Consider the following 47,126-nt stretch of genomic DNA (forward strand, 5'->3'; position numbering starts at 1 on the left):
GGCGTCGTTCTGCACATCTGTCGTGCGACCGGTGTTACTGGGCCGGGCGAACCTCGACCGGCAGGCCGAGGGCCTCCAGTTGCGGCTGGACGACCGAGGCGTCGCCAACCACGACCCAGACGAACCGCGACGGATCGATCGCCGCGCGGGCGGCGGCGTCCAGCTGCTGCGCCGTCAGGCCACGGATGCGGCCGGCGAGGGTCTCCTGATAGTCGTCCGGACGGCCGTACATGCTGTTGCTCATCAGTGCGCCCAGTACGGCGCCCGAGGTCTCGTAGCTGCCGGCGAGGCTGCGGGTCGCGCCCTTCAGCGTGCTGTCCAGCTCGGTCGGCGTCACGCCGTCCGGGCCGAGGAAGCGCTCGTACTGGGCGATCAGGGCGGCAATGGATTCGCCGGTCCGGTTCGCCTGCACGGGTGCGTTCACCAGATACGGAGCCTGATGTTCGAACAGGTTGATCGTACCGCGCACGCCGTATGACCAGCCCTTCGTTTCACGCAGATCGGCGTTGATCCGCGACAGGAAGTCAGTGCCCAGGATCGTGTTGGCGTTGTTCAGCGCCAGGATGTCGTCCGTACCGCTGACCGGCAGAACCTGGCCGCCGAGGATCAGCGATTGCGGCGACTGCGGGCGGTCGATCAGGACGATCCGCGCGGTGGTCGCCGGCAGGGCGTGCGAGAAGTCCTTGGTCCCGCGTGCGGTCGACGGGGCGCGCCAGTCGCCGAAGGCGGCGTTCAGCTTGGCCTGAACTTCCGCCAGCGGCAGGTCCGACACCACGAAGATGCGGGCGTTGTCCGGACGGATCCACGCCTGCTGGGCGGCCACGAGGTTCTCGCGGGTCAGGCCGGTGATCACCGCCTCGTCGCCGCTGCCGTTGAACGAACGGCCATACGGGCTGTCGGCGCCGTAGATCAGCGGGGGCAGGGCGCGGTTGGCCAGACCCTGCGGCTGGGTCCGCTCGTTGGCGAGGCCGGCGAGGCGCTGGGCGCGCAGACGCTCGATTTCCGAAGGCGCGAAGGCCGGGTTGCGCACGACGTCCGACATCAGGGCCAGCGACGAATCGAGGTTGGCGGTCAGCGACGACAGGTTGGCGACGGTGCGGTCCATCGAGGCGTTCAGCGAGACGCTGGCGCCGAGACGTTCCTGCTCCTCGGCGAGCGCCTGGGCGTTGCGCGTCGTGGTGCCCTGATCCATCACGGCGAGCATGAAGCTCTGGGTGCCCAGAGCATTTGCCGCGTCGGCTGCGTAGCCGGCGTCGAACGTCATGGCCACGCGGGTCACCGGGACGGTGTCGCTGTGGGCGTAGACGATCTCGACGCCGTTCGAGAGCGTGGCGCGCTCGACGGCCGGGAAGTCGATGTTCTGGACCTCACCCATGACCGGGAGCGGATCGCGGGCGACGCGCTCGATCGGCTGGGCCTGAACCGGCGTGGCGCCTGACGGCGCCGCTGCGGCGTCGACATAGGCTTCACGCTCGCCGGGCTCGACGACCTGTTGATAGACCGGGCGGGACAGCCATTTGCTCATGGCCGCCTGCACCTGCGCCGGGGTCACGGCCGCGTAGGCTTCCAGACGGGTGCGGTAGAAGTTCGGGTCGTTGGCGTAGAGCTGACCTTCGGCCAGGGCCGAGGCCTTGCCGTTGACCTGCTCCAGGCCCTGGATCTCGCGCGAGGCGTACTGGGTGACGACCCGGTCGATCTCTGCCTGCGTCGGGCCATTCTGGATCAGGTCGGCGAGCACCGCATCCATGCGGGCCTCGACCGCCGCGGCGTCGCCGCCCGGTTTCACCGTGGCCGAGTAGGAGAACATGCCGACGCGCTGGAAGACCGAGTTGCCGGCGCTGACGCTGGTGGCGAGCTGGTCGCCGCGCACCAGGGCGTTGTCCAGACGCGAGCTTTCCAGTCCGCCGAGGATCGAGGCGCCGACGCTGAGGGCGACGGATTCCGGATCGGTCAGGCCCGGCGTGGTCCAGGTGCGGCTGACGCGGGTGCTGGCCACGCGGTCATGCAGGACCTGACGGACGGGCTCGGCAAGCGTCGGGATGGCGGCTTCGGCCGGGACGTTCTGCGGGCCGCGCGGGATGTGGCCGAAGTAGCGCTGGGTCAGGGTGCGGGCGGTGGCTTCGTCGATGTCGCCCGACAGGACTAGCACGGCATTGTTCGGGCCGTAGTTTTCACGGAACCAGTTGCGGACGGTCTCGAGGCTGGCGGCGTCCAGATCGGCCATCGAGCCGATGGTCGAGTGACGGTAGGGGTGGCCTTCCGGGAAGAGGGCTTCCAGCGTGGCGTAGTAGGTCAGGCCGTAGGGCTGGTTGTCGCCCTGGCGCTTCTCGTTCTGGACGACGCCGCGTTGCAGATCGAGGACCTCCTGGCCGACCTGGCCGAGCAGATGGCCCATCCGGTCGCTTTCAAGGAAGAGGGTCAGCTCGAGACCCGGCGTCGGGACGGTCTGGAAGTAGTTGGTGCGGTCGAACCACGTCGTGCCGTTCAGGCTGGTAGCGCCGACCGCTCGCATCGTCTGCAGGTGGCTGTGCGGCGAGTTCTCCGAACCGCCGAACATCAGGTGCTCGAACAGGTGGGCGAAGCCGGTCGAGCCGGCCGGCTCGTCCTTGGAGCCGACGTTGTACCAGATGGACACCGCCACGACCGGCGCCTTGCGGTCCTCGTGGACCAGCACGGTCAGGCCGTTGTCGAGGGTGAAGCGCGACCACGGGATGTTGACCTGCGAGATCAGCTCGGACGCCGGAGCCGCCGGCAGTTCTGCGGTCTGCGGCGCGGTTGCGGCCGCCGGCGATTCTGACGGGTTGAAGGCCAGAACCGGCGCGGCGGGCGCGATGACCGCGAGCAGGGCGGCGAGCGAGACGAGACGATGACGCATGGACGGATTACCCCCGACGTAATGGAAGTGGGGACCCTAAGCGCTGTCGTTGCTGACGCAAGCGCCTTTGCGCCGCAGCCGCAACGACGGTCGTCAGGCCTTTCGACGTGACGCGATGTCCTGATCAAGGTTCCTGACGAAATCGCGGACACGGGTCAGGGCCAACTGGTCCAGACCATCCGATCGCGGATCTCCGGCCTGTGTGATCAGGACTTCGAGGATGGCGACCGCTTCGTCCCTGTCACGCGGAACCCGCTTCAGAATGTAGGCCTCGATGGCCTCGAATGCGTCCCAGTCGGCTTCGGGGTCGCTATGGAAGCGGCGCCAGCTGTCGAGGGCTCCGGAAACGTTGAGATACTCAAGACTCATGGGTTTCGCGCCTCCCGCGCGAACCGTCTGGCGGCCTCGGCCTCCCAGACGCTGAAAAACAGAACTGCGCTGATGCCGACCCAGATCGCGAGACGGACCGCGACGCCGGTGTCGACGGCGAAACTCGTCGCCATCAGGGGCATCAGGGCGCTCAGGACCAGCAGCAGCTGGAGTGCGGTGGCCAGAATGAGCCACCAGCGATTCGAGACCTCGGCGAGGATCCAGAGTCCGCACAGCAGAAGTGCGTTGACCCCGAGGATTCCCACCCGCCAGGTGCCGAACAGAACGTGCTGGGCGAACGGTTCGCTGAGAACGGTCGCCGCGATCAGGATCGCCGCGATCCGCTCCGGCCGGTCGCCGCGCCATCCCATCAGGATCAGCGCGATGACGTTGGCCGCCAGAACGATCAAATTCAGCATGGGGCTCCGGGGCTCAGGCGACGTTCGCGACGTCGGCCAGTCGCCCGATCGGCCGGGGCGGTTGCTCGGGGGTGCCGTCGCCGGTCTTGTCCTCGAGCGGACCCATGGTGGTGTAGTCCATGCCCATGGCGTCGGCGTCGCGAGCGAACCGGGCGTGGGCCTTCACCAGATCCCCGCGGGCGGCGATGACCCCGGCGATGGTGTCCCCGACGCTGACCAAGGCATGCTGGCCCACATTCGCGCCAAGGCCGACGCGCCGGCGGCCTTCGCTCAGGGTGAGCAACATGGATCCCGCCCTGGCGAGGGCGTCATCGAGCGTGTGTTCGAGTCCTCGCAGATCCTGGGCCACCAGCCCTGCGAAAACATTGGCATCCTTTGTCACGGCGATAGCTCCGAAAGTGTCAGCGGAGCCAGAACTGGATCAGTTCGACGGTCTCGAAGACGGCGCGGAGCAGGGCCATCGCCCCGCCCAGACCGATCACGATCAGGCCGGCGGTCGTCAGGATCAGCAGGCTGCGTCCCCCGAACCACCGCGGCGGCTGTCGCCACCGGCCCAGAGCCGCGTATCGATCATACAGGGATCGAGGCGCCGCCCGGCCGCCATCGGGATCGGAACCGACCGCGCTGGCCGGTTCAGGTGAGGCGGGTTCGGCGGCCTGCGGAATAGGTACAGGCAATTCCGGGTAATCATTACCTAGCAGGCGCGCGGCGGTGCGGCGGTCATGCACGCCCAGCTTGGTATAGGCGCGCGCAAGGTGGCCCTGCACAGTGCGTTCGCTGCCCATGCCCAGATGCTTCCGGATTTCCTTGTCCGAGAGGCCCGCGCCCGCAAGGCGAACGCACTCGACTTCCCTCGGCGTCAGCCTTTCCGTCATTGACTCCCCGCCGATGGCCGCCCCTGAGGGTCACGCCATCATTACCCTGCCGCCGTTGCTGAAACGCCGGCCCAGCACGCCTCCCCACGGGCGTTCGGCAACACTGACGCGCTGTCGGCGAACCGTCCAGCGTGCGGGAAGAATTTCATCCGATGTCACAGCAGTGAGCCCGCACCCTTGCGAAGCGTTGCCGAACGCGCGACCTTTGGGCATTCCCCAGAGCAGGTGACCATGCCCCTTGATCCAGACGCCATCGATCCGGTGGACCGCCATGTCGGCGCACGCGTTCGTGAAGAACGCACAGCCGCCGGCGTGACCCAGTCTCAACTGGGAGAGGCTATCGGCGTCACCTTCCAGCAGGTGCAGAAGTATGAGCGGGGAACGAACCGGATTTCGGCCTCCATGCTCGTACGGGTCGCCAACACGCTGAACGTTCCGCTCGTCTCGCTGTTTCCGGGGCAGGGGAACCAGGCGGGCCCCGTGGAGACGATCGCGACGATGAAGGGCGGACGCCAGCTGGCCGAGGCCTTCGTCGCCATGTCGCCACGCCAGCGTGAGGCCCTGCTGGCTGTCGCGACAGAGTTCACCAGATCCGAGGCCGGCACCGAGCGGCCGGTCGCCGTCGTGCGGAGCGCCGCCGAGGGCTAAGCGCTGCAGACGGGTTCCGACCCCGCCGTCGTCTCAGGCGTCGGTGCGGAGGAAGCTGTCGTAGACATGGGTGACGCTGTCGAACCTGACGCGGGCGGGTTGGCCCGCGAACGGCGCCGGGATGAACCACGGCATGGTTCGCTGCGCGGCGACCGGGTCGTCGATCTTGTCCGTGTTCCAGCCCAGCAACATCAGGCCGCCGGGCCGCAGGATCGCCGCCATGGCCGCGAGAGCCCTGCTTTGCGCCTCCGGAGCATCGACGCCGAAGCCAAGCACGCCATTGCAGACGATGGCGTCGAAAGTCAGGTCTCCGAAGAACGCGTCGATCGTGCAGACATCGCCGGTGCGGTGCCGTCTTTCACGTCCCCAACGGGCGGCGTCAGGGTCGATGTCTGTGGTCCAGACCTCGGCGCCGTGCGCCTCCAGCGCCGGATAGTCTTCAGCGGTGTAGGCGCGGCAGCCGATCCACAGGATCCGCCCCCCCGCCTTTGCGAAGGCGGGAATGTACGCGTCGGCGAGCAGGCGACGATCAGGCAGGGCTCGGATTCCCGCAGAGCGCCGGGACCGCAACTTCGCCTCGGCGCCTGCGCCGAGGAACAGTTTCGTCAGGAACGTGCGTCCGCCCACTGGATGTCTTTCGTCGAACTCGTAAGGAACCGGGTGCGCCGGTCGGACCGGGCTTCGGTCCACCGATGGCCTGAAACGAGTCCCAGACGCAAGTCGTCGAGCTGCTGCGCCCGTGCGGCCGGCGTGCCGGTGGCGGCCACCTGCTTGCGGGCCGCCCTAGCCATGCGCTCGCGCAGGCTGCCGTCGGAAACGAGGCGATCGATGGCCTCGGTCAGACCGGACGCTTCCGGCGGATCGACGAACAGCGCGTTCGGCCCGCTGGCCTCCCGCAGTCCGCCCCGACCGGACGACACAAGCGCAGCGCCCGCAGCGTGCGCCTCCAGAGCCGTCAGGCCGAGCGCTTCGGCCACGCGCGACGGCGTCACCGCGATCGCAGCGCGTTGGGTCACCGCGATGACTTCGCTCAGGGGGGCGGAGCGGTGCACCTCGACCCGGTCGCCGAAGCGGTCAAGCTGCTGCAGATGAGGGGCGGCCCAAGCCTCATGGCGTTCGTACTCGCCCAGCACCAGAGCCCCGCGCCAGTCCGGGCGGCGCTCCAGAACCGTCGCCAGTGCCTCGCAGAAGCTGTCCATCCCCTTTTCGGGGAGCGCCCGGCCGACGAACAGGATCAGGCGCTCGCGCTCGGTGACAGGCGCGCTCCAGGCCTTCACATCGACCGGGTTGCAGACGGCCGAGACCGAGGCGTCGAAGCGCGGGTAGTCGGCGCGAAACTCGGCGCAGGCCGCTTTGCTGACAAAGAGCAGATGATCGAAGGCCGCCAGACGCTGCCGATAACGGAACCGCTCGATCGGGTTGCGCGGCGGTTTGATGCGGGTGTGGCGATACAGGACGTTGATCGGGCCGGGCACGGCCCGCGCCAGTTTGGCGGATTCCTTGAGCTGTTGGTGATACTCGACGATATCCGGTGCGAACTGGCGCAGGCGATCAGCGACCGCCTCCAGTCGTGCAGAGCGACCCAGTCCGGCCGGCACGGTAAGCATCCGCGCCGCAACGGGCGTTTCCGCGCCCTCGTCGCAAATGACGACGGTTTCGGCCCGGAACCGGCTTTCGAGATTCAGCGCGGTGGCGACCGCCTCCATCGAGTTGAAGCGGTGGGCGTCCATGCGGCAGCCCGCAGGCATCACGACGGCAACACGCATATCAGGCGGCCTTTCTCACGGCGCGCCCGAACAGGCGGCGCAGCTTGTACCGGGCCTTGATCAGGCCTTCGGCTGAGGACTGGTTGATGCTCTTCACGTCGATCAGGGTGACGTTCGCGTCGCCCGAGAGGGTGTGGAGGCCGTGGTCGTAGCCGGTCAGTCGTCCCTCGGGCTCGAAGCGGCGAACTTCCTGCGCCGAGAAGCGCTCGGGCGTCAGCTCGTCGATGCGGAGAAGCCGGACGCGGGCGCCGTAGGTCGTTTCGCAGTCCTGCACTGGCAGATGGACGGCCCCGTCGTAAACGAAGGCCGTGCCGCCCGGGCGGGTGTCGCGGAAGCCCTCTCTGACCGGGTTGGCGGCATGCGGCGTCCACGGCCCGGTCAGACTGTCGGCCCAGGCGACATGCAACTCGCGCATCGCGCGGTCGTCGGCGCCAGGCAGGGCATGGAACATCCACCAGCGCCCGTCGTGGCGGACGACGGTCGCGTCGATCGCCGGCTGGTCCAGAAGCGTGCAGGCCGGTTCCCACTGATCCGGAAAGCGCTTGCAGCGATACAGGGTCAGTTCGCCGTTCTTGTATCCCTCGGGCAGCATGAACAGCTCGCCGCCGTCTTCGATCAAGGTGGGGTACGAGAGGTGCCACGGCTCCTGAAGCGCGACGCCCTCGCCGATCAGGCGATCCTGGCTGTCGTACTGGAAGTAGCGGATGTCGCCGCGCCGGACGCGATAGTCGAACGCCTCGACGAAGATAGTCAGAACGCCGTCGCGGACGATGCCGAACGGGTCGGCGACGTATTGGAAGGTCCGCGGCGATTCCGGCAGCCACACGATCCCGTCGGCGGGCAGGGGAGCCTCGCCCATCACGTGGGTCAGCGGGCGTCGCACGTAACCCACGCGCCAGAGATCATACATGCGGCGGCCTCAACGCGGTTCTTGACGCCCGGTCCGCCGCTGCCGCGACGGACCGAACTACCAGGAGTTCGGGGGAAGCCTGGAAGGGTGTTCAGCCTGCCCCCATTCCTCGGACGTCGCCCGGCGCGCCTTGCCTCAAGAAAATATGCACGGCAGAAGCAGATTTCTTCGTAAGAGCCCGTTCGTGCGGCTCCGGTCGGGTCACAGAGGAGCCATCGACGCTTGACCGCGCCTGCTGCGCATCCGCTGATTCCCGGCTATCTCGCCCAGCGCGACGCCTTGCGACGGTTCTTCAGGGCGCGCGCGGGGGCGTCCGCCGACGTCGAGGATCTGCTGCAGGACCTTTATCTGAAGGTGATAGCGGTCGACCCCGGGACGGAGGTCAAGGACCTCAACGCCTACCTCTATCGACTGGCCTCCAACCTGATGATGGATCGCTGGAGATCCAGCAGACGCGGCGCGGCGCGGGACGGCGCGTGGCGCGAGGTCACCGTGACGACCGGGGCCGGAGAGGACATCGCGGATGCGCCGGCGGCGGATGATGTCGTGATTGGTCGCGAACGGCTTGCGGTCCTGCTGAAGACGATGGAAGCGTTGCCGGACAAGACCCGCAGGATCTTCCGCATGCACAAGTTCGAAGGGCTCAGCTACGCCGAGGTCGCCACCCGCATGGGGATCTCTCGCAGCTCGGTCGAGAAACACATGATGGACGCCTTACGGATCCTGTTCGCGAAGGTACCGAGATGACGATCTTCCGGAAATGTGGAGGTGGCGCGTCGTCGGCGACGTCTAGGAGACAGGCGCAGTTCACGGCGCAGAAACGGCGGACTCGCGCATGAACGCGGCGGAGAAAATCGATAGGGAGGCCCGGGCCTGGTTCGTGCGTCTGAATGACGGCGAGGCGTCGGAGGCTGACTGGCTGGGCTTCCTCGACTGGGTCGAGGCGGATGACGCTCATCGTCTGGCCTACGACCGTATCGAGCAGCTCTGGGTGCAGCTCGACGAGCCGATCGAGATCACGCCGGCCAATGACGAACGACCACAGTTCAAGCCGCGTCGCGCGGCGTGGCTCTATCCGGGGCTCGCGGCCGCCGCAGCGGTCGCACTTGCCGTGGGCGTAGGGACGTCCTTCATCGGCGATCCGGCGCAGCACTATCAGGCCGGTGATCAGCCGCGGACGATTCAGCTCGAGGACGGTTCGCAGATCGTCCTGAACCGTCACTCGGAAATGACGGTGCACATGAAGCGCGGCAGTCGTGAGATCACCCTTGATGACGGGGAGGCGGCCTTCGATGTCGCCCATGACGCGTCCAGGCCCTTCATCGTTTCGGCGGACGGGCATGACGTGCGGGTGCTGGGCACGGCGTTCAACGTCCTGAGCCATGACGGGCGGTTCTCCGTCGGCGTGGCGCGGGGCGTGGTCTCCGTGACGCCGAAAGGCGAGGGGCTCTTCCGTCTGACGGCGGGCGACCGTGTCGATCAGTCCGGCGAAAACGCTCCGGTGCTCTCAAGGGTCGATCCCGCTCGCGTCTCCGCTTGGCGGGACGGCGTGCTGGTCTATCGGAATGCGAATGTCGCCGAGATCGCTGACGATCTCTCACGTTATCTCGACAAGCCGGTAACGGTCTCGCCCTCGACCCTGTCCCTGCGGTATACCGGCGTCATCCAGTTGGGTGACGAGACGACGATGCTGAATCAAATCGAGGATATTCTGCCGGTAAAAGCGTCCGACAACGGCGCTGCCGTTGCTCTGAACCCGCGTGGGGCGGACTAGGTCCAGCCGTGAGCGCAGGCTCGGCGTAGGACTCGCTCGCGGACTAGCGTCGCTCCTCGTGATCGGAGGGGTGGCGGTCAGCCAACCCGCTCTGGCCCAGGCCCGGCGGATCAATCTCAATACGCCCGCCCAGCCCGTGCAGGACGCGTTGCTGGGGCTCGCCCTGCAGTACCAGGTCACGCTCGGCGGTGACGTGCCGGCGTGCCGTGGAACCGCGCCCGGGCTACGCGGCGCGATGACGCTCGACTTCGCCCTGACGCGGACGCTGGCCGGCTCGGGTTGCACGTTCAGGGTCGGTCGGTCAGGCGCCGTCGTGATCACCCGGGCGCCTGCGGTCCGACCTGTGGACCCGGCGCGGCTTGCTCCGCCGATCGCTCCATCACCGCCGCCGCCGGCCGAAGCCGAGGTCATGGAGCTGGGCGACGTCATCGTCACCGCAGAACGGCGCCCGAGCTCGCCCCGATCCGCCCCGACCGCCGTTACAGCCGTCACGGGACAGCAGATTGTCGCCTCCGGCGCGGCCGACACCAGCGAGCTCAGCAATCTCGTCGCCGGCATGATGGTGACCAATCTGGGCTCCGGGCGGAACAAGATCCTGCTGCGGGGCATGTCCGACGGCGCTTTCACCGGCCTGACCCAGTCGACGGTGGGCCTCTATCTCGATCAGGTCCCGCTGACCTACAGCGCGCCCGACCCGGATCTGAAGCTGATCGATCTGGATCGTGTCGAAATCCTGCGCGGGCCCCAGGGTTCGCTCTACGGCACGGGGCCAGTCGGGGGTGTGGTCAGGATCATCACACGGCGTCCCGACGACCTGACTCCGTCGCTCGACCTCGCGGCGACCCGGTCCACCACGCGCGGCGTTCCCAGCAGCGACTACTCCGCGGTCGCCAACCTGCCGTTCGGAGATGGAGCCGGAGCCATTCGGGCGGTCGTCTATGACGAAACCTTCGGTGGATACATCGACGACGTCAGCCTGAACCTTCGTCGGGTGAACGACGGGTCGCGACGCGGAGCCCGTGTGTCGGGCTCCCTACGGCTGGGCCCGGACTGGACGGCGACCGTGGGCGTCCTCGGACAGTCGATCGATACCAACGACACCCACTACGTATATCGTTTCCTCGGGGGGCTGCGGCGCGCCAATCTGGTCCGCGAGCCCCACGCCAACGACTTCGACCAGCTCTACGGCAATCTGGTCGGGCAGGGGGGCTGGGGAAGGCTGGAGGTCACCGTCGCGCGTATCGATCACAGCTTCGCCAGCCGGTACGATGCATCCACCGCCCTGCCGGCCTTCGGATCCCGCGCCCGTATCGGCGTGCTGGACGACGCCAAGGACATCGACCTTCTGATCGGCGAGGCAACCTGGACGTCCCTGCCCGGCGCGGCGCAGCGTTGGACGGCCGGGGTCTTCGCGTCGAAGGGAGACACCTCGTCCGGCACCGACCTTACCGCGATCTGGCCGTTGCGCAGCGAGGTCTATGTCGAGCGACGCCACGACGAGTTGTTCGAACTGGCGCTGTTCGGGGAAACGGCGTGGGACCTGTCCGGGAACCTGACCCTGACCGCTGGCGGGCGGCTGTACATGTTCGACTATGAGACCCGCTCCGAGGTCCGCCATCGCGGCTGGACCCGCCCCTTCGACGGCAGCCGCAGGACGACCGGCTTCTCGCCCAAGCTCGCGCTCGACTACCGGCGGGACGATCGGACCAGCCTCTATGCGCAAATCACCCAAGGACACCGGACCGGAGGGTTCAACACCGCCGGTCCGATAGGGCTGGATTTCGAGGGCGGCGCCGGGCGGCCCACACGGGACTACGAGGGCGACAGCTTGTGGAACTACGAAATCGGCGCCAAGGCGCTGCTGCTGGACGACAGGTTGCAGGTGCGGGTCGCCGCCTTCGTCGCTGACTGGCGGGATATCCAGAGCGACCAGTTTCTGCCCAGCGGTCTGGCCTATGCGGTGAATGTCGGCGACGGCGCCAACCGCGGGGTCGAGATCGAAACCGCATGGCAGGCCACCAGTGAACTGCTGATCCGCGGTAACGCCCTGCTGGCCCAGCCACGCATTACCCGCCCCAGCGAGGAGTTCAATTCGCGCGGAGATGCCGGGTTGCCGGGAGTACCCTCGGCCTCGGCGAATCTGAACGCGAGCTGGACGCGGCGATACTCTGGCGGACTGCAGGCCTTCGCCAGCGGGCAACTGACCTATGTGGGCCCCTCGCGGCTGACCTTCGACGCCGAACGTCGTCATCGCATGGGCGATTATGTCACCGGCCGAATTGAAGCAGGCGTGTCCCTGTCATCATGGACCGCGCTGGTCTTCGTCGATAACCCGCTCGACACCGAGGCCAACACCTTCTCGTTCAGCGATCCGTTCCGCCTGCCACAAGCGCTGGCCACGACGCCGCTGCGTCCGCGGACGACGGGCGTCAGCCTGCGGCTTTCGCTCTGACCTCAGGGAAGGGCGGGCAGCGGGTTGGCCTGCCCCACCAAGGTCAGCCGGTCCGGCGCGCCTGGCGCCAGCTCCGTCAGCTCCGGGTCCTCGCCGTTCCAAACCGTCAGGGCGCCGATTTCGGCTCGCCAGCCGTGCGTCCGGCCGTCCTCGCTCACAAACATCAGCAAGCCGCCGTTGAGCGGGCGCGGAGAGTCGCTGAGATCAATGGCGAATCGGAAGGCGGCCGCGCTGTCCGAGACGGGCAGGCCCCGCTCGCCGGACCGGTGCCGCACCAGGATCAGGGCGCCGTCGAGCTCCAGATCGTGGGCGCGAAGGGCCTCGGCAACCTGGGTTGTCAGGGCGTCTTCAGGGCGCGCCGTCGCGAAGGTGTCGCCCGCTTGCCATGTCGTACGCTCGGCGGACACGCCTGGCGACGTCGGCAAAAGGTTACGTATCCTGCGCGGCGCTTTGGCGTAGTTCGGATCGAAATCGGTAGCCCCCATGAAGCTGACCTTACAGTCCTGTAAGGTCGCGTCGCAAGATGGTCACATTTGAACATTTGCCGTTCAGCGAGCGTGCAGCCATCCGGTGATGGACAGCCGGGGCGTCTGCGCCAGACGGGTCACCATCGAGACGGCGTGTGTCTGGGGCACCGAGAACAGGTTCAGGGCATTGAAGGCCGGGATATAGCCCTCGGCCACGTGGCCGTCATTGTCGAGGAACATCAGCACGCCGCCCCAGTCAGCGCGCCAGACCGGCGTCATGTTGAGCACATAGGCGTACAGGCGCCGCTCGCGCGGGTTTTCATCGCCGTGGGCTGTCAGGAAATGTCCCGGCAGGTAGCGCGTGGCCATGACGTCGGCGAAGGCCAGACGATCGTCCCCGGTCACCTGCGCCACGAATTCCAGGAAGGCGGCGCTGTTGATGAAGTGGGCGATCGCCTTCATCGGCTCGCTCATCGCCCGACCGGCCCTTGTCTCGGCGGAGATCCGGACGGTGTCGAAGATGTACTGGAGGCTGTCGCTGCTCGACCCGACGAGGGATGCCTCGAGCTCTGCGCGCCTGTCGGCGGGCATGGCCTCCAGTTCACGCACGCTGATATCCAGGTCCTCGCCCTCGCGAACATGGATGGACCGGGTCCAATCCTCGGCGGAGGCGAGGGTCTGGTAGAGCGCCTGGCTGGAATCGGGCGTCAGGATGCTCGGTATGTGCAGCCGGCCGTGCTGCCGGAAGACATCGCCGTAGGCGGCGGGCCGGTGCGCCGGGTTCAGGATGAGGGGAAACTGACCGGTCAAGCTGGCCTCGGAAGATGGAGCGCCCAAAGGCGGCGGACGCTCGCTCTCCGCAAGTTAAACTTTGTAAATCTCGGCCCAGGTCTCCCTACTGCGCCTCGGCCAGTGAGGGCGATGCGAGGCCGGCGTTCCAGTTCCAGGCCTGATCGGCGACTTTGCGTCTCTGTACCGCCGCCTCATGAAGCTCGAACATGCCGGGGTAGAGATGCGTTTCGGACGACGGCGCCTCGCGGATGGCCAGAACGGAGCGGGCCTCGCCGTAGGGTGACCATGCTGCGGCGTCATCCGCCACCGGCCGCCCGCTACGCACGAAGCTGGCCCAGTAGCGGACCAAGGCGTCGGATAGTTGCCTTTCGCCCGGCGTGTCGGGAATGGCCGGCCATCGCGGCGGCGTGCGGTCCAGCGTGCCGAACATGTAGGGCAGTTCGCTGGCGTGAAAGGCGTGAAGGCGCGCGGCGTCGGTCGCCGGATAGCCGTGATCGAACAGGTAGAGGAATGAGGGCTGGCCGGCCTGCGTCTGCGACCGGACCATGCGCTCCGAGGTCCAGCCGTAGAGGGCGTCGCGACTGGCGGCGAGAATGCTCTCTTCCATGTCTGCGGACGGATAGAGCCGCAGGAACGCGTCGGCCAGATCGCCATAGCGCTCACGGATGGTTCGCTCGTACGCGGCTGCGTCGGCAGGGACAGGCGGCGCCAGCATGCGCAGGGAACGGATTTCGCCGCTGTTGAAGCCGGCGAGGACGGGCACCTTCGCCTGTTCTCCACGGTCGAAGACGTCGACGATCTGGCGCGGCAAGACCACGCCGTCGACGACGCCGAAGGTGGCGAATCCGCTCATCGCCGCGCGATCGGTCAGGGCCTGGGCGTCCATACCGCGCAGAACGCGCAGGCTGGGCGCCTGAAGGGTGCGGGCCAGAGCCGAACCTGCGGCCTCGGCGGCCGGTGCGCCGTAGCGCGCCTGTTTCAGCTCGGGCGTCGAGATCATGTAGGCGCTCTGGGCGATGGCGCGGTCGAACAGTCCCTGCGCCAGCGGCGAACTCATCAGATAAAGCACGCTGAGCCCGCCTGCGGATTCCCCGGCGATGGCGACATTGTCCGGATCGCCGCCGAAGGCCGCGATGTTGCGCTTCACCCATTCCAGCGCCGCGACCTGATCCATCAGGCCGTAGTTGCCGGAAATGCCGACCGGGCTTTCGGCGCTGAGATCCGGATGGGCCAGCCAGCCCAGCACGCCGAGCCGGTAGTTGATCGTGACCACCACCACGCCCTCGCGGGCCAGTCGGGCGCCGTCGTACAGCGTCTCCTTGCTCGAGCCCGTGACTAGCGCACCGCCGTGGATCCAGACCATCACCGGAGCCTTGCCCGTGATGGACGGCGTCCAGACGTTCAGGGTCAGGCAGTCCTCGCTCGTCCGGCCGATGTCGGCCGAATAGATGGTCTGGATGACCGGCGTCGGCTGCATGCAGGCGGCGCCGAACTGCGTCGCGTCGCGCACGCCCTGCCATGTCGCCGCCGGGGCCGGCGGCCGCCAACGCATGTCACCGACCGGCGGCGCGGCGAACGGAATGCCCTTGAAGGCGGAGATCGCGTCATCGGTCGTCCCGCGCACGCTCCCGGCGGGCGCATTCACCACGGGCGGGACCTGCGCGGAGGCCGTCGTGGCGCAGGCCGCCAGCGCTGCCGTCGCTGCAGCGATGGCGGTCAGTCGAAGGAGGCCGCGGCTCATGCGACGTCTCCGGCACGGGACTTGTCGCGACCCAGCCGACGCGCCAGCACCAGGAAGATGCCGATGGCGACCAGGTAGACGGGCGCGAGGGTGTAGAGCGCGGTGCGCAGCGATCCGAAGTGGTCGCTGGCGTAGCCCACCCAGGTCGGGCCGACAGCCATGCCGATGAAGTTCATGACCAGCAGCAGAAGGGCGCCCGACAGCACCCGCTTGTTCGGCGCGACCTCTTCCTGAACGAGAGCCACCGACGAGGACAGATAGAAGTAGTTCATCAGCGTCGGCCCCAGCAGGATCAGCAGCGCCAGCGGCCAGCTCGGGGCCCAGAGGAAGGCCAGGTAGAAGGGCAGGGCGACCATCAGGGAGATGGCCGGGAGCATGGCGTAGGCCGTCTTCGAGCGGCGCGTGAAGCGGTCGATCAGGAAGCCGGAGGCGAGGATGCCGCCGCCCATGCCGAACAGGACGATCAGGGCGAACCAGATCGACAGCTGCTCGGGCGTCATGCCCAGCTCGCGCTGCAGATACAGCGGGGTGAAGTTACCGAAGCCGTAGGTGATGATCTGGGTCACGCCGCTGCCCAGCGCCGCCAGCACCAGCGTCGGGTTGCGGAAGAAGTCGCCGACCGTTGCCCAGAAAGGCGCCTTGGCGACGCCAGTGGTTGCGGTCGCAGCATCCAGCCCGCCGCGCTTCGGTTCCCTGACCAGCAGCGGGGTGACGATGGCCACCAGAATGCCAAGGGCGCCGATGGCGATGAAGGCCTCGCGCCAGCCGAACTCGGCGGCGATCCGCGCGCCGAACAGGACGCCCAGCGCCATGCCGATGGGAGGTCCGAGATTGTAGAGCCCGAGCGCCAGCCCTCGACGACGCGGCGGGAAGTAGTCGGTGATGATGGCGTACGACGGGGGCACGCCGCCCGCCTCGCCGAAGCCGACGGTCATCCGCGCCACGGCCAGTTGGGGGAAGGTCTTCGCCAAACCGCAGGCGACGGTCGCCGCGCTCCAGATGCCGCAGGCGATCGACACCACGGCGACCCGGTTTGTCCGGTCGGCCAGCCAGCCGACGGGAATGGCGATGAAACAGTAGAAGAACGCGAAATACAGACCACCCAGCAGGCCCAGCTGGCCGTCGGTGATGTTCAGCGAGTCCTGGATCGGCTTGGCGAGGATCGACAGCAGCTGCCGGTCGAGGAAGTTCAGCACATAGATGAACCACAGGACGCCCAGGGCGACCCAGGCGTTCCTCCCCACCGGAGGACGGGCGGCGGGGGCGCCGCCGGACGGGATGGCCGTATCAGTCATGGTCGTTTCCTCGTGATGCGGACTTGGGCCCGTCTATCGTTGGATGAACCGGGTCATTCCCCGGAAAGTCGTCGTCGCTCGGCGGCCCGGTCGCGGCAGATGCCGATGAAGCCGTGAGCCATGAACGACGCCATCCGCTCCTTGATGGCGTCGAAGTCGTCCGATTTGCACTTGCCGCCGGACAGGTGATCGATCCGACCGGTGCGGGCCAGGCTGAGCGTCAGGGCGCCGGTGACGAAGTGGTAGCCCCAGAAGATGTCTTCCTCGGCCGCCTCGGGCATCGCCTGCTTCAGCAGGCCGATCAGGCGCAGGACGACCGGGTCGTAGAGGCGGTCCATCACCTCGGCGCCCCAGACCGGGGTGTTGTTGATCTGTGCGCTCAGGGCGCCGAAATGCCGCCAGCCGTCGCCGCCGGTCGAATAGGTGTCCAAGTCGGTGTCGAGGAAGGCGCGCAGGGCCCCCTCGACGGTCGGCTTGCCGCCGGCGGCCTTTTCGTAGGCGTCCAGCGCCTCCATCCGACGCCCGCTGGTGACCGGCGCGCGACGGGCCATCACCTTGTCGAAGACTTCCTGCTTGTCGGCGAAGTAGTAGTGGATCAGGGATTTGTGGACGCCGACCTTCTCGGCGATGTCCCGGACCGTCACCCCGTAGAAGCCGTGGCGCGAGAACAGCTCCTCGGCAGCGTCCAGCAGTTGCTCGAGGCTCTCGGCGCGCTGTTCGGCCTTGCGGCGCGGCTTGCGGATCGGGGTCGTCATGGCCTGAACCTCGGAGCGTTCCGGCGCGTCCTGTTCAGGCTGCGCCGACTCGATGATGGAGACGGCGGCCATCCTATGCGCCCCCATAGGTCGCGCGAAGCTGGGTCTTGTTGATCTTGCCGGTGGCGGCCAGCGGCATGGCGTCGACCCGCACGATGCGGTCCGGGATCCACCAGTCGGCGATCTGACCTTTCAGCGCCGCCTTCAGGTCGGCGTCCGCGATCTCCTCGCCGCGCGCGGGCTCGATGACCATCAGGGGGCGCTCGCCCCATTTGGGATCCGTCCGGCCGATCACCGCCACCAGGCCGACGGAAGGCAGGGCGCCGACGATTTCCTCGATCTCGACCGGATTGATCCATTCGCCGCCGGACTTGATCAGGTCCTTGGATCGGCCGGCCAGCGTCAGATTGCCGGCGTCGTCTAGGATCGCCAGATCGCCCGTGTCGAACCAGCCGTTCTCGTCCACGGCCGACGTCCCGGCGCCGAAGTAGCGGTTCACGACGCTCTGGCCCTTCACCTTCAGATGGCCGACGGCGTTGCGTTGCTCGGGCAGGGGCGCGCCGTCGGCGTCGGTCAGCAGCAGGTCCAGCCCCATGGGCGGACGACCCGACCCCCTCGCTGCGCCGGGGCGATTGGCGCGGGGCGAGATGGCCCCCAGCGGCGACAGTTCGGTCATGCCCCAGCTGGTCTGCACGGTCGCTCCCAGCCGGTCCTCCATCCGACGCAGCAGGCTGTCGGGACAGCTTGAGCCGCCGATGATGATGCGCTGCAGGCTATTCGTCTCGCCGCCGAAGGCATCGAGGTGATCGAGCAGGCCCAGCCAGACCGTCGGCACGCCGACGGCGACGGTGACGTTGTGGCGATTGATCAGGCTGGCCAGGCTGGCCCCGTCCGTCACCCGGCCGGGCAGGACGAGACTGGCGCCGACCGCCGGCGCCGCGAACGGCAAGCCCCAGGCGTTCGCGTGGAACATCGGCACGGCGACGAGGATGGTGTCGCTGGCGGTCAGGGCCATGGAATCGGCCTGCAGGACCCGCAGGGTGTGCAGGTAGTTCGAACGGTGCGTATAGGCGACGCCCTTGGGCGCACCCGTCGTGCCGGACGTGAAGCACAGGCCCGCCAGCGTGAGCTCGTCGAATTGGCCCCAAGCGACGGCGCGGCCCCGGGTCGCCAGCAGGGTCTCCAGCCCGCTGACGCTGTCGCCGGCCTCCGCCTCCTCGTCGTCCAGGAGGATCAGATACTCAAGGCATGGACAGGCGGCCATCAGGGCGTCGGCCATGTCCCGCAGGCCTGTGCCGACAGCCAGAACGCGATCGTTCGCCTGCAGCACCATGCTGATCATGTGCGCCAGAGTCAGGCGGGGGTTCAGCGTGTGGCAGACGATGCCCGCGCCCATGGCGGCGTACCAGACCTCGACGTGGTGGCGGGTGTTCCAGGCCAGGGTCGCGATCCTGTCGCCGGGGTTCAGGCCCAAGTCGAGCAGGGCGCCGGACAGGCGGTTGGCGCGGTCGCGCAGCGTGGCGTAGCCGAGGCTGTCTTCCGCATCTCCTCGCGCCGTGATGACCCGCGCCGACCCGTGCCACTTGGCGCCGTGCTCCAGGAAGCGGTCCACGGTCAGCGCATAGTCCTGCATCAGGTCAGGTTGGGAAGCAGTCATCCGAAGGAAGCGTCCAAGCGGTTACAGAAGCCGGCGGGCCGGCGAAGGGCGATGGAGGCGGTGACCGGGAGCCCGCCGCCTCCGCGCGCCCCTAGAAGGTCCGCGTCAGGTTCACGCCAAACTGGCGCGGCGGGCCGGCGTAACGCAGCCCCGCATTGACGGCGGCGATGTACGTCTGGTCGGTCGCGTTGAGCGCATAGGCCGCCAGCGTCCAGTCGTCCGTCTTGTAGGCGAGGTGCAGATTCACGAGGTTGCGCGCCTCGAGTTGGTCGCCCAGCGCCGGCTTGTTGAAGATGGACGTCCAGGATTCGCCGATGTGGGCGTAGTCGATGCGCGGCGAAAGGGTCGCGCCGTTCGACAGCTGGAAGTCCCGCTGGATACCGACATTGAACGTAAACTCAGGCGCGTAGCTCTGACTGTTGCCGCTCAGGTTCAGGCAGTTGGCGCTGGCCGGACCGGTGTTGGCGTTGCACAGGCCGGTGCGGGCCACGCGCGGGTCGGCCGCGTAGAAGGTGCCCAGTTCGGACTGCGAGATGGCCGCGCCGACATCGACGGTCCAGTCGTTGGAGCGGAACTGCGCCGATGCCTCGATGCCCTTCAGCACCGTGTCGTCCGCGACGTTCATGATCGAGCTGAACAGCGGATACTCCGGATCGCCGATCGCAACCTGGAAGCCTTCGTAGACCATGTAGTAGGCGCCCAGCTGGGTGCGCAGGCGGCCGCCGAGCATCGTCGACTTCCAGCCGATCTCGTAATCGACGACGTCCTCGGGGCCGAAGCTGCGCGGTGGAACGTAGAAGTTCGGCGCGTTCAGCCCGCCCATCTTGAAGCCCGTGGCGACGAAGCCGTAGACGAAGTTGTCGTCGTTGACCTTGTAGTTGACGCTGAGCTTGCCGGTGGTCTTGCGGGCGGTGACCTCGGAGTCCTGGAACAGGATCAGGCCGAAGGCGGGATAGGTCGTATAGACGTCGTCGTTGGTCGAGGTGGACTCGGACCACCGCGCGCCCAGCTGGACCTGCAGGCGATCCGAGATGTCGTAGCTGATCTGGCCGAAGACGGCGGTCGTCTCCTTCGGCGTCTCGCCGAAGATGTAGTAGTCGACCACGCCCTCGGGGAAGCCGACGTGATAGGCGCCCTGCGGGAAGGTCGTGACCGGGAATACGACGTCGTCGTATTGCCAGAAGGCCCCCAGCAGCCAGGTGAGGCGCTGGTTGTCCGGCGAGACGATGTTGAACTCCTGCGACCAGACTTCTTCCTCGACGCGGTCGTAGAAGGTGTTGTTCAGGGCGCTGGTGCCGTCGAGGTCGGTCGAGAACTCGCTGATCCCGTCCTGATAGCCCGTGATCGAACGCAGGGTGATGCCGTTGTCGAGCACATAGCTGACGTTCAGCGAGACGCGGGCCGTCTCGTCGCGACCGGAGTGCGGCCCGTTGGCGGTGATCCTGAACGGGTCATTCGTGGCCAGCGCCGGATCGGCCGGATAGCCGCCGAAGTCGAGGTTGTTGTAGTCGCCCTTCAGCAGCACGCGCAGGGCAGGGGTCGGCGTCCACAGGAAGCTGGCGCGTGCGCTGTTGGACTCCACCTCGCCGGGGCTGCCGCGGTAAGGGCCGGTGATCTCGTGGAAGCTTCCGCGCTGTTCGCTGTTCACGGCGAAGCGGGCGGCCAGGGTGTCGCTCAGCGGCACGTTCACCGCGCCCTGGAACTTCAGATTGTCGTAGTTGCCCACCTGGCCCATCACATAGCCGTTCACGCCCGAGAAGTCGGGGTTGCGGGAGGTGATGAACACCGCGCCGCCGGTCGCGTTGGTGCCGGCGAAGGTGCCTTGCGGGCCGCGCAGAAGCTCGACGCTGCCGATATCGTAATAGGGCTCGGTCTGGAAGTAGCCGGGGAAGACCGGGACGCCGTCGCGGTAGGTGGTCACACCCACGCCGATGGCCGTCGTCGGCTCGGACTTGCCGATGCCGCGGACGTTGAAGAAGTTGCCCTGACCGAAGTTCTGGACCGTGGTCGACGGGGCCACGAACTGCAGTTGCTCCAGCGAGAAGACGCCGCGATCGTCGAGGCTCTCGCCCGACAGGACGGTCGCCGCGACGGCGGTCTCCTGCAGGTTGGTGGTGCGGCGTTCCGCCGTTACGACCACCTCGCCCAGGGACGTGGAGTCCTGGTCGTTGGCCGGCTGCTGCGCATTCTGGGCCTGTGCGGCTCCAGCCCACAACAGGACGGCGGCGGATGTGGTGAGCCAGAGCTTGCGCCCCATGGTCTTCCTCCCTCGGTGGTTCCCCGGACGCTCTGACGGCGTCGTCCATCTCACCGTTCCACCGATTCCTGTTCTCGTCAATCCTAACCGGTCGGCTAGTGAACATTGACCTCGCGGCTAACATGGGCACAGATGTTCGCGTCAAAAGCGGCCGGAAAGGGTCGCGCCAGTCGGGGGGAGAAACATGGCCATCGATCTCACGGGCCGCGTCGCGATCGTCACGGGCGCGGGCGGCGGTCTGGGCCGCAGCCATGCGCTGGCGCTGGCCGCGCGCGGAGCCAGGGTCGTCGTCAACGACCTGTCTTCGGACGCCTGCGAGGCTGTGGTCGAGGAAGTCCGCGCGGCCGGGGGCGAAGCCCTCGCCTGGCCCTGCAGCGTTACGGACCGCGCGGGTGTCTTCGCCATGGTCGCCGGCATCGTCGAGCGCTGGGGGCGGATCGATATTCTGGTGAACAACGCGGGTATTCTGCGCGACCGAACCTTCGCCAACATGGATCTGGACGATTTCGATCTGGTGCTGAACGTCCATCTGACCGGCTCGGTCAACCTGACCAAGGCGGCCTGGCCGCACATGCGCGCGCAGGGCTACGGCCGGGTGATCTTCACCACCTCATCGTCCGGGCTGTACGGCAATTTCGGCCAAGCCAACTATGGCGCGGCCAAGATGGCGCTGGTTGGCCTGATGCAGACCCTCGCGCTGGAGGGCGGCAAGTTCGATATCCGCGTCAACTGCCTGGCGCCCAGCGCCGCCACGCAGATGACCGAGGGACTGTATTCGGACGAGGACCTGAAAGGGCTGTCCTCGGGTCTCGTCAGTCCGGGGGTTGTCGCCCTGGCCAGCGAGAACGCCCCGACCCGCACCGTGCTGTTGGCCGGAGCCGGAGCATTCGAACAGGCCCATATCACCATGACCCGCGGCATCTATGTCGGCGACTCCGTCGACGCCGCTGATCGCATTGAGGCCGGCTGGGACTCGATTGGCGATCGCACCGCCGAGCAGGTGCCGGCGTCAGGTTCGGCCCAGTACGTCCACGAGATCGCTCACCCGCTCAGGGACGGCCGGGGCAGGAGTGAATTCTCAACGGCGAAAGAGCGGTCGGCCTAGAATCGCCCGCACGCGGCGTCTCCCCGCGAGGGCGCAGATGCGAGGACATATCGGTGAGTATGGCGGTGCTGTCAGTCCGAAGCGAACTTGTCGCCGGCTTTTCCGGAACCTGAACCGGACTGAAGCCTTCCACCAGTCAAGCTGGCTGGGAGTAAGCTCATGGCGCGTTCGCAATCCGGGCGTGGCCCCGGGGCCGTTGTCGTTCGTATCTTCGCGGGGCTGGTGGGGCTGCTTGGCGTGCCGCTGGTAATCGGTGGCGGGTATCTTATCGCGCTGGGCGGATCGTTCTACTACCTGCTTGCTGGGCTGGGGCTGATCGCTTCGGGCATGATGATGGCGCGGCTGAAGCCGCTCGGGGCGTGGATCTATATCGGCGTCTTCTTGCTCACCTTCCTGTGGGCGCTGTGGGAGGTGGGACTGAACGGCTGGGCCCTGGTGCCGCGGATCGTGGCGCCGGCGGTTCTGCTGGTCGGAGTGATCCTGTCGCTGCCGGTTCTGGTCGGACGGGGAGGGGGGCGGCTGGCCGGCATCGCGGGCGCCGTGTTCGCCGTCGGGACCGTGATCTTCGCGGTGATCGTCGGTCAGGCCAACAAGGCGGCCGCTCCGGTCCAGCTGGCCGAGGGCCCCTTGCCGGGCGTCCCGGCCGAGACGGCCGGCGCGGACTGGCCGGCCTATGGCGGAACGCATGGGGCACAGCGTTTCTCATCCCTGACCCAGATCAACCGCGAGAATGTGGCGCAGCTGGAGCGCGTCTGGACCTATCGCACCGGCGACCTGCCGGAGGAGAAGTGGGGCGCGGAGACGACGCCGCTGAAGGTCGGCGACACCCTGTATCTGTGCAGCGCCCGCAACGTTCTGATCGCGCTGGATGCACGGACGGGTCAGCAGCGCTGGCGGTATGATCCGCAGGTGTCGGACGAGTGGATTCCCTACACCGCCGCCTGCCGTGGCGTGGCCTACTACGAGACTGTGTCCTCCACCGCGGCCCAGCCGGCCGCGGGTGGTACGCCCTCTCCGGCGCCGGTTCGGACGCCCGCCACGCCGGCTCCCGCGACGCCCTGCGCCGCGCGGATCATCGAGGGCACGCTGGACGGTCGGCTTATCGCCGTCGACGCCCGGACGGGTCGTCCGTGCGCCGACTTCGGTACGAACGGCTCGGTCGATATCAAGACGGGCATGGGCGAGGTCATTCCGGGGATGGTCTCGATCACCTCGGCCCCGACTATCGTGAATGGTGTGGTTGTCACCGGCCATCAGGTGCTGGACGGTCAGTACCGAGAGGCGCCGTCGGGCGTGATCAAGGGCTTCGACGCCGTCACCGGCCAGCTGCGCTGGGCGTGGGACATGACCCGGCCCGACATCACCGGACTGCCGCCGGAAGGCCAAACCTATACGCGTGGTACGCCGAACATGTGGACCACGGCCACGGGGGACGACCAGCTGGGTCTGGTCTATCTGCCAATGGGCAACTCGGCGGCCGACTACTACAGCAGCCAGCGCTCGGAGCCGGAGAACCAGTACGCAACCTCGCTGGTGGCCCTGAACGTCGAGACGGGCCGCGTCGCCTGGTCCTTCCAGACGGTGCACAAGGATGTCTGGGACTATGACCTGGGCTCTCAGGCGACCCTGATCGACTACCCGACGGCGGGGGGGACGACCCCGGCCATCCTGCTGCCGAGCAAACAGGGCGATCTCTACATTCTGAACCGTCGTACGGGCGTGCCGCTGACCCGCGTCGAGGAGCGTCCGGTTCCGCAGGGCGGCGTCGAGCCGGCGCAGCGGTCGCGGACGCAGCCCTTCTCCATGTTCCACACCCTCGCCAAGCCGATGCTGACCGAGAAGGACATGTGGGGGATGTCTCCGATCGACCAGATGGTCTGCCGCATCGGCTTCCGGCAGGCGCACTACGAGGGGCCCTACACCCCGCCGACGGCCGATCGTCGCTGGATCCAGTATCCGGGCTACAACGGCGGGTCGGACTGGGGCGGCGTGGCGGTGGATCCGCAGCGCGGCTGGATCATCGCCAACTACAACGACATGCCCAACTTCAACCGACTGGTGCCGCGCCAGGAGGCCGATGAACGTGGCTGGTTCCCACGTGGCGATCCGCGCGAACAGAAAGGGCCGGCAGCCGAGGGCGCAGGCGATCCGCAACAAGGCGTCCCTTATGCGATCGACGTCAACGCCGGCTGGCGGATGGGCTCGACGGGCATGCTGTGCAAACAGCCTCCGTACGGCGGCATCCGCGCCATCGACATCCGCACCGGCCGCACCGTCTGGGACCGTCCGTTCGGCACGGCGCGCAAGAACGGGCCGTTCGGCGTACCGTCGATGCTGCCGATCGATATCGGCACGCCGAACAACGGCGGCGCTGCGGTTACGGCCGGCGGCCTGATCTTCATCGCGGCGGCGACCGACGATCTGATTCGCGCCATCGATATCGAGACCGGCGAGACGGTCTGGCAGGACGTCCTGCCGGCTGGCGGTCAGGCCAACCCGATCATCTACGAGCAGAACGGCCGCCAGTATCTGGTCATCATGGCCGGCGGCCATCACTTCATGGAGACGCCGAACGGCGACTGGGTGATCGCCTACGCCCTGCCGGAGCGTGGATGACGACGGTCTGGATACCCTACTGCGGGCCGGCTCCGGCGCCGGGGGACTGGCGCTGGAACCTCGACCCTGTCCTGCTGTTGGTGCTGGCGCTGGCCGCCGTACTGATCGGATGGCGGCTGCGCGGGGGGCAGCGAGTCGCGGGCCTGGCGGCGATCGCCGTCCTGTTCGTCGGCTTCGTCTCGCCCCTGTGCGCGCTGAGCTCGGCGCTGTTCGCCGCGCGGACGGTGCATCATGTCCTGCTGGTCGCGGTCGCCGCGCCTCTGCTCGCATGGGCGATGCCGGTCCGGCGCGTCGGGCCTCTGACCCTCGCGACGGCGGTGCAGGCGGTGGTGTTCTGGAGCTGGCACGCGCCCGGACTGTATTCGGCTGCGCTGTCGAACGACGGCGTCTACTGGCTGATGCAGCTCAGCCTGCTGGCGTCCTCGGTCTGGTTCTGGGTCGGCGTGCGCAACGCCTCGGCGCCGTCGGCGGTCGGACATCTGCTGATCGCCATGGTCGCCATGGGCTTCGTCGGCGCGCTGCTGACGTTTGCCGAACAGCCGCTTTATGCGCCGCATATGCTCACGACCGCCGCGTTCGGCATGACGCCGCTGGAAGACCAGCAGGCGGCCGGACTGATCATGTGGGCCCCTGCGGCGGCCATCTATCTGATCGCGGCGCTGGTGCGGTTGGGAAGCTGGATCGGTCCTGACCGGCCTGTCGCCCGGGTGGATCAGGCGACGTGATCGACAAGCTGATCGGCAACATTCTGGAGTGGGCGGCAGGTCACCATGACGAGGGGCGCTACTCTCCCGTGGCCATCGTCTTTCACTGGACCATGGCGGCGCTGGTCTTCGTCCAACTGGGCGTCGGTTGGTGGATGGGTCGGTTGCCCGTCGGCGGAGACAAGGTCGCTGCCTATGAGCTGCACTATGCGATCGGCGTGCTGATGCTGGTGCTGTTCATGGGTAGGTTCAGCTGGCGGTTGCTCGCGCCCGGCCCGATCAACGATGCGGACAAGCCGGGGTGGGAGAGCGTGGCCGCGCAGATCACCCACATCGTCTTCTACGCCTGTCTGTTCGGCCTGCCGCTGTCCGGCTGGATGATGATCTCGGCCACCGAGCGGGCGCAGGACCTGACCTTCCTCGGCCTGTTCGCCTGGCCGCTGCTGCCGATGCAGGATCTGGACAACGTCGCCCGCTGGCGGATCGAGGCTATCGCGGAGTGGGTTCACTGGGGGCTGGTGGTCAGCCTGCTGCTGATGATCCCGCTGCACGTCGGCGGGGCGCTGAAACATCAGATCATCGATCGGGACGACGTATTCCACGGGATGCTGCCGATCCTGCCGCTGCCGACGCGCCGTCGGACACGCTGGCAGCGCCGGTATCGGGCGGTGGAGAAGCGGGCTGGCGCTCTAGCCAGACGGCTATGGCCTCTATCTCGGGGTCGGTGAGGTTGGCGACGGCGTCGATCATGACGCCGCGTGGATCGTTGCGACGCTTCGCCGTGCGCCAGCGCTCCAGCTGATCGATGATGTAGGCCGCCGGTTGGGCCGCGATGGCCGGATTGGCTGCACCGATCCCTTCGCCAGCCACTCCGTGGCAGGAGGCGCAGGCTTGAATGCCCCGACCGGGCGCGCCCTGCATGTAGATCGCGGGGGCCGGACCCGAGCCGACAGCGGGGGCGACAGGAACGGGCAGGGACGCATAGTACTCCGACACCGCGCGCCGATCCCGGTCGTCGAGCCAGCGGGCGACCTGGGTCATCACCGGGTCTTGCCGGACATCCTTGGCGTAGTCCTCCATCTGCTTCTGCAGATAGCCGGCGTCGAGGCCCGCGAGGCGCGGAACGCTGACGCCGTCTCCTTCGCCCTCCAGCCCGTGGCAGCTGAAGCAGGCGTTTCCCGGCCCGCCTTCGCCACCGCCCATGGCGATGATCTGGCCGGTCTCGGTGAAGGCCGCGCCGGTCTCGTTCGTCGACGGCGTGCAGGCGGCCGTGGCGAGCAGGAGGAGGGGGAGAACGAGGCGCACCCGGTTCGAACACGGGCCTGCCGTTACGGTTCCGCTTGCGGCATCCGGGCGCAGAACCTTCGCAGGTGCGGAACCTTGACCATGGGCAGGGGTTAGCCCTGCGAGCCAAGGGGGATCAATGCGCCTGCAGACCTGTCACCGGGAGACGTCGTGAAGTGGATCGCGCTGCTTCTGCCGATCCTGCTGTGCGCCTGTTCGGACAAGACGAACCCGCCGCGAACCATCGCCGGCGCGGACGCGGATGCCGGGCTGGAGGTCATGCAGCGCGTCGGCTGCGGAGCCTGTCACGTCATTCCGGGCGTGGACTGGCCGCAGGGCGTCAGCGGACCCTCGCTGAAAGGTTTCGCCGACAGTCCCATGATCGCAGGACGTTTTCCGAACCGACCCGCGGTTCTGGTCGACTTCATTACCGATGCGCCCTCGATGGCCCCGGACACAGGCATGCCGGTCATGCCGCTGACGCAGGACGAGGCGCGGAACGTGGCCGCCTACCTCTACACCCTGCATGAGTAGCCGGAACTCCTTCGACGGCACGGCGACCTGGCCGCCGCCCGCGCTGGACCCGGCCGGGCCGTTCGCCGGGCCGGTGAACACCCTGTCGTGGGTGCTGTTCGCCATGGCCGGGTCGGTGCTGCTGATCGTGCTGATCGCGCTGGCGCTCGCGCTGTTCGGGCCGAGGCGGTGGCGGGCGAAACTGGGCGGACAGAAGCTGGTGTGGATTGGCGGCTTTGCCTTCCCGGTCGTGGTGCTGACCGCCCTGCTGATCTACGGCCTCGGCCTGACCAGCCATCTGACGCAGGAGCCGCAACCGGGCGAGATGCGCATCCGGGTGACGGGCGAAATGTGGTGGTGGCGCGTGGCCTATCTGGACGACCAAGGGCGCGAGCGCTTCCAGGACGCCAACGAGGTGCACATCCCGGTCGGCGAGACGGTGGTGATCGAGCTTGACTCGGCCGACGTCATTCACAGCTTCTGGGTGCCGCGCCTGTCGGGCAAGGTCGACATGATCCCCGGTCGCCGCAACATCCTGCGCCTGCAGGCGGACCAGCCGGGCGCCTATGGCGGCCAGTGCGCCGAATACTGCGGCGGACCCCACGCCCTGATGGGATTGGTGGTTGTGGCGCACGACCCGGCGGCCTTCCAGACATGGATGCAGAAGCAGTCGCAGCCGGCCCTGACGACGACCAGCCTGGCCCCCGGCGCGGATGTCTTCCGGCGCGCCGGCTGCGGCGCCTGCCATACGGTGGCCGGGACGGAGTTCAATGGTCTGGCCGGCCCGGATCTCAGCCACGTCGGTTCGCGACGCACTCTGGGCGCGGGCATCCTGCCGAACAATCAGGGCACGATGGCCGGCTGGATCTCTGACAGCCAGACGATCAAGCCCGGCAACCGCATGCCCGCCTATCCGGTGCTGACCGGCGAGGAACTGCGCGATGTCTCCGCCTGGCTCGAGAGCCTGAAGTGAAGAGCGAAACGGGGTTCGACACCACGCTTTATGAGCGTTTCCCGACGCAGGGGGCGCGGCCGGAGAGTGAGCGGGAACAGCTGGACGAGATCTGGTGCGCGCCCAAGGGCTGGCAGTGGATCACCGCCATCAACAACAACTTCGTCGGCGTCTACTACATCGGCGCGGCCATGCTGTTCTTCGTGCTGGCGGGGACGCTGGCGCTGCTGATGCGCACCCAGCTGGCCCTGCCGATGAACGGCTTCCTCGGGCCGGAGACCTACAACCAGCTGTTCACCGTGCACGGCACGATGATGATGTTCCTGTTCGCCGTTCCGGCGGTCGAGGCGCTGGGCGTGCTGCTGCTGCCCCAGATGCTGGGCGCGCGCGACCTGCCGTTTCCGCGCCTGAGCGCCTACGCCTTCTGGGCCTATCTGATCGGCGGGCTGGCCTTCTTCGCCTCTCTGTTCTTCGGGCTGGCGCCGAACGGCGGGTGGTTCATGTATCCGCCGCTCAGCTCCATGGCCTTCTCACCGGGCATTAACGCCGACTTCTGGCTGCTGGGCATCGGCTTCATCGAGATCTCGGCCATCGCCGGGGCGATCGAGATCATCGTCGGCGTGCTGCGCAACCGCGCGCCGGGCATGACGCTGGACAAGCTGCCGATCTTCGCCTGGGCCATGCTGATCTTTGCCGGCATGATCATCATCGCCTTCCCGTCGGTGATCCTGGCCACGACCCTGATGGAGCTGGAGCGCGTCTTCGGCTGGCCCTTCTTCGATCCGCTCAAGGGTGGCGATCCACTGCTGTGGCAGCACCTGTTCTGGTTCTTCGGCCACCCGGAGGTCTACATCATCTTCCTGCCGGCGGCGGGAGCGATGTCGACCATCATCCCGGTCATGGCGAGGACGCCACTGGTCGGCCACAACGCCGTTGTGCTGGCCATGCTGGCGACGGGCTTCATCAGCTTCGGCGTCTGGGCCCACCACATGTTCACCACGGGCATGCCGACCATCTCGACCAGCTATTTCTCGGCGGCGTCGATGGCGGTGTCGATCCCGGCGGGCATCCAGGTCTTCGCCTGGATCGCGACCATGGCGGCGGGGAAGATGCGGTTCTCGACGCCGGGTCTGTTCGTCACCGGCGCGCTGATCACCTTCGTTATGGGCGGACTGTCCGGGGTCATGGTCGCCATGGTGCCGTTCGACTGGCAGGCCCACGACAGCTATTTCATCGTCGCCCACCTGCACTATGTGTTGATCGGAGGAATGGTCTTCCCCTTCTTCGCGGCGATCTACTACTGGCTGCCGATGTCCTCGAGCCGGCCGCTGAGCGAGCGGATGGGCAAGTGGGTGTTCTGGCTGATGTTCGCCGGCGTCCACATCACCTTCCTTCCCATGCATCTGATCGGGCTGATGGGCATGCCGCGGCGGGTCTTCACCTTCCTGCCGGATCGGGGTCTGGAACTGCCCAATCTGATCGCCACGGTCGGCAGCGCGATCACGGCGGTGGGCATCCTGCTGTGGATCATCGACATGATGCGCAACTTCCGCCCGTTCGGGCCGAGGGATGCGGGCAACATCCACGGCGGCGCGGGCCTCGAGTGGCTGCCGACCGGCCTTTATTCGACCCGGTCGATCCCGGTGGTGAAGAGCCTCTATCCCATCTGGGAGCAGAAAAACCTCGCCAGGGAAGTCGATGAGGGCCGCTACTTCCTGCCCAACGCCCCGACCGGCGAGCGCGAGACCCTGGTGACCTCCAGCCTCAACGCCGAGCCGCAGTATCTGCAGCGCATGCCGGTGCCGTCGGGCTGGCACGTCTGGGCGGCCGTCTTCACCGCCGGCGCGTTTCTTCTGCTGACCATTCAGGCCTACTGGGCCTCGGCCATCAGTGGCGTGCTGGCGGTGTGGTGCATCTTCCACTGGTGCTGGATGCTGGACCGGCCCCGCATCGTCGAGACGGTCGATGTCGGCGCCGGCATCCGCGTGCCGACCTATGTGAGCGGCCCGTCCAGCCACGGCTGGTGGGCCATGGTCATCACCCTGATCGTCGCCGGGATGATCGCGGCTCTGGCGGGCTTCAGCTACGTCTTCCTGTGGAGCCGCAACCCGCAGGACTGGATCGCTCCGCCGGATCAGATCTCGCTGGCGCTGGTCGTCGGAGGCAACGCCGCCGCCGCTGTGCTCGGCTGGCTATCCTGCAAGGCGCTGGCTCTGGACCGGCCGCGCAGCCCGGTCATCGCGACAGCGCTGATGGTGCTGGCCGCCGGAGTGCTCGCCTTCGCGTGGCATCTGGATCTGCAATCGTGGATCGGCGCGGGCTTGCAGGCCTCGATGACAGGGCAGGGGGCGACGGTCTTCGCCCTGCTGTCATGGCATGGCTTCTTCGTCGCCGTCGTCGCCCTGATGGCCGTCTACGCCATGCTGCGTTTCGCCTTCGGCCATGTGGAGGCGCGCCGGCCGTCGACCTTCCAGCTGATCGCCCTGTTCGTCGCCTATTCGGCCGGGCAGGGGCTGTTCGCCACGCTACTGACCCGCCTGTTCCCGGGGAGCTGAGATGCGCGCCTGGATCTGGATGCTGGGCGGCCTGATCGTTTGGACGATCCATTTCTTCGGCGTCTACACCATCGCGAGCGCAGCCGATGTCTATGCAACGGCCGACGACTTCGGCTGGCGGATGGGCGGGCTGGCGTTCAGCGTCGCCTGTCTGATCGCGTCGCTCGTGCTGCTGGCCATCGCCGTTCGTCGCGTGAAGGCGACTTCGGGACTCGCTGACCAGTTGGCGGCGCTGGGCGCGGGAACGGCAGCGATCGCCATCGTCTGGCAAGCGCTGCCGAACCTGATCGGTTACTGAGCCGGGGTCGGAGCTGCTGCTGCCGGAGCGGCACGCGGCGCGATCCGCCAGACGGTGTTGGACAGGTCGTCGGCCACCAGCAGGATGCGCTTCGCCGGATCGAACACCACGCCCACCGGGCGGCCGCGGGCGCGTCCGTCCGCGGTCAGGAAGCCGGTGACGAAATCGACGGGCTCGCCGTTCGGGCGTCCGTTGGCGAACGGCACCCAAACGACCTTGTAGCCAGACAGGTCCTGCCGGTTCCAGCTGCCGTGCTGCCCAATGAAGGCGCCCTGCGAGAAGCTGCCGCCGAAGCCGCCCTGGGTCGCGAACGACAGGCCCAGCGCCGCGACGTGCGACCCCAGCGCATAGTCAGGAGCGATCGCGGTGGCGACGAGCTCGGGATTCTGCGGATGAACACGCGGATCGACGTTCTTGCCCCAGTAGCTGTAGGGCCAGCCGTAGAAAGCCCCTTCACGGACCGAGGTCAGATAGTCGGGCACCAGCTGCGGGCCGATCTCGTCGCGCTCGTTGACCACGGCCCACAGGGTGCTGGTCGTCGGCTCGATGGCGAGGGCGGTCGGATTGCGGATGCCGGTGGCGACCGTACGGCGCGCGCCTGTGGTGCGGTCGATGGCCCAGACCACGGCGCGTTCTTCTTCGACCGCCATGCCGCGCTCGCCGACGTTGCTGTTCGAGCCGATGCCGACATACAAGGTCTGTCCGTCCGCACTGGCCGTCAGCGCTTTGGTCCAGTGGTGGTTGAGCTGCGACGGCAGCTTCGTCACCTCTTCCGGCGCGGCTGTTATCCGCGTCTGGCCCGTCTGGTAGGGGAAGCGCACCAGCGCGTCTTGGTTGGCGACGTAGATGTAGCCGTCGACGAAGGCCAGACCGTAGGGGGCGTTCAGATTGTCGATGAAGACGCTCTGCACCTCGGGGCGGCCGTCGTTGTTCGCATCGCGCAACAGGGTGATGCGGTTGCCGCTCTCGACCTGGGTGTTGCCCTGTTTCTTGATGACGCCGGCGATCACGTCCTTGGGACGCAGGGCCGGAGCGCCGCCGCCGCGGCCTTCGGCGACGAGGATGTCGCCATTGGGCAGGACCAGCATCTGACGCGGGATCTGCAGCCCGGTCGCCATGGCGGTGACGGTGTAGCCAGCCGGCACGGTCGGCAGCTCGTCGCCCCAGCCGGTCGGCTTGGCGATCCGCAGGACCGGGGTCAGGGTTTCGCGAACGCCCGGCAGGTCGGGCGAGGCGCCGGTCTGGTTCAGGCTGGAGTCGCTGCGTCCGCAGGCGGCGAGGGTCAGCAGCGCCGCGGCGCAGGTCATCGTCAGGCGGATCATCGGTCGACCTCCTCGGTCACGAAGCCGGAGAAAGCGAGGACGCCCGCGACGAGGGCGAGCAGGGTGCAGATCACCGACAACCCCATGCCGAATGCGCCGACCGAGCTCCAGGCGTCCTGGCTGTGCTTGAAGGCGTTCACCAGCCCCAGTACCCACATGATCGCCACCACGACGGTGTACAGCAGACGGCGCTTGCGCGACGGCGACCGGAACGCCATCATCAGCCGGATCAGGCTCCAGGCCAGAACCACGCCGCCGAAGACCAGGGCGCCGGCGATCAGCCACGCCGAGAAGTTGGTCCACTGCATCTCCGCGGTCCGCAGATAGGCAATGTCGCTGATCATGGCCGAGGTGAACAAGGCGATCGGAAACGCCAGGAGTATGCCGTGCACCGCGTTCACGCCGGCGCTCGCGCCTGTCCTCAAATCCATTTTTCAGCCCTTTCCAGCCTGTCCCGTATTGGCAACCCATACGGAGACGGATGGTTTCCGGCCAATGTGAAGCGGCCCGCATCCTGTGCGGATGCGGGCCGGTCTCTCGACCTCAGATCGGCAGGATGGCCGTGTCGAAGGCTTTCTTCAGATCATGCGCCGCGAACTGCTGGGCGACGGCGGCGTCCGGCACGACCAGAGCCATGCCGAAGAACTCGTGCGTCGAGCCATGGAAAGTCTTGTGACGCACATCGTTGCCGGCGGCCTCCAGCTTTTCCGCCAGCTTCTCGCCCTCCGTCCGCAGCGGATCGATCTCGGCCAGGATCACAGTCGACGACGGCAGGCCGCGCAGGTCGGCCGCGCCGACGACGTTCACGCGCGGATCGGCGGTCTCGCTCTCACTGTTGAAGGTGTGCTTCACGAACCATTCGATCATTGGCTTGTTCAGCGGCTTGGCCGTCGCGTTCTCGACGTAGCTCTCGTTGTTCAGGTCGTTGCCGACCAGCGGATAGACCAGCACCTGATGCGCCGGCGCCTGCAGGCCCTGATCGCGCGCCGCGATCGAGACATTGATCGCCAGATTGCCGCCGGCGCTCTCGCCCATGACCGCGACCTTGCGCGGATCGCCGCCGATCGACTGCGCATTCGCCAGCGCCCACTTCCACGCTGCGACGGCGTCGTCATGGGCGGCCGGGAATTTGTTTTCCGGAGCCTGACGGTAGTGGACCGACAGCACCACGACGTCCGCGAAGCGGGCGATGCCGCGCGGGCCGCCGTCATACACATCCAGATCGGCGATCACGAAGCCGCCGCCATGGAAGTAGACGACCAGCGGCTTCAGCTCACCGTCGCTCAGGTCGGGGCTGTAGACGCGCGCCTGTAGCGGGCCGGCCGCGCCGTCGATGGCGATGTCGCGGGTCTGGATGCCCAGCGTCGGGTCCTCGTCACGGATGGTGTCGTGCAAAATCTTCTTCACGGCGTCCGTCGGCGTCGGCTGACGGCGCGCCTCTTCCGGCGACAGGGTCTCGATCGGCTTGCCGCCCAGATCGGCGAGGGTGTCCAGCACCATCTGCATCATCATGTCCGGCTTCTCCGGCGAGGTGCGCGGCTGTTCGTCCTTGCCGAGGATCTTGTCGAGGATGGACATGGGTAGGCTCTTTCCGTTCGGGGGTATGGGAACGCTTCCAACCCTGCGCAGCCTGATCGTGTTCCACGGGAACGAACGGCGACAGGCGCGGTTCGGATCGGGACCACTGACTGAAGGAGCTGCCCCATGACCGCCCGCCTCGAAGGAAAGACCATCGCTGTTCTCGCCACCGACGGCTTCGAACAGGTCGAACTCGACAAGCCGGTCGAGGCCCTGAAGGCGGCCGGCGCCGAGGTCCACATCATCGCGCCTGAAGCCGGCGAGATCCAGGGCTTCAATCATCACGACAAGGGCGACAAGGTGAAGGTTGATCGCAAGCTGTCGGACGTCAGCGGCTCCGACTACGACGGCCTGGTTTTGCCGGGCGGGGTCATCAATCCCGACGCCCTGCGCATCGAGGATGCCGCGATCAGCTTCATCCGCAAGTTCACCGACGCCTCCAAACCGGTCGCCGCCATCTGTCACGGCCCGTGGCCGCTGATCAACGCGGGCGCCGTCGAGGGCCGCAAGCTGACCTCGTGGCCATCGCTGAAAGCCGATCTGACCAATGCCGGCGCTGAGTGGGTCGACGAGGAAGTGGTTGTCGACAACGGCCTCGTCACCTCGCGCAATCCGGATGACCTGCCGGCGTTCTGCAGCAAGATGATCGAGGAGTTCGCCGAAGGCCGTCACGCCGCCTGACGCCGAGCCATCGCGACACGGGAGAGGGACCTGTGAGCGCGGATCGCCCTCCCGGTGTCGGCGGGCGTTGATTGCGCAAGGGCGGTGAGCGGCGCCAGCACCACCTCTTCGATCGATGTCAGCGGAATCGTCAACGCTCCCCTGCGTGGCGGCGGGACCCCGATGCCAATCTGTACGCTTGAGCGACATGACCATCGATCTCGCCAGCGTCCTCGGCACCGTCGCCGCCCTCTGCTCGATCGCCAGCTTTGCACCGCAGGCGATCAAGATCTGGCGCGAGCGCGACGCGTCGTCGGTGTCGCTGAAGACCTATTCCCTGACGGTCACCGCCTTCGCCTTCTGGATCGCCTATGGCCTGTCGATCCGCGCCTGGCCGATCGTCGCCTCCAACACCTGCGCCCTGATCATGGCGGCGATCGTCCTGATCATGAAGTGGCGGTTCCGATAGCGCGCGCCGACGCAACCTGCTGGCCCATCGTTGGTTGAGCCTGCATGCGCATTCTCGACCTTCTCCCCTCGGCATTGATCGGCGCGACCGCCAGCGCGCGCTCCATGACCCCCATGGCCGCCATCGCCACCGCCCGGCTGGCCCATCGCGCCACGCCCGGCAAGCTGGTCCTGCTCGACCATCCGCTGTTCAGGTTCGGCGCACTGGCCATGGGCGTCGGCGAGCTTCTGGGAGACAAGATGAAGTCGGCCCCGGATCGCACCGTCTTCCTCGGCCTGCTGGCCCGCATCGCCAGCGCCGGCATCGCGGGGGGCGCGCTGGCCCCGAAAGGTCGCGAACGTCTGGGCGCCGGCATCGCCGTCGGCGTCGCCATCCCTCTGGCCTACCTGACCCTGTCCGGCCGCAAGGCCGCCATGCGCCGCATCGGCCAGACCCGCAGCGGCATGATCGAGGACCTGCTGATCGCCGGTCTGGGCGCCGCGACCGTTGCCGGAGCCACCCGTGGCCGACGTCGCTAGCCGACGATCCTGACCGCCACGCCGTCCGACTTCCGTCGGGTGACGGCGACTGTGTGTGCGCCCATCTGCTGGAAGGCCAGATCGACCGCGCCGGCGCCAATCTGCAGCCCGGTCACGTTCAGCCTCTCGATGCCGGCGGGGAGCACCGGGTCATCGACCTCCACAACGCCGCGCAGGGCGTCGATATTCACGCCCAGCGAGGCCTGCAGCATCAGGAACACCGATCCGGCGGCCCAGGCCTGCGGCAGGCAGGCGACCGGGTAGGCGATCGGCGCCTCGCCCGCAGCCCGTTCAAAACCGCAGAACAGCTCCGGCAGGCGCAGATGGAAATGGGCCGCCGCGGCGTAGATCTCGCCCAGCAGCAACGCCACCGCCCGGCGCTCGCCGTACCGCGCCATCCCGGCCGCGGCCATCGCCGTGTCATGAGGCCAGACCGAGCCGTCGTGATAGCTCATCGGATTGAACCGGGCCTGTCCGGTCGCCAGGGTGCGTACGCCCCAGCCGGAGCGGAATTCGCTGGACAGCAAACGCTTCGTCACCCGCCGGGCGCGCTCGGGTGAGGGCAGGCCGGTGAACAGCAGGTGGCCGGCGTTGGACGCGATCGACCGGCAGGCCTCGCCGTCGCCGTCGAGTGCTATGGCGTAGAACCCCTCGTCCTCCATCCAGAAGCGATCTTCCACCAGGCTGCGAACGGTCTCGGCCCGCGCCGCCCATTGCTCATGGCCCGGTTCGCCCAGCGCCTGCGCCAGATCCGCCATCGCCTGCCAGGCGGCGAAGGCGTAGCCCTGCACCTCCAGCAACGCCACCGGACCCTTCGGAAAGCGGCCGTCGCGGTGGAAGATGGAGTCCTCGCTGTCCTTCCAACCCTGGTTCGAAAGCCCGGTGTCGGCCCCGCGCTGATAGCTGATCAGCCCGTCCTTCCGGATGTCGCCATAGTCGGTCATCCACTGCGTCGCCGCGATGAGGTTCGGCCATAGCGCCCGGATGGTCTCCAGATCGCCGGTGCGCCGCGCATAGGCGCCGGCCAGAGCTACGAACAGGCACGTGGTGTCGACGCCGCCGTAGTAGAGGCCGAACGGCACCTCGCCGAGCGCGCTCATCTCGCCGCCGCGCGTCTCGTGCATGATCTTGCCCGGCGCGCTGTCCTTGAACGCCGAGACCTCGGTCGCCTGTCGCTTCGCCAGATAGGTGAGGACCCCACGCGCCAGCGACGGGTCCAGCCACAGCATCTGCCAGGCTGTGATGATCCCGTCCCGCCCGAACGGCGTCGAGAACCACGGCACGCCGGCATACGGATACGGACCAGTCGGCAGGTCGGTCGTCAGCAGGGCCACGTCCGCGCGGCTCTGGTCCAGCCAGTCGTTGAAGCGCGGGCTGCGCGGGCCGCGCACCGAGGCGCCGCGACGCCGACGCCGACGCATCGCCAGCCGCGCCTCGACGGCATTGCGCCGGAAGCGGCCCTCGTCCGGCGCCTCGCAACGGTCAGGCCCACATTCGACGTAGAGGTCGACGCGCCGGCCTGTCGGCAGGCTGAACATGAACTCGGCCCGCGATCCGCTGATGCGGGCGGGCGGCTCGGAGAAGGCGAGGCAGCTGACTCGTTCGACGTCGTCCAGCCCGCGATAGGCGAAGGTCACGCGGCGGCCGTCGTGCGTCGGCGGCGCGATCTCGCCCCGCTTCGCCCGGAACGTCCCACGCACCTGGAAGATGTCGGCGAAATCGGCGCCGTAGTCGAAGGCGAAAGGCACCAGCACATCCTCGATACCGTGGTTGTGCAGGCGGATTCGCTCGAACAGGCGACGGTTCCAGATGAAGCGGCGACGCTCTATGTGCAGGACGCCTGCCGGCGCCGACCGTCCGCCCATCGGGGGCAGGGGGCGGTTGGTCGTGTGGGCGCTGAAGAAGACATTGTCCTGGCTGACGCCGGAGCTTAGGCGCGACGGGCGAGCCCCGCCGATGGTCAGAACGAACCGCGACAACAGCCGTGTGTCGTTGTCGAACAGCCCGTCCGCGCCGCCCTTCAGATCGCCCCACTGATCGGCGACGCAGAAGGTGTCCGCGTCCTTCAGCGCCATCAGTTGTTCGAGGCCGTCGGCTTCGGCGGTCTCCGCGGCTGTGGTCTGGACCGAGTAGGCGTCGTCCATGAGGCTCCTCGACGGCGTTCAGGTCAGCCCTGAGTCTTCGCTCCCGAATGCGGACGCTTGATGGCCGCCTGGTACGGTAATGGACGAAGCGACCGCCGGTTCAGGCGATGGCCGCGAACGAGCGATCCTCGGTGGGCCGAAGTGGCGTCACGACATCCGCCAGCGGCGCTTCGGCGAACGGACGGCGCGCCAGCAGATCGCCGTAGACGTCGAGATAGCGTCGGGCCATGGCCGTCGCAGAGAAACGCAGTTCGAAATGGGCGCGGATCGCCTCGCGGTCCATGAGGTGCGCGCGTCCGGCGGCGGCGATCGCCTGTTCGATCGTATCGACCAGCAGACCAGTCTCGCCGTCCTCGATCACCTCCGTGGTCGAACCGCAGCGGAAGGCCACGACAGGGGTTCCGCAGGCCATGGCTTCGATCATCACCAGACCGAAGGGCTCGGGCCAGTCGATGGGGAACAGCAGGGCTTCGGCGCCGCCGAGGAAGTCCGACTTCTGGTGGTCGCCGATCTCGCCGATGAACTCGACCAGCGGATTACCCTCGACCATGGGGCGGATGACCGTCTCCCAATAGGTCTTGTCCGCCGAATCGACCTTGGCGGCGATCTTCAGCGGTTTGCCCAGCGCCGTGGCGATCTCGATCGCCCGGTCCGGGCGCTTTTCCGGCGAGATACGACCCAGGAAGGCGAGATAGCCTTCGGAGCGCGGGCTGAAGCGGTACAGGTCCGCGGGCATGCCGTGGTGGACGGTCGATTTCCAGTTGGCGAAAGGCAGGGGGCGCCGCTGGTCATCCGAGATGGACACCAGTCCGTACTGAGGCCAGCGCTCATAGACGCCCGGCAGGTCCTTAAGGTCGAGCCGTCCGTGCAGGGTCGTGATCGTCTTGTCCGCATAGCGCTCGAAGAACGGGAAATGGATCATGTCGGTGTGGAAGTGGATGACGTCGAATTCGTCCGCCCGCTTCATCACCTCGGATATCAGCGTCATGTGCGCGGCGAGGTCGGACTTCAGCGGCGCCGGATCCAGCCGGATCGCCTGATCCCTGACCGACACCAGCCGCGCCCGCGTCTCGGCGTCTGCGCTGGCGAACAGCGTCACCTCATGGCCGAGATCGACGAGAGCGTCCGTCAGATGCGCCACAACCCGCTCCGTGCCCCCATACAGCTTGGGCGGGACGGCCTCGTACAGGGGGGTGATCTGGGCGATCTTCATGACTGCAGCTCCTGACGCGCGCCATCGCGCCACGTCCGGAATCCGCAACCTTCTCGCAAGTGCGAAGTTCCGCGATCGTCGGTATTTTTGTTCTGCCGCAAGGATTTACAGCGTTTACAGCGTCGGTTTGCCGACACAGGCCCTCGAGAGGCTGGCGCTGGCGGTGCTGTCAGTCTGACGACAACTTGTCTCGATGACCGTCGGCCGTGGAAGACCTTCAGGGCGTCTGGCTCGAGTCTCTCCCTGACCCGCCCTTGGGAGTGTTTTGCGAACGGGACGGGAGCAGGGGCCTGAATGCCTGCTGACGGCCTCCCTGACCGCCTTCAGGTCTCGCTCCGGGTCCGTGACTTGCCGCGGGCGACGCCTGAACCGTCCCGATCATCCTCAGGTGCAAGCACGAGAGCCCGTGTCCCGCCTCACGTTGAGGATTCGTGGGCCGTCCGACGCGTTCAGCCCGGGCATTGCTCTGCGGTCCGCCGATGTTTGGGATGACAGCCTCCGTCGACGTCACTCATTGTCGAATTGGAGGGAATCTGTCACCAATTCAGAGGTGCATATGTAACTGTTTAAGTTAGAAAAAATGCAAATCTGAAAACACTGCCTCGTGATTTTGTGAGGCCTCGTTGATCGGTGAAGTCTGCAACCTTCAGTGGGGGGTGCGGTGCGGATTCTACCTGTTTGTGTGGGCCTTGGTGCAACGGTCCTGGCCAGCGCGGCCGCGGCTCAGGTCAACCAGAGCTACGCCTATGACGCCAACGGCCGCCTTGTGGGCGTCACGACGAGTGGATCGGCGGGAAGCAACGCCGCCTCCTATACCTACGACGACGCCAACAATCGCACGCTAAGGGGCCAGAGCGGCGTGTCGTCCTGGGCGGCTCTGCGCCGCCTGCCAGTCGATGGCCTGCTGTCGCCGCATCAGGCCCTGACCTCGCCGGACGGAACCTGGTCCCTGGCGCTGCGATCGTCGGGGCGGCTGGAGCTTTGGTCAGCGGACGCGCCTGTGCCGTCCGAACTTGCCTCGGTGTTCGAGGTCTCGGCGGAAGGCGAGACTCGTTTCCTGCCGCCGGCGGGAATGGCGTCCGGAGAGGCCCGCGTTGAACTGGCGAGCGAGGGTCGACTGCTGATGCTGAACGGCAGGGACGAGGTGCTCTGGCGCTCCGATGCGGCTACGGTCGGGGAGGGCGGTCAATGACCCGCGTCTCGACGAAAGCCCTGCTGCTCGCCGCAGCGTCGGGCGTCGCCCTGATCACGGCCGGCGCGGCGCAGGCGCAAGTGCCAAGCGCGCCGCCCCCGGAACACTTGTCGCTTGACGAACGAGGAGTCGATCTCGTGAGCGGGGGGTGGATGCCAGCTTCTGGCGGGACGTCCATCGGACCTGCGGGCTCCGGGCTTACGTATCGCCGCACACTGATCGACAACGGCATCTGGTGGGACCACGCGGTCGGCGGCATATGGTCTTGTGGGATTGGCGTCGATTGCGTCGTCAGTATCGAAGGTGTGACGGAGGCCTTCGCATCTCCGTCGCTCATGGTCTTCACGCCCAAAGCGGATACGGGCTCAACGCTCGTTTACAACAACTCCACACAGCAGTTTACGTACAGGCGTGGTGACGGAACGGTGTTCATCACCGAGCGAAAAGGCGTGAACCTCTTCGAGGATGGCGTCGTCACAAGCAAGACAACTCCAAACGGAGTGGTTACGACATACAACTACCGAACCGACACCCAACAGGAGTGCTATCCGCCAGACCCTGAGCTTGATCCCGATGGGCCGGGCTGGTGCGTCGCGGACACGCAGGGTCGGCTTCAGTCGTACCAGACCAACACCGGCTACATGGTCCACTATGACTATGCGTCCGATGTCGGCTGGAATACGGATGGCTGGTTTACGGTCCAGAAGGTTACGGCGCTCAACCTCGCGGTCGATGCCTGCGCGCCTCTGGCCGCGACCTGCGTTTTCTCGCGTGTCTGGCCCTCTGTGACCCATGCCCGTCCAGGACCGTGGCCGCAGATCGTGGAGACGGATACCGACCAGAGCGGACGGCAAACGACGTTTCGCCGGCTGTCCGGTGGACAACTTTACGCGATCCGAAATCCGGGCAGTTCGGTCGATGACGTGACGGTCAGCTATGTCGGCGGGGGATCGGGCCTGCGGGTGGGCGCCCTGACCGATGCGAGCGGTGCGTGGACCTACAGCTTCACCGACAGCGGCGTTGTCCGCACTGCCGTCAGCACTGGACCATTGGGGCAGACCACCACCGTGGTCACCGATTTGACGGTTGGAAGACCGTCAACGATTACGGATGGAGCCGGGAGTTCGTTTACCTACCAGTACGATTCCGAGCAGCGGGTCACCCGAGCGACCCGGCCGGGCGGCGCCTATACCCAGTACACCTACGATACGCGCGGCAATGTCACCCAGACGCGGGAGGTGGCGCGAGCGGGCTCCGGTCTGGCCGACATCGTCACCTCGGCGACCTATCCCGCGGGCTGTTCGGTTCCGGTTACCTGCAATTCGCCCCTGACGACGACAGACGCGCGCGGCGGGGTGACGGACTACACCTGGGACACGACGCACGGCGGGCCATTGACGGTCACGGCGCCGGCCCCGACGCCGGGCGCCGCGCGTCCGCAGACCCGCTACGTCTATGCGGCCCAGACGGCTTACTACAAGAACAGCTCCGGCGTGATCGCACCGGCCCCCAGCGCGGTGACCCTGCCGACGCAGATCAACGCCTGCGCCACCGGATCCAGCTGCTCGGGCGGCGCCAACGAGGTGCGCACGACGCTCACCTATGCGGCGCCCGGAGGCGCCAACAACCTGCAGCCGGTGGCCATCAGCCGGGGCTCGGGGAGCTACCCGTGGTCCGAGGTCACCGGCGTGACTTACACCGCCAACGGCGATGTCGAGTATGTCGACGGTCCGGTCTCGGGAACGGCGGACACCACGCGGGTGATCTATGATGACGCCCGTCAGGTGGTCGGCGTGATCGGCCCTGGTCCGGAAGGAGCCGGGGCCGGGGCGCACCGCGCGCAGCGGATGACGTACAATCCGCGCGGTCAGGTGACGGTGGCGGAGACCGGCAATACCGCCGGCTATTCGGACAGCAACTTCGCCAGCTTCACCCCGGTGCTGAGGTCGGAGACCGGCTACGACGCGTACGGCCGCCCGGTGGTGACACGCCAGCAGACCGGCGCGGGCGTGACGGTGGCGGCCTCGCAGGTCAGCTATGACGCGGCCGGCCGGGTGGACTGCACGGTCGTGCGCATGAATGCGGCCACCTTCGGCTCGCTGCCGGGGTCGGCCTGTACAGCGGCGACGTCGGGCGCGGACGGCCCGGATCGGATCACACAGATCACTTACGACGCGGCTGGCCGGCCCCTGACCAACACCACGGCGGTGGGGCAGACTGAAGCGACCACCACATCCCTGGGTTACGACGCTCATGGCCGCTTGCATTCGATGACCGATGGCAACGGCAATGTGTCGGTGCAGGAGTACGATGGCTTCGATCGTCCGGTACGTCTGCGCTATCCGAACCCTTCGGGCGGCGGGGCCTCGACCACCGACTACACCGAGGTCGGCTATGATCCGGCCGGCAACGTCACCTCCAGCCGCAACCGCGCGGGTCAGGTGACATTGATCGCTCACGACAACCTGGGCCGGCAGACGCTGATCGATGCGCCGTTCGGCACGATGGATATCGTGACGACCTATGACAATCTGGGCCGGGTGCTCACTACGAGCGGCAACGGCCAGACGCTGACCCGGACCTGGGACGCCCTGTCCAACATGACCTCGGAGGCGGGGCCTCTGGGGACGATGAGCTACCAGTACGACCCGGCCGGCCGGATGACGCGGATCACCTGGCCGGACAGCTTCCACGTCCAGTACGACCGCGACGCCTGGGGTGCGGTGACCGCCATTCGCGAGAACAGCGCCACTTCGGGCCCCGGCCTGCTGGCCGTCTACGGCTATGGCGATGTCGGCCAGCTGACGGGCATCGTGCGCGGCAACGGCACGACGAGCAGTTACGGGTATGACGCAGCCCGACGGATGACGGGGATGTCGCACGACCTGGCCGGCACGGCCTGGGACGTGGTGTTCGGTTATGCGTACAACGCCGCGGGTCAGATCTCGGCGCGGTCGACCTCGAACGGGGCCTATGTCTATGCGCCGGTCAGTGGCGGGACGGCGTACCCGATCAATGGGCTGAACCAGGTCACCTCGATCTGGAGCACGCCTGTCACCTATGACGCCAACCAGAACATCACCTCGGGCCTGGGGCGCAGCTTCCATCATGACGCCGCCGGCCGCCTGGTCGGTACGGAGAACAGCGCTTACAGCTACGATCCCGCCGGGCGGATGTACGGCGGCAGCGCCTCTGGAATCCTGCTTTCCTACGCCGGCGCTCAGCTGACGGGTGAGCACGACAACGCGGGCACGATGCTGGTGCGGCACATCCCCGGACCGGGGCTGGACCAGCCGATCGTGACCTATTCCGGCGTCGGTCTGGCCACCCGCATGTGGCTGGCCAACGACGAGCGGCAGTCCGTGATCAACCTGTCGGACGGCTCGGGCAATACCCTGAACGTCAACCGCTATGACGAGTATGGCGTGCCGGCGCCGGGCAACTCCGACCGCTTCCAGTACACCGGCCAGGCCATCATCGAGCCGGGCCTCTACAACTACCGCAACCGGGCCTACGCGCCCCAGTTTGGACGATTCCTGCAGACCGATCCTATCGGCTATGGCGACGGGTTGAATGTCTATGGGTACGTCGGCGGGGATCCGGTGAACGGGATCGATCCTTGGGGACTGCAGGAAGAGACTACCCTCGATGATGTCGTGGTGACGGGGCGGAGGAAATGCAGTCTTTTCTGCCAGATCGGCAATCTTATTTTCCCCCGCAATCCCGATCCCGCACCCGCTCATGCAGGCGGTCAGGGATCCCACATTTACCAAGTCGAGTCCGCGATCTGTTCGCCGGGAGGAAACTGCACGGTGGAGCGGGTGTACGAGTGCCTGACGCGGTATCCTGCGCCTGGCGCAGACGGCGCAAGCCCCGTCCGTGAAGGCAGCAGAACTTATGTGAATGTGATTGGCGTCATCAGAGGGACCGTAACGCATTCGGTTAGCCCGGAGACACACACTGTGGTGAACAGCACACTTCCCGACCACACTCTTTACCCTGGGGTTGTTATTCGAGAGGTCACAACGTCAACCAACTGGTGGGGCATGCAATCGATCGACATCCAATCGACCGGCTACGGCACGGGGCCCAATCCAGTTGCGAATACGATCCCGTCAGGTGCTGTCTGGCAGGCAAATGCGTTACAGGTCAGAGAATGCGTCAGATCAGAGCCGTAGCTAGTCACACTATTAGGAGGATAGTTCTTCCTCTTATTTTCGGGTTTGGGATTGCATGCGCAATCGCATCGATCTCTCCGACGTACTTGTTGCTTTGTCTTGTTTCAATGTTCATCTATCTGACGTTCGGGTATGCGGGATTCCACTTCGCGGCCGCGGCTTGTCGTGGGAAGGCTCTAGTGCCTCTCACTGTTTACTCTTGGCTGACTGTTGCGATATTCGCTGTGATCTACGTCTTCCTAGACGGAGGCGTGACCACATACATATCGACAAGTGGCGAAGTATCGAACGGTCTGACCGTTGCATCTGGTTTTCCTATGCGTCTTACACGAAGTGTCGGATTTATATCAGTATATACGGCAGCATTTCTGTTCATATCGGATATGGCGTTCTACGTCGCGGCAAAATTTATCGCAAAATGGCGGCCATTGATTACTTGAGCGTTGCTTGGGCGGAACGGCATTGGTGTGATCGCAGGTGCCGGATCAGGGGCTGGTGCTGTCAGTTTAACGCTAACTTGTCTCCACTGATGACCGTCGTAAGTGGTTGGGTATGATGGGTTTTCGATGAAGCCGCTGTCTTTCAAACGCCACCGCTTTCCGGCGGAGGTGATCCGTCACGCGGTCTGGCTCTATTTCCGGTTCAGCCTCAGCTTCCGAGATGGGGCAGTTCCTGGCGGTCGCCTGATGCGCCGCGGAGGGGCGCTACTTGACGCCGGGCGAGACCGGCTCGGACGCTTCACCCGAAACTGGCGCGGTAGGCAGGCGTTGCAGGATGCTGCTGCGGCACATCCCCGGACCGGGACTGGACCAGCCGATCGTGACCTATTCCGGCGTCGGTCTGGCCACCCGCATGTGGCTGGCCAACGACGAGCGGCAGTCGGTGATCAATCTCAGCAGCGAGGCGGGCACAACGCTGAACGTCAACCGCTACGACGAGTATGGCGGGGCGGCGCCGGGCAACTCCGACCGCTTCCAGTACACCGGCCAGGCCATTATCGAGCCGGGCCTCTACAACTACCGCAACCGCGCCTACGCGCCGCAGTTCGGGAGATTCCTGCAGACCGATCCGATTGGGTACGGCGACGGGCTGAATATCTACGGGTACGTCGGCGGGGATCCGGTGAACCGGGTGGACCCGTGGGGGCTGACCCAAGAAACGCGGGCCGGAGACTGGGTTACTCATCAAGAGTGTCGCGCCATTGGGGGCAGCGTGATGAAGGATGGAAGTGGAGTAGAGTGGTGCCAACCGAGCGCGGGTGGTGGGATGGGCGGCATAGGTAGATCCGGGGGGGACGGCTCAGGTGGTGTGGGAGGAGGAGGGGGGAGCGGAGGACCGACGTCATCGCCGCCCAATCCCGTCTTGGAGCGTGTTTGCCGACGGGACCAAGCCAGATCCGAGGCAACTCAGGGGGCGCTGGGCTCTCACATCACTGAGAGTTGGGTATGGAACGATCGGCAGGCTCTGCAGTATCAGCATGATCGCTTCACGAGGCAGGCCGAAACATCGGAAATGCTTGGAACAGTCGAGACGGGCGCTGGCATCGGTACGATGATCGCGAGCTGGGCTGTTGAGCTAGGTCATGGAGGAACTGCGGCCAGAACTGCTGCGGGGCCTGTCGTTGGAACTGCTTTGGTTGTTGCTGGGATTGGAGCTGGGATTGATGCTCACTTCCAGAGGCGAAGGGCTGAAGCCGTTCAGTACCGACTGGACGCTCTTGAATCATGTGGTTGAGGGTAGTGGCAATGGACAAGTGGTTGATTTTATTGCCAAGGCACTGGCGTTGGTTGGGTCGGTCAGTCTCCTTCGTTTCATGACGGGTCAGGAAGATGCCTTCACGGTCGAGTTGCCTATCTTCTTGGGTATATCTGTTATTGTGACTGTAATCGTAATTTTAATTGTGAAGGTTGGACGTTTATCTTCATTTAGGAGAAATCGCGGATCAGATAATAGTTAAGTGTCAAGGCGGCTCGGGCTTGCAGGCGTTCTGGGCGCTGTCAACTTAGCGGGAAAGTACAGAACCAGAGGAATCAGACCGCTAGCCATATCAATGATCTAGCCTGGCGCGGGTAGTGACGAAAAACGACGGGGGCCGGCGTTCATACACAAACTCTCCCACCTAAATTATTGTTTTAAATAACAATTACCGATTCAGCGCAGATTAGTCGATGACTACTGCTTCGTTAAGTTGACAGCACCATACAGAGACATACGGGGAGAGCGAGTGGCGGTGCTGTCAGTCCGGCGACAACTTGTCTCGAAGACCACTGGCCGTTGAAGACCTTCGGGGCGTCTGGTTCGGACCTCTTCCTTGGATCGCACCCTTGGCGCCTGAACCCTTGCTGACAGTCGTCTTGCCCGTCTTGAAATCTCGCTCCGGGTCCGTGACACAGCGGGGGGCCGACGCCGCAACCGCCCGATCATCCTCAGTTGCAAGCGCGAGAGCTCGTGTCTCGGCTGACGTCGAAAGCTCGGGGCCTCTCGACACGTTTGGCCAAGGCATTTCTCTGCAGTCCGCCGATGTTTGGGCTGACAACCTCCATCGACGTCACTCTTTGCAGAAATTGGACTGAATTTGTAATCAATTGAGAAGTGAATATGTAACTGTCTAAGCTAGGAAAAATGCAATCCTGAAAACACTGCCTCGTGATTTTGTGAGGCCTTCTTGATCGGTGAGGTCTGCAACCTTTAGTGGGGAGGTTGCCGTGCGGATTCTACCTGTTTGTGTGGGCCTTGGTGCAACGGTCCTGGCCAGCGCGGCCGCGGCTCAGGT

At 66.6% G+C, this 47,126-nt stretch carries 38 protein-coding genes and 3 pseudogenes; 20 read left to right on the forward strand and 21 right to left on the reverse strand.

Annotated features, from left to right (window positions below):
• Window positions 1-34 precede the first annotated feature (34 nt).
• The 5 genes from ABDZ95_RS14160 to ABDZ95_RS14180 form a co-directional block, all read right to left on the reverse strand.
• A complete protein-coding gene (locus ABDZ95_RS14160) occupies window positions 35-2,875 on the reverse strand; it encodes a M16 family metallopeptidase (protein ID WP_343794616.1) in 2,841 nt (946 codons plus the stop codon).
• 93 nt (window positions 2,876-2,968) lie between these two features.
• The gene (locus ABDZ95_RS14165) at window positions 2,969-3,244 is read right to left on the reverse strand and encodes a hypothetical protein (protein ID WP_343794617.1); all 276 of its coding nucleotides are present in this window, start codon (window positions 3,242-3,244) and stop codon (window positions 2,969-2,971) included.
• Window positions 3,241-3,663, reverse strand: coding sequence for a hypothetical protein (locus ABDZ95_RS14170; RefSeq protein ID WP_343794618.1), 423 nt, complete (start codon window positions 3,661-3,663; stop codon window positions 3,241-3,243). The genes ABDZ95_RS14165 and ABDZ95_RS14170 overlap by 4 nt, the downstream gene beginning before the upstream one ends.
• A 13-nt stretch (window positions 3,664-3,676) precedes the next feature.
• Window positions 3,677-3,949 carry a hypothetical protein gene (locus ABDZ95_RS14175; RefSeq protein ID WP_343794619.1) on the reverse strand — a complete coding sequence of 91 codons (273 nt, stop codon included), beginning with the start codon at window positions 3,947-3,949 and terminating at the stop codon, window positions 3,677-3,679.
• Between the two features lie 115 nt (window positions 3,950-4,064).
• Window positions 4,065-4,538 (reverse strand): helix-turn-helix domain-containing protein, encoded by a 474-nt coding sequence (locus tag ABDZ95_RS14180; RefSeq protein ID WP_343794620.1) that lies wholly within the window; start codon window positions 4,536-4,538, stop codon window positions 4,065-4,067.
• 231 nt (window positions 4,539-4,769) lie between these two features.
• Here ABDZ95_RS14180 and ABDZ95_RS14185 point away from each other — a divergent pair, with 231 nt between their 5' ends.
• Entirely contained in the window at window positions 4,770-5,186 is a 417-nt protein-coding gene (locus ABDZ95_RS14185) for a helix-turn-helix domain-containing protein (RefSeq protein WP_343794621.1), read from the forward strand.
• Window positions 5,187-5,219: 33 nt separating this feature from the next.
• Here ABDZ95_RS14185 and ABDZ95_RS14190 read toward each other — a convergent pair whose 3' ends face one another.
• From ABDZ95_RS14190 to ABDZ95_RS14200, 3 genes are read right to left on the reverse strand one after another with little or no spacing between them, the layout of a single operon-like run.
• Window positions 5,220-5,813 (reverse strand): class I SAM-dependent methyltransferase, encoded by a 594-nt coding sequence (locus tag ABDZ95_RS14190; RefSeq protein ID WP_343794622.1) that lies wholly within the window; start codon window positions 5,811-5,813, stop codon window positions 5,220-5,222.
• On the reverse strand, window positions 5,792-6,952 hold the full coding sequence (locus ABDZ95_RS14195; RefSeq protein WP_343794623.1) for a glycosyltransferase family 4 protein: 1,161 nt from the start codon (window positions 6,950-6,952) through the stop codon (window positions 5,792-5,794). The genes ABDZ95_RS14190 and ABDZ95_RS14195 overlap by 22 nt, the downstream gene beginning before the upstream one ends.
• 1 nt (window position 6,953) lies before the next feature.
• Complete coding sequence (locus tag ABDZ95_RS14200; RefSeq protein ID WP_343794624.1) at window positions 6,954-7,862, reverse strand: glucosamine inositolphosphorylceramide transferase family protein; 909 nt, start codon at window positions 7,860-7,862, stop codon at window positions 6,954-6,956.
• A gap of 222 nt (window positions 7,863-8,084) precedes the next feature.
• On the opposite strand from ABDZ95_RS14200, the gene ABDZ95_RS14205 reads away from it, so the two are divergent.
• From ABDZ95_RS14205 to ABDZ95_RS14215, 3 genes are all read left to right on the forward strand, one after another.
• The gene (locus ABDZ95_RS14205; RefSeq protein WP_343794625.1) at window positions 8,085-8,609 is read left to right on the forward strand and encodes an RNA polymerase sigma factor; all 525 of its coding nucleotides are present in this window, start codon (window positions 8,085-8,087) and stop codon (window positions 8,607-8,609) included.
• Window positions 8,610-8,697: 88 nt separating this feature from the next.
• Window positions 8,698-9,636, forward strand: coding sequence for a FecR family protein (locus ABDZ95_RS14210; protein WP_343794626.1), 939 nt, complete (start codon window positions 8,698-8,700; stop codon window positions 9,634-9,636).
• Window positions 9,637-9,706: 70 nt separating this feature from the next.
• Window positions 9,707-12,088, forward strand: coding sequence for a TonB-dependent receptor (locus tag ABDZ95_RS14215; RefSeq protein ID WP_343794627.1), 2,382 nt, complete (start codon window positions 9,707-9,709; stop codon window positions 12,086-12,088).
• Window positions 12,089-12,090: 2 nt separating this feature from the next.
• Here the strand turns inward: ABDZ95_RS14215 and ABDZ95_RS14220 are convergent, their stop codons facing one another.
• The 7 genes from ABDZ95_RS14220 to ABDZ95_RS14250 form a co-directional block, all read right to left on the reverse strand.
• The gene (locus tag ABDZ95_RS14220) at window positions 12,091-12,573 is read right to left on the reverse strand and encodes a hypothetical protein (protein ID WP_343794628.1); all 483 of its coding nucleotides are present in this window, start codon (window positions 12,571-12,573) and stop codon (window positions 12,091-12,093) included.
• A gap of 63 nt (window positions 12,574-12,636) precedes the next feature.
• Entirely contained in the window at window positions 12,637-13,365 is a 729-nt protein-coding gene (locus ABDZ95_RS14225; RefSeq protein ID WP_343794629.1) for a 2OG-Fe(II) oxygenase, read from the reverse strand.
• 85 nt (window positions 13,366-13,450) lie between these two features.
• Window positions 13,451-15,088 (reverse strand): carboxylesterase/lipase family protein, encoded by a 1,638-nt coding sequence (locus tag ABDZ95_RS14230; RefSeq protein ID WP_343794630.1) that lies wholly within the window; start codon window positions 15,086-15,088, stop codon window positions 13,451-13,453.
• The gene (locus tag ABDZ95_RS14235; protein ID WP_343794631.1) at window positions 15,085-16,383 is read right to left on the reverse strand and encodes a spinster family MFS transporter; all 1,299 of its coding nucleotides are present in this window, start codon (window positions 16,381-16,383) and stop codon (window positions 15,085-15,087) included. The genes ABDZ95_RS14230 and ABDZ95_RS14235 overlap by 4 nt, the downstream gene beginning before the upstream one ends.
• 53 nt (window positions 16,384-16,436) lie before the next feature.
• A complete protein-coding gene (locus ABDZ95_RS14240; RefSeq protein ID WP_343794657.1) occupies window positions 16,437-17,138 on the reverse strand; it encodes a TetR/AcrR family transcriptional regulator in 702 nt (233 codons plus the stop codon).
• A 73-nt stretch (window positions 17,139-17,211) separates the two neighbouring features.
• Window positions 17,212-18,795, reverse strand: coding sequence for an AMP-binding protein (locus ABDZ95_RS14245; RefSeq protein ID WP_343794632.1), 1,584 nt, complete (start codon window positions 18,793-18,795; stop codon window positions 17,212-17,214).
• A 91-nt stretch (window positions 18,796-18,886) separates the two neighbouring features.
• A complete protein-coding gene (locus ABDZ95_RS14250) occupies window positions 18,887-21,052 on the reverse strand; it encodes a TonB-dependent receptor (RefSeq protein WP_343794633.1) in 2,166 nt (721 codons plus the stop codon).
• A gap of 184 nt (window positions 21,053-21,236) precedes the next feature.
• On the opposite strand from ABDZ95_RS14250, the gene ABDZ95_RS14255 reads away from it, so the two are divergent.
• From ABDZ95_RS14255 to ABDZ95_RS14270, 4 genes are all read left to right on the forward strand, one after another.
• Window positions 21,237-22,157: an SDR family NAD(P)-dependent oxidoreductase gene (locus tag ABDZ95_RS14255; protein WP_343794634.1), complete on the forward strand. Its 921-nt coding sequence runs from the start codon at window positions 21,237-21,239 to the stop codon at window positions 22,155-22,157.
• Window positions 22,158-22,316: 159 nt separating this feature from the next.
• Window positions 22,317-24,773: a membrane-bound PQQ-dependent dehydrogenase, glucose/quinate/shikimate family gene (locus ABDZ95_RS14260; RefSeq protein ID WP_343794635.1), complete on the forward strand. Its 2,457-nt coding sequence runs from the start codon at window positions 22,317-22,319 to the stop codon at window positions 24,771-24,773.
• Window positions 24,770-25,498 (forward strand): cytochrome c oxidase assembly protein, encoded by a 729-nt coding sequence (locus ABDZ95_RS14265; protein WP_343794636.1) that lies wholly within the window; start codon window positions 24,770-24,772, stop codon window positions 25,496-25,498. The genes ABDZ95_RS14260 and ABDZ95_RS14265 overlap by 4 nt, the downstream gene beginning before the upstream one ends.
• A complete protein-coding gene (locus tag ABDZ95_RS14270; protein ID WP_343794637.1) occupies window positions 25,495-26,205 on the forward strand; it encodes a cytochrome b in 711 nt (236 codons plus the stop codon). Before ABDZ95_RS14265 ends, ABDZ95_RS14270 begins: the two co-directional genes overlap by 4 nt.
• A 19-nt stretch (window positions 26,206-26,224) precedes the next feature.
• Here ABDZ95_RS14270 and ABDZ95_RS14275 read toward each other — a convergent pair.
• A pseudogene (locus ABDZ95_RS14275) lies at window positions 26,225-26,680 on the reverse strand (c-type cytochrome); the annotation flags it as partial.
• A gap of 252 nt (window positions 26,681-26,932) precedes the next feature.
• Between ABDZ95_RS14275 and ABDZ95_RS14280 the strand changes: the two are divergent.
• From ABDZ95_RS14280 to ABDZ95_RS14295, 4 genes are read left to right on the forward strand one after another with little or no spacing between them, the layout of a single operon-like run.
• Window positions 26,933-27,295 (forward strand): c-type cytochrome, encoded by a 363-nt coding sequence (locus ABDZ95_RS14280; RefSeq protein ID WP_343794638.1) that lies wholly within the window; start codon window positions 26,933-26,935, stop codon window positions 27,293-27,295.
• Window positions 27,288-28,247: a cytochrome c oxidase subunit II gene (gene coxB, locus ABDZ95_RS14285; RefSeq protein ID WP_343794639.1), complete on the forward strand. Its 960-nt coding sequence runs from the start codon at window positions 27,288-27,290 to the stop codon at window positions 28,245-28,247. The genes ABDZ95_RS14280 and coxB overlap by 8 nt, the downstream gene beginning before the upstream one ends.
• Window positions 28,244-30,781 carry a cbb3-type cytochrome c oxidase subunit I gene (locus ABDZ95_RS14290; RefSeq protein WP_343794640.1) on the forward strand — a complete coding sequence of 846 codons (2,538 nt, stop codon included), beginning with the start codon at window positions 28,244-28,246 and terminating at the stop codon, window positions 30,779-30,781. The genes coxB and ABDZ95_RS14290 overlap by 4 nt, the downstream gene beginning before the upstream one ends.
• A 1-nt stretch (window position 30,782) precedes the next feature.
• On the forward strand, window positions 30,783-31,079 hold the full coding sequence (locus ABDZ95_RS14295) for a hypothetical protein (RefSeq protein ID WP_343794641.1): 297 nt from the start codon (window positions 30,783-30,785) through the stop codon (window positions 31,077-31,079).
• Here ABDZ95_RS14295 and ABDZ95_RS14300 read toward each other — a convergent pair.
• From ABDZ95_RS14300 to ABDZ95_RS14310, 3 genes are all read right to left on the reverse strand, one after another.
• Entirely contained in the window at window positions 31,073-32,401 is a 1,329-nt protein-coding gene (locus ABDZ95_RS14300; RefSeq protein WP_343794642.1) for a PQQ-dependent sugar dehydrogenase, read from the reverse strand. The two genes, ABDZ95_RS14295 and ABDZ95_RS14300, sit on opposite strands and share 7 nt — an antisense overlap.
• Window positions 32,398-32,832, reverse strand: coding sequence for a DUF2231 domain-containing protein (locus ABDZ95_RS14305; protein ID WP_343794643.1), 435 nt, complete (start codon window positions 32,830-32,832; stop codon window positions 32,398-32,400). The genes ABDZ95_RS14300 and ABDZ95_RS14305 overlap by 4 nt, the downstream gene beginning before the upstream one ends.
• A gap of 112 nt (window positions 32,833-32,944) precedes the next feature.
• On the reverse strand, window positions 32,945-33,979 hold the full coding sequence (locus ABDZ95_RS14310) for an alpha/beta hydrolase (RefSeq protein ID WP_343794644.1): 1,035 nt from the start codon (window positions 33,977-33,979) through the stop codon (window positions 32,945-32,947).
• A gap of 126 nt (window positions 33,980-34,105) precedes the next feature.
• Here ABDZ95_RS14310 and ABDZ95_RS14315 point away from each other — a divergent pair, with 126 nt between their 5' ends.
• The 3 genes from ABDZ95_RS14315 to ABDZ95_RS14325 all read left to right on the forward strand — a co-directional run bounded on the left by ABDZ95_RS14315 (window position 34,106) and on the right by ABDZ95_RS14325 (window position 35,626).
• On the forward strand, window positions 34,106-34,660 hold the full coding sequence (locus ABDZ95_RS14315) for a type 1 glutamine amidotransferase domain-containing protein (RefSeq protein ID WP_343794645.1): 555 nt from the start codon (window positions 34,106-34,108) through the stop codon (window positions 34,658-34,660).
• A 187-nt stretch (window positions 34,661-34,847) separates the two neighbouring features.
• Entirely contained in the window at window positions 34,848-35,108 is a 261-nt protein-coding gene (locus ABDZ95_RS14320) for a SemiSWEET family sugar transporter (RefSeq protein ID WP_343794646.1), read from the forward strand.
• A 44-nt stretch (window positions 35,109-35,152) separates the two neighbouring features.
• Window positions 35,153-35,626 (forward strand): hypothetical protein, encoded by a 474-nt coding sequence (locus ABDZ95_RS14325; RefSeq protein ID WP_343794647.1) that lies wholly within the window; start codon window positions 35,153-35,155, stop codon window positions 35,624-35,626.
• Here the strand turns inward: ABDZ95_RS14325 and ABDZ95_RS14330 are convergent.
• Complete coding sequence (locus tag ABDZ95_RS14330; RefSeq protein WP_343794648.1) at window positions 35,623-37,770, reverse strand: amylo-alpha-1,6-glucosidase; 2,148 nt, start codon at window positions 37,768-37,770, stop codon at window positions 35,623-35,625. The genes ABDZ95_RS14325 and ABDZ95_RS14330 overlap by 4 nt on opposite strands.
• A 100-nt stretch (window positions 37,771-37,870) precedes the next feature.
• Window positions 37,871-38,983, reverse strand: a complete 1,113-nt coding sequence (locus ABDZ95_RS14335) for a glycosyltransferase family 4 protein (protein ID WP_343794649.1) — start codon at window positions 38,981-38,983, stop codon at window positions 37,871-37,873.
• Between the two features lie 682 nt (window positions 38,984-39,665).
• Here ABDZ95_RS14335 and ABDZ95_RS14340 point away from each other — a divergent pair.
• From ABDZ95_RS14340 to ABDZ95_RS14360, 5 genes and pseudogenes are all read left to right on the forward strand, one after another.
• Entirely contained in the window at window positions 39,666-40,175 is a 510-nt protein-coding gene (locus ABDZ95_RS14340; protein ID WP_343794650.1) for an RHS repeat domain-containing protein, read from the forward strand.
• 500 nt (window positions 40,176-40,675) lie between these two features.
• The gene (locus ABDZ95_RS14345; RefSeq protein ID WP_343794651.1) at window positions 40,676-44,353 is read left to right on the forward strand and encodes an RHS repeat domain-containing protein; all 3,678 of its coding nucleotides are present in this window, start codon (window positions 40,676-40,678) and stop codon (window positions 44,351-44,353) included.
• Between the two features lie 566 nt (window positions 44,354-44,919).
• Window positions 44,920-45,015 (forward strand): annotated as a pseudogene (locus ABDZ95_RS14350) (IS6 family transposase); the annotation flags it as partial.
• 190 nt (window positions 45,016-45,205) lie between these two features.
• Window positions 45,206-45,490: pseudogene (locus ABDZ95_RS14355) on the forward strand (RHS repeat-associated core domain-containing protein); the annotation flags it as partial.
• A gap of 445 nt (window positions 45,491-45,935) precedes the next feature.
• A complete protein-coding gene (locus ABDZ95_RS14360) occupies window positions 45,936-46,310 on the forward strand; it encodes a hypothetical protein (protein WP_343794658.1) in 375 nt (124 codons plus the stop codon).
• The last annotated feature ends 816 nt before the right edge of the window (window positions 46,311-47,126 follow it).

Source organism: Brevundimonas kwangchunensis, from assembly GCF_039523815.1.
Classification (GTDB): Bacteria; Pseudomonadota; Alphaproteobacteria; order Caulobacterales; family Caulobacteraceae; genus Brevundimonas; species Brevundimonas kwangchunensis.

Bases quoted from the DNA above. Each gene is read 5' to 3' on its own strand.
- ABDZ95_RS14160 (WP_343794616.1), bottom strand. From the start codon at position 2,875: ATGCGTCATCGTCTCGTCTCGCTCGCCGCCCTGCTCGCGGTCATCGCG.
- ABDZ95_RS14165 (WP_343794617.1), bottom strand. From the start codon at position 3,244: ATGAGTCTTGAGTATCTCAACGTTTCCGGAGCCCTCGACAGCTGGCGC.
- ABDZ95_RS14170 (WP_343794618.1), bottom strand. From the start codon at position 3,663: ATGCTGAATTTGATCGTTCTGGCGGCCAACGTCATCGCGCTGATCCTG.
- ABDZ95_RS14175 (WP_343794619.1), bottom strand. From the start codon at position 3,949: ATGTTGCTCACCCTGAGCGAAGGCCGCCGGCGCGTCGGCCTTGGCGCG.
- ABDZ95_RS14180 (WP_343794620.1), bottom strand. From the start codon at position 4,538: ATGACGGAAAGGCTGACGCCGAGGGAAGTCGAGTGCGTTCGCCTTGCG.
- ABDZ95_RS14185 (WP_343794621.1), top strand. From the start codon at position 4,770: ATGCCCCTTGATCCAGACGCCATCGATCCGGTGGACCGCCATGTCGGC.
- ABDZ95_RS14195 (WP_343794623.1), bottom strand. From the start codon at position 6,952: ATGCGTGTTGCCGTCGTGATGCCTGCGGGCTGCCGCATGGACGCCCAC.
- ABDZ95_RS14200 (WP_343794624.1), bottom strand. From the start codon at position 7,862: ATGTATGATCTCTGGCGCGTGGGTTACGTGCGACGCCCGCTGACCCAC.
- ABDZ95_RS14210 (WP_343794626.1), top strand. From the start codon at position 8,698: ATGAACGCGGCGGAGAAAATCGATAGGGAGGCCCGGGCCTGGTTCGTG.
- ABDZ95_RS14220 (WP_343794628.1), bottom strand. From the start codon at position 12,573: ATGGGGGCTACCGATTTCGATCCGAACTACGCCAAAGCGCCGCGCAGG.
- ABDZ95_RS14230 (WP_343794630.1), bottom strand. From the start codon at position 15,088: ATGAGCCGCGGCCTCCTTCGACTGACCGCCATCGCTGCAGCGACGGCA.
- ABDZ95_RS14235 (WP_343794631.1), bottom strand. From the start codon at position 16,383: ATGACTGATACGGCCATCCCGTCCGGCGGCGCCCCCGCCGCCCGTCCT.
- ABDZ95_RS14240 (WP_343794657.1), bottom strand. From the start codon at position 17,138: ATGACGACCCCGATCCGCAAGCCGCGCCGCAAGGCCGAACAGCGCGCC.
- ABDZ95_RS14245 (WP_343794632.1), bottom strand. From the start codon at position 18,795: ATGACTGCTTCCCAACCTGACCTGATGCAGGACTATGCGCTGACCGTG.
- ABDZ95_RS14250 (WP_343794633.1), bottom strand. From the start codon at position 21,052: ATGGGGCGCAAGCTCTGGCTCACCACATCCGCCGCCGTCCTGTTGTGG.
- ABDZ95_RS14255 (WP_343794634.1), top strand. From the start codon at position 21,237: ATGGCCATCGATCTCACGGGCCGCGTCGCGATCGTCACGGGCGCGGGC.
- ABDZ95_RS14260 (WP_343794635.1), top strand. From the start codon at position 22,317: ATGGCGCGTTCGCAATCCGGGCGTGGCCCCGGGGCCGTTGTCGTTCGT.
- ABDZ95_RS14265 (WP_343794636.1), top strand. From the start codon at position 24,770: ATGACGACGGTCTGGATACCCTACTGCGGGCCGGCTCCGGCGCCGGGG.
- coxB (WP_343794639.1), top strand. From the start codon at position 27,288: ATGAGTAGCCGGAACTCCTTCGACGGCACGGCGACCTGGCCGCCGCCC.
- ABDZ95_RS14295 (WP_343794641.1), top strand. From the start codon at position 30,783: ATGCGCGCCTGGATCTGGATGCTGGGCGGCCTGATCGTTTGGACGATC.
- ABDZ95_RS14300 (WP_343794642.1), bottom strand. From the start codon at position 32,401: ATGATCCGCCTGACGATGACCTGCGCCGCGGCGCTGCTGACCCTCGCC.
- ABDZ95_RS14305 (WP_343794643.1), bottom strand. From the start codon at position 32,832: ATGGATTTGAGGACAGGCGCGAGCGCCGGCGTGAACGCGGTGCACGGC.
- ABDZ95_RS14310 (WP_343794644.1), bottom strand. From the start codon at position 33,979: ATGTCCATCCTCGACAAGATCCTCGGCAAGGACGAACAGCCGCGCACC.
- ABDZ95_RS14315 (WP_343794645.1), top strand. From the start codon at position 34,106: ATGACCGCCCGCCTCGAAGGAAAGACCATCGCTGTTCTCGCCACCGAC.
- ABDZ95_RS14320 (WP_343794646.1), top strand. From the start codon at position 34,848: ATGACCATCGATCTCGCCAGCGTCCTCGGCACCGTCGCCGCCCTCTGC.
- ABDZ95_RS14325 (WP_343794647.1), top strand. From the start codon at position 35,153: ATGCGCATTCTCGACCTTCTCCCCTCGGCATTGATCGGCGCGACCGCC.
- ABDZ95_RS14330 (WP_343794648.1), bottom strand. From the start codon at position 37,770: ATGGACGACGCCTACTCGGTCCAGACCACAGCCGCGGAGACCGCCGAA.
- ABDZ95_RS14335 (WP_343794649.1), bottom strand. From the start codon at position 38,983: ATGAAGATCGCCCAGATCACCCCCCTGTACGAGGCCGTCCCGCCCAAG.
- ABDZ95_RS14360 (WP_343794658.1), top strand. From the start codon at position 45,936: ATGGAGGAACTGCGGCCAGAACTGCTGCGGGGCCTGTCGTTGGAACTG.